We start from the raw sequence: 57,671 nt of genomic DNA, 5'->3' as shown, positions 1-57,671 counted from the left end.
TAGCGGGAGCTCTGGCGTTAACTGGTGCCTCAGGTTCCATTTCAGATGATTTCTGGGAGGAGTTGCAATTTGTTCCTATTTTTCCAAGATTTCTGGGGTTACTGATAAATTTATGAAAGTTTTTGGGGGGCTTTAGGGAGGCCTTTTTAGTTTCAGTCGTAGGTATTGGTTTGTTGAAACTGCATCAGATAAAAGCCATTGCTTTCGACATGGCAATTAGTTCGTTGGTTTGATATCTTATGAAAAATATGGACTTAAGAGGCTGGCGGTAGCTTTTAAAGGATAAATTACGAGTTTTGTTTTTAGTTATGACATGTGTTGTCTATTAATTATTAGGCCCTCATTAAACATATGATCAAGGCATCTATATATTGCGCTTTTACAGTAGTGGTAATGTTCTTTCTAATTGGGATATTTCGGGATGCTTCTTCGATTGAAATTGATAAGAATTTTATTGCCGGTATGCTAATAGCGGCTGGGTTTCTCTGGGTTTTAGGGTTCATGTTTAGTGTTATTTTGCTAATCCCTCTAATCCCAATTTTTAAGCGCACATCGCTTGCTTGTTCGCTTATAATTTTTGCAGGTATTGGCTTTTATATTCCAGCATATCTTTCTTTTGTTGCAGCTACGATCTCTGCTCATGGAGAGACTCCAAATTTGTACAAAGTTGACAATACACAAGCTATTTTATCCATCATTTTTGGTGGTCTTGTTGGTGCTGCAGGTGCAGTAAGCGCATGGTGTAGTTTAAAAAGAGACACAGTGAAAAGTGTTTAACAATTATGTTCATTTGACGTTTTGTTCTACGTTCCGTTTTGGGGGACTAAGCCACATTACCTCCAAACTCTACTACAACCAAGAAGCAAATGGCAAAGGCGTTTAGAGTTAATAAACGATGAAGAAATTTGCAATTATTATGAGTTTACTTTCTATGTTTTGAATCATTGGGGTCTGAGTAGATTGGAATTTGATTTCAAACAAAGGAAGTTGCAAAAACTGATGGCCAAACGTAAGAGTAGTGATGGAAAAGAATACGAAAAGTTAGCTGAAGATATATTTAAAAAGATATTTTCAAATAATGTAAGCGCCGTAATTGATAGAGATGTCAAACTCGAAAGTGAATTTGGTGAAAGGCAGTTTGATGTAGTAGTTTCAAATGTATATGAAGACTATAAGGTTTCAGTAGTTGTTGAATGTAAAGATTATGGTAGACCAATTGACATCTTTTACATAGATGCTTATGTGGGAAAGCTACAGGATTTTGACGTAAAGCAAAGTATATTTATTGCAAAAAACGGATTCACAGCTAACGCTCTAAAAAAAGCAGCTGCTAATGGGGTTGTGTGCTGTACAGCGCAAGAAGCGTGTCATCCTGATTGGAATATTGACACTCTAATAGAAGTATATTTGATGGAGGTAATGCCCACCAAGCTTTCCCCCAGATGTAGTAATGTATACATTCGTCCTGGCGAGTCATTTTCGATACGTATGTACAATGGTATTGATGCGTTTAGTCTTTTTGAAGATAAATGGAAAAATGGTGATATAAATCTACCATCAGAAGGAGAGTGTGGAGTTATCACGTTTAAAGAAATCGCTCCTCCTTATTGTATGGATTTCACATCAAAGGAAGACGAAATAGAAACTAGAGATATTGGCGAATTAACATTCACTTTGGCATGGAAAAGAAGATATTTTAAAACTACTTTAGATAAAATCAAAAAAACACAACTTTTACAGTTTTGTGGAAAAGAGAATGCATTCCACCTATTCCTAGATCGAGCTGAATTATCTAAATATGAGGAAAGCATGACAGAGATAACTAAAGAGGACATAGATTCCTCAAAAGGAATAGTACTTATGATTTCTTCAAAGCCCGAAGTCAAGTTCGCTGAAATGAAATTAGAAGACTTCATTGCTGTCGAGGTATAGGTGTATGCTTAGACACACTTAGTAGTAATATTGAGAAACATATATAATACAGATAGGTTGCGCGCAGCCGTATTGATCTAACCTAAGAACCCTCTTTCACCGCCCAAATCAAAAACTCACGATTACCATCACCGCCTTTGATAGGGCTTTCCGTATAGTTTTTTACGGTCATCCCAAGGTTTGAACACATTTCGCGAATGTCTTTTTCAACCTTTTTGTACAGGGCAGGGTCTTTCACAATACCGCCTTTGCCAATGCCTTCTTTACCCACTTCAAATTGCGGTTTTACCAAAGAAACGAGGTGCCCACCGGTTTTCATGACGGGGGCGAGTGCTGGAAGAATTTTGGTTTGTGAGATGAATGAGACATCCATCACCACAATATCAAAGCCTTCATTGTCATCGGTATGCGGTAATACCAAGGCCGGGTCGAGTTCACGCGCGTTTATGCCTTCGTACAGTGTGACTCGTGAGTCATTTCGTAGTTTTTGAACTAACTGGTCGTGACCGACTTCAACACCTACTACGTGCTTTGCACCGGCTTGAAGCAGGCAGTCGGTGAACCCGCCGGTGGAGCAGCCCACATCCAGGCCGATCATATTCGTCACATCGATGCCGTTGTCTTTTAACGCCCCTTCGAGTTTTAAGCCGCCACGGGAGGCGTACTTGTCTTCTTCGTGGCTTTCGATCTCTAAGGGTTCTGAACCGTCTAATTTGAAACTGGGTTTGGTAATGACTTTCCATTGCGTGCCAAATTGCACTTTCACCCGGCCTGAGCTGATTAACTTTTGGGCGTGGGTTCTGGAGGTTGCGTGGTTTAAATCCACAAGAAGGACATCAATTCGTTTCATTTTAGCGGGTACTTAATGGTGAATCTGAATCAGCGGGCTGAAATTGTTATGGCCCGGAATCATACCAAATTGTGGGGTTGGAATCTTCCTTGGTATTTTCCTTAGCCGTTTAAAATTGATTTCAGGTACACTTGCGTCATTTTTTACTATGAGAGTCTTATCCATTGTCTGATTTAGATGAAAATGCCGTCGATGCGGCCAACCGGGAATCAATTGAGCTATTAACCTTGGAGTTAATGGGCAAACCATTACGTTTGATCACGGACAGCGAAGCGGTGCAACGCCTTTACTGGGGCGAGCAACTGGTGAGTTGCGCAGAACTGGCAAGCGTACAAATCAGTGAAATTGTGCACCGTTTTCAGTTACAGCTTCATGCGGCAGACCAAGCCGATACGACGGTATCGATCAGCTTGAATTTACAAGCGCAAGACAACAACCTCAGCTATCAGCTATGGGTGGGGGAGCGGCAACAAGAAAGTGGTCAGTGCCCGCTGCCAAGAGACGGCCACCTGGTTAAAGCCAAAAAACACACCAACCTCATTGGGCTTGCAGCGCTGGCGTTTAAATTATTAAAAAGCGCGAAGGTGGTGAAAGCGGTGTTGGCCGGGGCTTCAGTTGCGGGCTATGCGTGGTTATTCTCCATTGAATTTGCGCTGGTGTTAATCGCTTGTTTGGTGGCTCACGAATACGGTCATGTCAGAGCCATGCAATATTTTGGCATTAAGACCAAGGGCATTTATCTGATTCCGTTTGTGGGTGGTTTGGCGGTCTCAGACGATAAAGTGAACACCCGATGGCAGGATGTAGTGATATCCATCATGGGACCGTGTTTTGGCTTAATCATGTCGTTGGGCTGCTGGTTATTGTACGTCATAACCGATCTAGAATTATTTGCCGGTGCTGCGGTGCTTGGTTCACTGTTAAATCTGTTTAATTTATTGCCGATTTTGCCATTGGATGGTGGTCACGTTTTAAAAAGTATCAGTTTTTCCATGCGTTCCTGGGTGGGTCTTTCCGTATGTATGGCGGGCATTGGTTTGGGGTTATGGATATCTTATACCTTTGGCTTGGCTCTGCTGGTATTCTTTTTGATTGTGGGTGCGCTGGAAATTGTTTTTGAATGGCGACAACGACAGTACTCGCACTTAGTACCGCTGGATACTTATGGACAGGTATTCTCGGCAGTTTGGTATTTTCTGGTGTCGGCGGGCCATATTCTGGTGATCTTTAGTTTTGCTGATTCACAGAATCCTATTCTTAGTTTACCCATGAAAATTTTGGGGAGTTAATTCGGGTTGCACCTTTCTTGTCATCTTTTTGTCTTGTTTCTGACTCCGAACTGACATCTTCGTAACGTAAAAACTACACCCGTGATTTTGGTTGTAATTTTTGGAGATGAAAATGGCTCGTAATACGATGAAAGGTGTTTGGAAGTTGAGCCCTGTGGCTTTGGCGATGGGTTTTGGGTCTGCACTGTTGGTGGGGTGCAGCGATAATGACAGTGGCTCTTCGAGTGAACCAAGAGTACAAACGGGTGCATTTTTAGATTCGGCGGTTCAAGGTATTAATTATGCGACGGCAACCCAGAGTGGTGCCACGAATGCGGATGGCGAATACAACTATGTCGCAGGGGATACGGTCAGATTTTCTATTGGTGATTTGGTACTTCCTGCTGTTATCGCAACGGGTACTGTGACGCCATTGTCCATGACCAATTCAGAGAATCCTTACGATGCGGCTGCAAATAACATTGCGCGTTTGCTGCAGACGCTGGATTCAGACTCTAACCCGGAAAATGGCATCACCATTACTGAGGCATCGCACGCCGCAGCGGCAGGTCTGGCGGTGACGGACTGGGCAGACACTCAAACCTTTGAAGCGGAAGTGGCGGCTTTGGCGCCAAACCTTGTGTCTGCCGATCAGGCAGCGAAGCATCTCGAACAAACATTAAATGAAGTCAATACTACGGCATCCCTGACTTTGATTGGACGTTTTGCAGAAAACCAGCTGCTTGATGAGGGGATGTCCGAGATTGTTGCTTACCATAAAGCAAGTGAAAGTATCATGGTTATTAATGCGGCAGCCAGTCGCGTTGACATTCTTAACGCAAGCACATTAACCAGCAATGAGCTGGCTAACCCCTTATCCGCGTCTAACATGACCGCCCGGTCTCAGCTGAATATAGCGGCTGATGTCAATACGGAAACTTTTGCCTCCGGGGGAATTAATTCAGTTGCGGTTCAGGGGAATTTAATGGCCGTTGCCGTAGAAAACGACAATAAGCAGCAGGCCGGTGTGATTGCGTTTTATACCCTGAATGAAGAGGGGGCTGCTACTTTCCTGAAGTCGGTCACAGCAGGCGCCTTACCGGACAACGTTCAGATTTCTTCGGACGGGAAGTGGGTGGTCGCTGCCAATGAAGGTGAACCTTCGAAAGATTATACTGTTGACCCGGAAGGCAGTGTGAGTGTTATTCCTGTTACCAACGGTGTTCCGGCCGACCAAGCGAATCAGGTTATGTTTACTGCATTCAACTCAGGGGCTGCCCGTTCTGATGAGCTGCCTGCTTCTGTTCGTATTTCTCATCCGCAAGCGTCCGTTGCACAGGATTTAGAGCCTGAATATGTGGCGTTTTCTGCTGATAATACCCAAGCCTTTGTTTCTCTTCAGGAAAACAACGCCGTTGCTGTGATTGATTTGGAAGCCGGGTCAGTCAGTCGTATTTTTGGCCTGGGTTATAAAGATCACAGTGTTGAAGGCAATGGTTTGGATGCCAGCAACAAAGACGATTGTGATGCAGGAGACATTCAAGAAGGCGACTGCACAGCGCTGAACAATGGGATCAACATCAAAACCTATGCAAATCTTCGTGGTTTGTACATGCCGGACACCATTGCGAGTTTTTCTCAGAACGGCGTGAACTACGTGGTTACGGCCAATGAAGGCGATTCCCGTGAATATTTCTTTGAGGTAGAGAATGAGGACGCATGCACGGCTGCGGGTGGTCTTGATTACGACGAAGACGATGGTTGTTTGTCATGGATTGATGAAGTACGAGTGAAAGACCTTGAGGATCTGGATCTTTCATTGAATGAAGCGGTTTTCACTGATGAAACGATTGCGGATCAAGCAAATCTTGGTCGTCTGAAAGTACTTTCAACGGAAGGTGATACGGATGCCAATGGTTCGTTAGAAAACCTTTACTCTTTTGGAACTCGTTCATTCAGTATCTTTAATGCCGCCACTGGCGCATTGGTGTTTGACTCGGGTGATGACTTTGAGCAAATCACAGCGCAAGCGCTGAGCACTGCGGGCTTTAACTCCACCAACGATGAAAATGACTTTGATGATCGTTCAGACGATAAAGGCCCAGAGCCGGAAGCGTTGGCCGTTGGGTCTGTGGGGAATAAAACCTATGCGTTTATCGGCCTGGAGCGTGTTGGCGGAATTATGATGTATGACATCACTCAGCCAAGTGCGCCAAAGTTTGTTCAGTACACCATCAATCGTGACTTCGAAGTAGACATCGAAGAGAACCTGGCGGAAGCGGGTGATCTTGCGCCTGAAGGCATGAAGTTTGTTGCCGCTGAAGACAGCCCAACCAATAACGGCTTATTGATTGTTGGTAATGAGGTTTCAGGTTCAACTACGGTCTATGAAGTTAAATAAACTGGGTTTGACGATTTAATAAAAAAGGGCTGTGTCTGAAAGTCAGGATGCACCCGATACATGTCGTTAAAAATCCAAGGGCATTTTACTTGGAGCTTTATGCCGCAATCCTTGATTGCGGCTTTTTTACGGCCGTTCAGTTTTGTATTATTTTCACTTCCTGATTGAACTTTTTGTCGCTTTCGATATCCTATGGTTAATCTGAACACGAGATATTTCCAGTGCGGACAAAATTTACTCACATCTTAAGCATAATTTTGCTGATTTTTGCCTTAGTCGGGCAATCAGCTTCTTATGCCGTTGTGATGGATAAAACAGCGTGTTCTATGATGGAAAATATGTCGTCAGGTTCAATGGCTATGTCAATGTCGGGTAATTCCGATTCCGAACATCAAGCCATGAACCAATCCCTAATGGACGATGACTGTTGTGTTAAAGGTTGTACTTGTCCCATGAGTGGTTGTGGTGTGTCCGGCATCATGACAAACCATTATCTTTCTAAATATTCACACCGTGCCTTTGACGTGGGAATGTCACTGACTTCCGATGTTCCTCGTAACTACCCTGGCTCTCCCTATCGGCCTCCGATCGCCTAAAAGACAGGATAAGTCCGTCTTACTTTAGGCCTGCTTTCTCTTAATTAAACAGCATCACGCCAATGTACTTTGAACCCAATGTATTTTGAGCCTGATATTTGAGCTTGATAGTTGAGCCTGATAGTTGTGTCTCTGTTTTAGACTTACCCTGTTTTAAATCGATCGAAGTTGAGCGTTCAGTTTACGACCAATCTGCATTTTGGTCAGGATTTATTAGGGTAAGTTCATGAAAAACCGTATTACATTGAATCACTTGGGTGGATTGGCTTTGGGCTTGTCGGTGATTTCATCCGGTCATGCTAAAGAAAATCATTCCATTCAGGTGCTGTCATTAGAGCACGCGATAGAGTACGCCATCAGCCATGATGATTGGCTTACCAGAAGCCAAAAGCTTCATATCTCGCAAGAAGCGGAAAGCCTTGCCGCTGGCACGCTCCCTGATCCCACCATATCGGTTTCAATGGCGAATTTACCTTCGGACAGTTTTGATTTTGCTCAGGAAAACATGACGCAATTAAAGCTGGGGGTCTCTCAAATGTTCCCCCGTGGCGACAGCTTGTCTCTCAAGCAGCAGCAAATCAAACAAACCAGTGAACAGCATCCGTTCATGTGGAAAAACCGAAAAGCTCAGGTGATGCTGAAAGTGACGGAAAACTGGTTAAACAGTTATCAGGCTGAGAGGTCAATTGAGCTGATCGAGCAAGATCGGGCGTTATTTGAGCAGTTGGTGGATGTGGCTGAGTCTTCTTACTCCAGTTTGTCCGCTCGGACTCAACAGCAGGATGTGGTCAGGGCTCAACTGGAGCTGACCCGGTTGAATGACAGACTGCATGTTCTGCGACAACGGTCAGAGCAATTCAAAAATCGGTTGGCGGAATGGCTGCCTTACGAATTCATTATGCGGCCTGTCGGGCAATTGCCGTCCATTCAGAACAGTACTCAAAATGAACGTTTTGAGGTGATTACTGGCCATTACTCTGAACAAGCGTTACTGGAAATTTTGTCGAAGCATCCTGCGGTGTTGGTGATAGATAAACAGATTGAAGCATCAGAAACCGGCATTGAATTGGCTGAACAATCCTATAAACCTCAGTGGGGCGTCAATGCCAGTTACGGCTATCGAGATGACACTCCGGCAGGCAGTGATCGTTCAGACCTCTTTTCTGTGGGGGTTACCTTTGACGTGCCTTTGTTCACTGAGAACCGGCAGGACAATCAGGTTCGTGCCGCAACCTATCGCAGTGAATCCATTAAGACGGACAGGATTCTGCAAATCAGAAAAATGCGGGGTATGTACCTTGGTACGGCATCCCAGTTGAAGCTGTTGGATGATCGAAAAAAACTGTATGACAGTGCACTTTTGCCTCAAATGCAGGAACAGGCAGAAGCCGTGTTAAACGCGTACACCTCAAATACGGGAGGGTTCGCCGAAGTGATGCGAGCCAGGATTGCTGAGCTGAATACAAAATTGGACGCCCTGAAAATTGATGTTGAGCAGCGGATATTACTGGCCCGACTGGATTACTACCACGCAGGGAACCGCCCCCAGATTAGCACCATAAACGACAGTAATAACACCGATTCATACCAGCATTTGCACTAGGAAGAGAACACACATATGAATAACAAATTTACCTACCCTGTATTGATTTTTGTAGGCGCGATTGCTGGTGCATTGGCAGTGAACTTCATACCCGCCATTTATCTTCAGGAAAAAGATGAGCCTCAATCGGGCGCCATGAGTATGGAACCAGCCGCAGAACCTGAGCCTTTGTATTGGGTTGCGCCTATGGATGCCAATTATCGGCGTGATGAGCCTGGGTTATCGCCTATGGGCATGGAGTTGATTCCGGTTTATGCCGAAGAACAAGGGAGCGTGGACGAGGGGCCGGGAACCATTCGGGTTAAGCCCGATGTAATTAATAATCTCGGGGTGCGCACGGCGCTCGTTAAAAAGAGCACTTTGCATACGGCCATAAAAACGGTTGGCTACGTTCAGTATAACGAAGAGCAGCTGGTTCATGTTCACCCAAGGGTAGAAGGGTGGATTGACAAGCTGTTGATCAAAGCAGAAGGCGAGCCGGTTAAGAAGGGTCAGGCCATGTATTCCATCTATTCCCCTACATTAGTGAATGCACAGGAAGAAATGGTACTTGCGCTGAGTCGTAACAATCAGCGTTTGATTCAAGCCGCTAAAGACCGCCTGAAGGCATTGCAGATGCCTGAGTCCGCGATAAAGAAGCTAATTAAGACTCGGAAAGTTCTGCAAACTGTCACTTTTTACGCGCCTCAAAATGGGGTGGTTGATAACCTGAATATCCGTGAAGGTTTTTATGTGAAGCCAGGCACTCAGGTGATGTCCATTGGCAGCCTGGAAGAGGTGTGGGTCGAAGCCGAGGTCTTTGAGCGCCAGGCAGCAATGGTTGCACCAGACAAAGAAGTGAGTATGACGCTGGATTATCTTCCTGGCAGAGAATGGACCGGAACTGTGGATTACGTGTACCCAACGCTTGATCCAAAAACACGCACCGTCAAAGTAAGAATGCGTTTTGCAAATGAAGAAGGTGTTTTAAAACCGAACATGTTTGCTCAGGTGATTATCCATTCAGAATCTGCCGATGAGGCGTTGGTGATTCCGAGGGAAGCGGTCATCAGAACCGGAACCCAAAACCGTGTGGTACTTGCGTTGGATGATGGTTATTTCAAGTCCATTGAAGTGAAACTGGGACAGCTTGATGATCAGGGGATCGTGATTCTGAATGGTTTGAATGAAGGCGAAAGGGTGGTGACTTCGGCGCAATTCCTGATTGACTCTGAATCCAGCAAAACGTCTGACTTTAAACGCATGGAATTTAGCCAAACCAGTGATTCGGACGAATCCAATGACATGGCTGCAGAAAGTTCTGGTTTAGAACGTGCTGGTTTAGAACGTGCCTGGGTAGAGGCCAGAATTGAAAGCGTTATGTTGCCTATGGAAGGCATGCGAGCGATGGTTGGTGTCACACATGAGCCGATTGAAAGCTGGAGCTGGCCTGAAATGTATATGGACTTTCCAGTAGTGCCGAGCGTGGATGTCAGCCAACTGAAAGAAGGCATGACGGTTCATATCGAAATTAATAAATATCCGGATCATAGCTTTGAAATTAATCAGGTTCACATTCCTGACTCGGACATGGGCAGTATGAATGCCACAGAGCAGTCAACAGAGTCGTCAGGAGGCATGCAATGATTGAATCCGTCATCCGCTGGTCGGTTCATAATCGTTTATTTGTCTTGCTGGCCACGCTGATTCTGGCGGGGGTCGGCTTGTACTCCCTGAAGAACACTCCGGTTGATGCTATCCCGGATTTATCGGATGTTCAGGTCATCATCAAAACCAGCTATCCGGGGCAGGCACCGCAGGTGGTTGAAGATCAGGTTACCTATCCGTTGACCACCGCCATGTTGTCGGTGCCCGGTGCGGTAACGGTTCGTGGCTATTCATTTTTTGGGGATTCCTACGTTTACGTGATTTTTGATGAAGATACCGACCTGTATTGGGCGCGAAGCCGGGTTTTGGAGTATTTAAGCCAGGTGGCTTCTAACCTGCCTGCTAATGCGAAACCTCAGTTAGGGCCAGATGCTACCGGGGTTGGCTGGGTGTATTTGTATGCGCTGGTGGATAAGACGGGCCAGAACGATATTAGCCAGCTTCGATCCATTCAGGATTGGTATTTAAAGTATGAACTTCAAACCGTTCCGGGAGTATCGGAAGTTGCTGCTGTGGGAGGGATGGTCAAGCAATATCAGGTTCGGGTGAACCCGGACAAACTTAGGGCGTTTGATATTCCTCTTTCTCATATTCAAATGGCAATCAAACGAGGAAACCAGGAAGTGGGCGCCTCGGTGGTGGAAATGGCCGAAGCCGAGTACATGGTGACGGCAACGGGCTACATCAAAGGCGAGGAAGACCTTCAGAACATTCCTTTGGGCATGAATCAGAATGGCACCCCGTTGTTATTAAAAGACGTGGCAGACATAGGACTTGGCCCTCAAATGCGCAGGGGCATTGTCGAGCTGAACGGTGAAGGAGAAACCGTGGGTGGAATTGTCGTGATGCGCTTTGGTGAAAATGCCCAAAAAACCATTGATGGGGTGAAAGCCAAGCTGGAAGCCCTCAAGAAAGGTTTGCCGGATGGTGTTGAGGTTGTCACCGTCTATGACCGATCAGGGCTAATTGAAAGGGCCGTTGAAAACCTCTGGACCAAGTTGTTTGAAGAGTTTCTGGTGGTTGCCTTGGTGTGTATGGTGTTCTTATTTCATGTTCGGTCTTCATTAGTGGCCATTCTCAGTTTACCGATTGGTATTCTGACCGCCTTTATTGTCATGAATATCCAAGGGATCAACGCCAATATTATGTCTTTGGGGGGCATTGCCATTGCCATTGGCGCCATGATTGATGGTGCCATTGTTATGATCGAAAACATGCATAAGCACATGGAGCGAACGCCTCTGACTAAAGAGAATCGATGGCAGGTTGTTGCAGAGTCGGCCAGTGAGGTCGGGCCTGCTTTATTCTTTAGTCTGCTGATTATTACGGTCAGTTTTGTGCCTGTGTTTACATTGGAAGCACAGGAAGGTCGAATGTTTGCGCCGTTGGCGTTTACCAAAACCTATGCCATGGCAGCGGCTGCGGCCTTAGCCATTACTTTGGTGCCTGTACTTATGGGCTACTTTATTCGTGGCAAGGTGATGCCTGAGCATAAGAACCCAATCAACCGTTTATTAACGGCTGGCTATATTCCGGTTTTAAAAACTGTGCTGAGGTTTCCTAAAACTACGTTACTGGCTGCTCTGGCCATTTTGTGGGTCGGGATTTGGCCCGTGGACAAAATTGGCAGTGAGTTTATTCCTTCGTTGGATGAAGGGGATCTGATGTATATGCCCACCACTTATCCGGGCATTTCAATCGGTAAGGCGCGTGAGCTGCTGCAACAGACGGACAAACTGATCAGAACCGTCCCTGAAGTGGAAACGGTGTTCGGTAAGGTTGGACGTGCGGAGACAGCCACCGACCCTGCGCCACTCACTATGATAGAAACGTTTATTCAGCTCAAACCCAGAGATCAGTGGCGCGAAGGGGTGACCTCTGAGTCACTCAAAAAAGAGTTGGACAGCTTGGTTAAATTTCCGGGGTTAACCAATGCCTGGGTAATGCCAATTAAAACGCGTATCGATATGTTGGCAACAGGCATTAAAACCCCAGTGGGAATAAAGATAGCCGGTCCTGAAATTTCTGTGATTCAGGACATCGGATTGCAACTGGAAGGCATATTAAAGGACGTACCCGGCACTACATCCGTTTATTCTGAGCGTGTGGCTGGTGGTCGTTACATTAAAGTGGATATCCAACGTGAAAAGGCTGCTCGATATGGTTTGAACATCGCGGATGTTCAGCAAGTGGTTTCCACTGCAATTGGCGGTATGAATGTTTCTCAGTCGGTGGAAGGACTGGAACGTTATCCGATTAATTTAAGATACCCGCAAGCGTATCGTGATTCGCCGGAGCAACTGGCGCTGTTGCCCATAATTACATCGAATGGACAAAGAATACCCTTGGGGGATGTAGCCCGAATATCCATTGAAGATGGGCCACCAGGAATTAAAAGTGAGAATGCACGCATCAATGGCTGGACGTTCATTGACATCGAAGGTGTGGATGTAGGCAGCTATGTGGTGGATGCCAAGCAAGTCGTCAATGACAGGTTGGATTTGCCACCGGGTTACTCTGTCTCTTGGTCTGGCCAATACGAATACATGGAGCGTGCAAAGGAAAAGCTTACTTACGTTGTCCCTTTAACGTTGGCCATTATCATCATCTTGTTGTTCTTGAATTTTCGTAATTTTGTCGAAGTGGCGATCATTATGGGCACCTTGCCATTGGCGATGGTCGGCAGCATCTGGTTGATGTATCTGCAAGGGTTCAACTTCTCTGTCGCCGTGGGGGTTGGCTTTATTGCTTTAGCGGGGGTTGCTGTTGAAATTGGCGTCATCATGTTGGTGTATCTGAATCAGTCCTATCAACAAATGTTGACGGATGTTGAGCAAGCGGGCGGAAAGCCTACCGTATCAGCTTTGCGAAATGCCGTTATTCATGGCGCGGGCGTACGAGTACGGCCGGTGATGATGACGGCGTCTGCAATCATTGTCGGGTTGTTACCCATTTTGTATGGCACCGGTACTGGCTCGGAAGTGATGAGTCGTATTGCTGCGCCTATGGTCGGTGGAATGGTCAGTGCCGTAATCCTCACACTTTTGGTGTTGCCTGTAGTGTATTTCTTATGGCGTAAGCGAACGATTAAATAACGTGATTTTCATAGAAATAGAAATAGAGATTGAAAGGGTAAATAAAATGAATGTTGTTAATAAATTTGGATTTATGATGGTAGCGGGTATGTTCTCCGGAGCAGTGCTTGCAGCGGGTACTCATAACGGTGGGCATGAACATCATCAGATGAATCATAATGGTGGTCATCACTCGTCTATGATGACCATGAACAGCCCGGTAGGAGGGCCAGGTAAAGAGTCGGAAGTGAACAAAGTTATTGAGGTGATCACGTTAGATACAATGCGTTATCAGTTCAAGACGGAACCCGATATCAAGGCTGGCGATGTGGTGAAATTCGTGGTGACCAATCAAGGAAAAATTACGCATGAATTGTCCATTGGTGATGAGAAGGAACAACATGCCCACCGTGAAATGATGAAGAAAATGCCTGATATGCAGCATGAAGATGGCAGCACTATATCCGTCAAACCTGGTGAAACGGAAACCCTGATCTGGAAGTTTGCCGGGGATGGTGAGGCATTATTTGCGTGTAACATTCCAGGCCATTATGAAGCAGGTATGTCCTACAAAGCTCAAATCAAATAAAGGCGTGCATTTTTATCGTCGAAGTGGTTTTTTACCGCTTCGACTCTTGGTCGTGTTTCTCGATTTACCTATAACGCTGAAAATATTGTAAGACAACGCTTCGTTGGGTTGTCTTCGTGTATGCCTTTGCTGTTTTCAAGCATATTCTCTGGTCTTCTGTTCAGAAAACATCCATGCCTAAAGGCCCTGTTAGAAATGTTGTAAGTGGGGTAAACGCCTGGGATCATAACGCGAGGAATTACCATGAAATTCAACATCGATCAGCAAATGCTGACGCTGTCCTACATCTCTTACACAGGCTATTGTCTGGCGGGAAGTGATAAACACAATGCCAGAAAAATTGCGCCAAAAATTGTCGAAGACTTGGCTCTGGAGTTACCGACCGCAAATAAGTGGCGTTTGGTTTGGGGGCCTGCCGTGAGTGAGCTGTTTTTATCAATTTTTGATGACAACATGGCGTACATTGTTCAGCACATCGAAAAACCGAATTGTTTTGCTGTTGTATTTCGGGGGACGAATCCGGTGTCATTATCCAACTGGATTGATGAAGATTTTTTTGTGTTCCGCAAAGACCCTTGGATGCTTGGCAATAAAAGAATTCCAGGTGCAAAAATATCCCACGGTACAAATCTGGCCATGAGAAAAGTCAAAAAGCTGGAGGCTCCGTCCGGTGTGCCTGGTGCAGGAACGACCATGTTACAGTTCTTGCGAATTCAGTCTGAAACGCAGAATAAACCGCTTGAGGTTTACGTGACAGGGCACAGTCTGGGCGGCACGTTGTCTGCCACTTATGGTTTGTTCTTAAAACAATGCTCCGGGAATCAGGACATTCCTGTGAAAGAGCGCTGGGACCCGACCGGCAAAGCCAAAATTACCGTTAAAGCGTTTGCAGGTGCAACGGCGGGCAACAGGGCTTTTGCGGAGTACTCTGATAAACTCCTCGATAAAAAGACGATGAATCGTTTTGGTAATTCATTGGATTTGGTGCCCAATGCATGGAGTAATGAAACAGTTAAAACCTGGCCGGATATTTTCAAACCCGTTGCCAAGCCTAACTGGTTTTTCGATTTATTTATATTTCAGGCCAAACTGGCTTCCTTGTTGACGGATTACACACAGCCTCAGGCCAGTACTCCGCTCTTGCCCGGGACTTTATCCGAACCGTGTAAAACCTATTTCCAACAGACTATTTATCAGCATGTGGTGGCGTACCCAATTTTACTGGGTTTAGAAGGCGTGCTGGACCCGGTGAAATATTTTCCGATTCTGAAAGATGTGCTGCCGTGTTTTCATGATCCTAAAGGCGTAGAGGTTTCTGCCTGATTTTGCCTTGTTAGTTCTGCCTCGATAACGAAAATCAACAGGCCTGCTAGGAAGTAACGTTTAAAAGGGAGCAAAAGGCTATTTTGTTCCCTTTATTGTAAAGCAGAGTTGGTTTTCAAGAGGTCTTGTTTCTGTGTCTGTTATTTTGGAAAGCGATGGCCATAGGTTTCATCGAGTTCGCGTAAGCGTTGTTGTAGCTTTTCAACCAAATAATCAATAAACACCCGTACGGCAGGGCGCATGTATTTGTTACCGAGATAAACCGCATACACCTCGCCATTAGACCCTTCCTGAAGACTGGATTGCCAGTCGGGTAAACAGATTTCTAACTTTCCGTCGATGACGTAGTCGAGCAGCATCCATTGTGACATTTGTACAATGCCTCCTCCGTGAATGGCTGCTTCCAGTAACGGTGTGCCTCCTTTGGATGACAAGTTGCCCTGGATTTGTATTTTGGCCGTTTCTTTATTCCGTTTGAAATGCCAGTAATATCTCTGCCTGTCCTGACAAAGAATAAAACAGTTGTGGTCTTTTAAATCTTCGGGTGTTTCCGGGCGTGGATGACGTTCGAAATATTCGGGAGATGCGCAGATCCAGGTTTTATTTTTGAGTAACTTTCTTGCGCGAAGGGATGAGTCAACCGGTTGGCCTACCCGGATTCCTAAGTCTACGTTGTCTCTGCTGAGATCCACCAGTTGATTGTCCAGATTGATCTCGACTTTAATGCCTGGGTATCGAGCCAAAAACTCTGGAAGCAGGGGCGATACTACAAGCCTGCCGAAACTCTCAAAGGCGGAAATTCTTAATACGCCTTCAGGCGCTTGGTTTACTTGATTCATTGATGCTTTTAATTCGTCGGCATCGAACAGAAGTTTTTCCGCGCCCCCTAAAAACTGTTGCCCTTCTTCTGTGAGCACCAACTTGCGTGTACTTCGCTTAAACAAGGTTACATTCAGTTCTTGCTCTAAATTATCAATGTTTCTGGCGACAGAAGAAGGAGCCATATTGAGCACTTCACCTGCTTTGGAAAAACTGCCCGCTTCTGTAACCTTAATGAACACCCGAATAAAATTAAGCATGGAATCAGGCCTTTTATGATGGCTTTCTGTCTGAGTGGGTATCTTTGCGTAAATTGAAAAGCTGAATTGCTTTTTATCTGGATTCTATTGAATACCGGTGAAATCTACAATGGAAGTACTTAAATAATTCTTATTTGATTCAAGGAGTAATCTCATGAGCAACAGACTATCAATCCAAGCAACAGAACCCGCTGCGTTTAATCCAATGATGGGCTTAGAACGGTATTTAGGGGAGTCAGACATAGAGCCGAAACTCAGGCAGTTAATTAAAGTGCGCGCCTCTATGTTAAACAACTGCGCTTATTGCATCCAGATGCATACCGATGAGGCATTAAAACTGAATGAGTCACTGCACCGCCTGATGGCCTTGTCTGCCTGGACGGAATCCCCGTTATTTAATGAGCGAGAACGAGCTGTGTTGCAGTTAACGGACGAAGTAACGTTAATTTCAGACGAGGGGGTGACGGATGAAACCTATAACTTATGTCTGGATATATTAGGTGAGCAAGTATTGTCTCAATGCATTATGCAGGTCGTTACTATTAATGCCTGGAACCGCATTGCTGTTGCAACCAAGATGACTCATGAATAAATCGATTGATTTAATTGAATATTTTGACTGTTAAGTAACGTTCGGGTCAGTCACTATAGCGACTGACTCGGACGAGAGTGCCTAAATGCAAGGGAAGTTCCGGTTGGGCATTAGCCCATGGATGTGGTGGCCTTAAGTGGATGTTATTCAGTGTTGCTCGATGGTTCGACAGAATTATAGGCACCGCTGGCGTAATGCAGTTCATAACTGTGACTGTATATTTCCAGTATGTTGCCAAATGGGTCTTCCATATAAATCATACGATACGGCTTCTCTCCTGGGTAATAGTAGCGTGGTGCTTTCATTCGCTTTTTACCGCCGGCCAATACGATTTTTTCTGCAAGTGCCTCAACGTTAGGATCTTGAACGCAAAAGTGAAAAATACCGGTTTTCCAATATTCGAAGTTATTTTCCGGGTTTTCCTGGTTTTTGAATTCAAAGAGTTCAACTCCGATTCGGTCGCCTGTCGATAAGTGCGCTATTCGGAAGTGGCTCCAGCCTGCGCCGAAAACATCGGTGCACATTTCGCCAATGGCGCTGGTGTCTTCGGTAATGGTTGTTGGCTCCATTATTAAATACCAGCCAAGTACTTCTGTGTAGAACTTAACGGCGGCTTCCAGGTCTGGCACTGAAATGCCAATGTGTGAAAAGTTACGAGGATAAGGGGTCGAGTGCTCATTCATCATTCGTGCCTCAAAAGGTTATGAAAAATTAAACTTTCGGAATCGAAGCGAACTTCGATGTGGATGGCTCAAAGATACGGATGATTTAAGCTTGTTAAAAATTATTATTTTTTCTTATTTTAATAAAATTTCATTATGATGTATGAGTGCGTAATAAAACTTGATTGGCAGGTTAAGGCAAGCAAGTTCGGGTTAAATAAGGGTGGGTAAGATGTTAAATCCAGTGTGGCTTAAAACCTTTAAGACATTGATTGAAGTGGGGCACTTCACCAAAACAGCCGACAAGCTTCACATGACACAACCAGGCGTTAGCCAGCATATTCAAAAGTTAGAACAAGCTTGCAAACACAGTCTCATTCGCAGAGATAAGAAAAGTTTTGAGATGACCGAGCAGGGCAGGTTGGTTTACGAGTACGCGAATTCACTGGATAGCAATGAAGCCCTTTTAATGGAGTCTTTGAGTTTTGATGATCCTTATTCTGGCCTTTGCCGACTGTCATGCTCCGGTTCGTTGGCCCTGTCTATTTACCCTCAACTGTTGGCGCTTCAGACAGCGCATTCTGGCCTGAATATCTCTTTGGAGGCCGCGCCTAATTATAAAATCCTTGAAGACATCAAAACGGGGGCTGTTGACCAAGGCATTGTGACTTACATTCCGTCGCCTTGCGTGTTTGATAGTGAGGTTTTGGCGGAAGAGAGTTTATGTTTAATACTGCCAGTGGCCTATAAAAACCAAGTAATAACAAGCAGTACGCTGAAGGAATGTGGCTTGATTGCCCACCCTGATGCAGACGCTTATTTTTCTCTTTACCTGGACAACTGCGCCAATGATGAATTGGATCGATTGATGATTGAAGACATTCCTCAAACCGGTTACATCAATCAGCTTAGCCAGATTCTCTTGCCTGTTGCTCAAGGGCTTGGTTTTACTGTATTACCCAGGAGTGCGGTTGATGCGTTCGGGAGAAAAGACGATTTGGTCATTCATCAACCGGCTAAGCAGGTGATGGAAACTCTGTATCTTGTGCAGAAGAGGAATAAGTTGTTGCCAAAAAGATACCTTACTTTGAAACAAGCAGTTCTTGAGAGCTTAGGTACGAAAGGGAAGCCAAACCAGCCCGTATCCGGGCCGGTCAGTGTATTCAGGTGATCAAAGCTGATTTGAGTGCTTAAAGTGCAGTTAGGAAGCTTCTTTTAACTTGTTTTCTGCCGGAATTTTCCAGCCCTTTTGAACCGCAGGACGTTGATTAAAACGTTCAATATAAGCCTTAACGTTTGTTAAGTCGTTCAGTTTGGTGATTTCAGTGGCTTGATAAAACGTTTGCAATGTTTGCAGCCAAGGGACAATGGCAATGTCTGCGATGGAGAATTCTCCGGCAATCCAGTTTTGCCCGTTGAGTTGGTTTTCGATCACATTCAGTAAACGCTTAGCCTCATTCAGGTATCGCGCTTTCGGACGAGGGTCTGAAATTTCTTTTCCTGCAAATACATGGAAGAAACCCAGTTGACCAAACATTGGGCCAACGCCGCCCATTTGAAACATGAGCCATTGAAGAATTTTAGCTTTTTCAACGGGGTTGTTACCAAGAAGTTTGCCGGACTTTTCAGCCAGGTAAATGAGAATTGCACCACTTTCAAATAAGCCGATAGGTTCATTGTTTGGGCCTTTGGGGTCAATGATTGCCGGAATTTTATTGTTGGGGTTAAGAGACAGGAATTCTGCACTTTTTACGTCTTCATCGGATAAGCGAACTCGATGTGCTTCGTATTCAATCCCTAACTCTTCAAGAGCAATGGATACTTTTACACCATTGGGCGTAGGAAACGAGTAAAGCTGAAGTATGTTTGGATTTTGTGCTGGCCAACGCTGATTAATGGGGAAATCTGTAACCGAGGTGTATTTGCCTGATTTGGCTGAAGTCTGATATTCATGGGTCATAATGAGCTTCTTTTTTAAAGGAATAGCAGTTAAGTCTCTATTCAGGCAAATTGGTTCGGATAAAATTATTGTCTGGTGGATTTTATTTCAGTGGTAAACCCTCTGCGTGTTGTTGGATTCTGTTGCTGGAAGTGCTTTGGGGGCTTTTGCAGGCAACGTTGAGGGTTTGGATTGCTGTTTGCTGGCTTCGATGAATAATGCCAGTATTTCCTGGTACTCTTTATTGGTTAATCTAATAGCGACCTGGTTGAGCCATAGCAGGTGAAACTCCCCGTGGGGTTGTACCGGGAGTTGAATTTGAGACGCGAGTTCAAGTAATTTTGACAGTTCGTCGAAGGGGAGGCATACATGCACTGTTCGCCAGAATACGTGGGCTGAACCATGGCTACAAATGCCAATCCATTGGTATTTATTCTGGTACGCAAGCTTACTGATTTTGTTGCACATCAGGCAGCCTCACTTAAATTGAATTCTGCTAATAGCTGGTCGACCCACGATTTAATTCGATCGTCTGTCAGTTCAAATTGCTGATCTTCATCGATGGCGAGTCCATAGAAGAATTTCCTGCAGGGACTAAGGGCTCTGCTTCCATCAAACTCATAAGTGTCGGTTGGCCAATAGCCTTTTATGTTGGCGCCCATTGGTTCGATGATCTCATGTAACCAACCCACAGCATCAATGAAATAATCTCCGTAGCCAAACTGATCCCCTAAACCATAAAGAGCAATCGCTTTCCCGGATAGGTTCGTGGTCTCTAGTTCGGTTTGAAAGTCTTCCCAGTCTCCCTGAATGCCGCCAAAGTCCCAAGTGGGTATGCCAAAGATACAAAGGTCTGCCTCATTGATTTTTTCTGCGTTGCAATCGGAGACATTAATCAGTTCCACATAGTGACCCTCTTCTGAGAACAGGCCTTGGATTTTTTCAGCAACTTCTTCTGTATTTCCGGTGTCCGTTCCGAATACTAATAAAATTTCAGACATATATGCATCTCGATTCGTGTTGATTTTGCAAGTTTATAATAATTGATATTGTTTGCAAATGATAATCAGTTCTATTTGATGTTTGAAGGATGCACGACTCATGTGAAATGTTCATTTCTGAACTACTCTGAAACTTATCCAAGTTGTTGGTTTTGTATGTCAGTCTTCAAACGATTCCAGAAAGTAGGGGTGAAAAATGTCTCGTTGTATTTCTATTTTGTTCGGTATTTTATTCAGTGTGTCTTGTTTGGCGGAAACGTTTGTTGCTGCCGGAGACCCATGGCCGCCTTTTCTTGACCCAGACAAGCCTAACCAAGGCATTGCTTTGGAGATCACTCGCGCAGCTTTGAAAACCCAAGGGCATGAATTACAAATGCAGTTTATGCCTTGGGCAAGGGCAATTAATGAAGTCAAAGAAGCGGATTCAGATATTCTTGTTGGAACCTGGTACACCGAGGAGCGCACTAAGTTTTTGATGTACAGTGACCCATATCTGGAAAATCAAATTAAATTCATCAAACGTAAAAATGACGACTTTGAATACAGCGGGCTGGATAGCCTGACAGGTAAAAATATCGGTGTGGTCAGGGGATACGGTTACGGGGACGCATTTCTTACTGCGACAAATTTTAAGCGACCAGAGTCTAAGAACCTGATATCAAATATTAAAAAACTGATCGCAGGCCGAATTGATCTTACATTGGAAGATGAAGTGGTCGCGCGTGATATTTTGAAGAGAACAGCGTCTCAATTGCTGAATAAAATAGAGTTTACGAGTGACTCTCTCTCAAGCAATAAATTGCACATTACGGTCGGTCTGAGTAACAGCCGCAAAGAAGAAATTATTTCGGCGTTTAACAAAGGGTTGAAGGAAATTAAAGCCAACGGAACTTATGATGCCTTATTGAAACAATACGGTTTTTAGTCGTGAGGTCAGCTAAGCTGGCTGTTCATTGACTGGTCGATACTTTCCAGTGATTTATGAATGTTCAATGAGGCTTGAGATACTTGCTCCATATTGCGATCGGCAGTGTTTGAATGCTGTGCGAGCTGAGTGGACTGATCAAGAACTTGCTGATTGATGGCCTTTATTTGATGGATTACGTCTTGAATCTCTTTCAGCGCTTCACCCGCGCTGCTGGTTCTTTCTGCGCCAAAAGCGGCTTTTTCTCTGCCGCTGTGCATAACACTTACGGCCTTTTGAGTATCGGCCTGAAGTACTTCTATAATGTCTCTGATTTGCTGAGTGGAGTCTTGCGTCCGCTTTGCAAGTGTTCTGACTTCATCTGCGACGACGGCAAAGCCTCTGCCTTGATCGCCTGCCCGGGCGGCTTCAATGGCTGCGTTTAATGCCAGTAAGTTTGTTTGTTCGGCAATGCTTACAATGACTTCCAGAAAGGCGCCGACTTTCTTGCTTTGCTCTTCAAGATTTAAAATGACTTCGGAAGCAGCACTGACATCATTGGATAAATCTTGGATGCTATCAATGGCTTGAACAACTGTTTCTTCACCTGTTTGAATTCGGCTTTCCGCTGTATCGGTTGTGTTTGATGTCTCGGTTGATTTGAGTGTTATTTCCTCAAGACTCGCAATGATGTCGATCAGTTGGGTTTGAACTTGACTCGTACAGTTTTGTTGGGTTTGAAGCTCCTGGTATATTTTTGCAGAACCGGATTTAAAAAGCGCTGAGTTTGATTCTTTCTGTCCCTGAAGCGCCAGTACTCGTTCGGCTTCCATCGTTGTCGCTTGATTGGACAGAGCGGCTTGCGTCATCGCCTCAGCCTGATCGACGATTCGTTTCGACATCAAGGAAAAGACCAACCAGCACACAGCAAGCCCTGCAACAATCAGAGTTAGAAGCAACCAATAGGGTTGTTTTTGGGGTTGCTGGTTTTTCGGCGCAGCTTTGGTTGATAGCTGTCGTTTGAGCTCAGTAATGGCATTGGTTGCCAGATCAATGTCTTTAATCAAATGATCAAATTGAATGTCTGAGGTTTGGTTTGTAGTCGGGAATTTAGGGAGTGCAGAAAAAGCGATATCCTGCCAGGCCTGGTCAACTTTTTGGACGGGGAGATTCAATGTTAAAGCGTCCAGCGCCGTTTGTGTATTGTTGTGCTTGTTTTGGTGATAGTTTTGGTAGGTTTCAAAACGTTGGCTACCCAGATCCATCAGTTCATCAATGTGGTCTGTTAATTCGTCTTTTCCTTGATAACTCAGGGCCTCCATGCGGCTGATGTAATCAATGGTCGCTTGGAAATTCATCATCACATTATTTATTGTTTTCAGCTTATTACCTGTTAGCAGGTCGCTTAAATACAGGGAACCGGTCGAAAGGAAATATTTGGTGCGGGTGATACGGTAAGCCAAGCCGTCATTTCCGGAATCCAGAGCCAGTTGCAGCCAGGTCGATAACCCTTTTTGAACCTCGTTGTATCGTTTGAAATACTCTTCTGAATAAGGGTCGATATAGGGAGTCTGGGATTGCGCTTGCTGATTTTGGTGTAATGTTTCTATGGCTTGCTCTAGCTGTGTCAGTGTGGTTTGGGTTGCAGACATAAATGATTCATATTGAAGTTTGGCCTGAGCATTGGCTTTTAGTTGTTCACTTTCTATGAAAGTGTTTATTTCAGAGCGAATTCCGTTGATTTGTTGAGCGTGTTGTTCGGATTGAGACTGTTGCTTTTGTTGGAGTGCTAATACGGCTTTTTTTAAAGTTTTTAATGTATTTTGAAGCACATCGAATTCTTGAGCGCTTTTGTTGTCGGCGGTCTGGTGATTTTCTTTTTCGGTCGTTGATTGATTCGACACTATAAATACTAAGATAAGACAGGCCAGAAACCAGAGCGTGAGTCCTGCCAGCGTTTTGAATAGCAGGGGGCGTACAGCTTGTTGGGAGGTTGGTAATGCCATGTATTTCTGCTCCGGTGTTGGTTTTCTGACAATTTGAGTATAGAGCAAGAATAAGGCCATTATTTATACAGGCTGTTTTGAATCTTTCACTTTATCTATTAAAAATCACACTGCATAATGCCGCTTTTTTTCTGAAGAAGGGCTAGTTTCTTGAGTTGGAATACTGAAATCACGGCTACAAACCAAACACTGCACTCTGCGACTTGCTCAGATAATACTGAGTTGGCAATTAAGTCGTCTGTTTTGGCGTGTGCAGATTACGCATTTACTTTATTCAATGAATCCGTGGAAGATGATTCCATGTACTGCTTGTTTGAGTGGAATCAAGAAGAGCAGTCGTTGGTGGTTTTAGTGACGGACGACACCAAACAAAAAGAAGGTAAGCACTTAGTTAAAGTGACTTTGACTGCTTTTGAAGCGAGCCCTGAAGAGACGCAGGCTGAAATGGTTAAATATTGGTTGCGTGATCACTTAACGACCTGCTTGGCTTTCTTTCAGTACTCTTTAGTTGCTGGCTTTTCAACGGGTGACCGAACGAAGTTAGAGCTTCTGTAGGCAATCCGCACTTTATTCTGAATTATTTCCAATGCTTTTGAGCTTTGTAGAAGGTGCTAGGATCTTTGAATCCAAGTTGTTCGCAAAGCTCAATCACCGGCGTGTTTTTTTTCAATTCGTGCTCGGCGAGTTCTTTTCTTACTTGGTTCAGCAGTGTTCTGAAGGTCGTGCCTTCCGCCTTGAGTTTTCTGTAGAGCGTCACTCGGCTGAGGTGCAAACGCGAGCATATTTGCTCGGTTTGGTGAAACGTACTCAGGTCTTCTTTAAAAAGTGTCAGAACTTTATCGGTAATGGTGACCGCTTGCTTCAGGGGCGCCGCTTCTTGAGTGAAAGCAGGAACTTTCAACGATTCCAGAATGTGATGGGCTCGGCTGCTCAGCACTTCTTTTAAATATGCATTCGCAGTTTTTATGGGCAGAGTCATAACGGCTGAACTTAGAACCAAACTGTTTGCCTGTGCGCCAAACTGAACTTTTGTATTGAAAGCATCTAGGTACGCCTGAGTATTTTGGGGTTCGTCATGCCTGAAGGTAACGGCCATCGGTGTAATTTTTTTATCAACGAAAAACTCGGCCCAATGCAATAGGGCGCAAACACTTCTTTCTACCGCTTGATGGGGGTAATCGTGGTTGGATTGAAAGCAAAATTCGAGAGTTACAAGCTGATCGTGTTCTTTTTTTACCCAAAGTTCGGACGGGTTTAATAAAGCAATGAGACTCGTAAATGTATCAAAGGCTTCGTTCAGGGTATTGCAGTGCGATAACAGGTGAGCTAATACGCCTTTGGCGTGTTTATTCACTTTCTGGCCAATTTTCAAACCTATCTGCTTATCATTGCTTTGCTTCGTTGAACGCCATAAATCAATCAGCGCTTTCTCATCAAAACGATCCTCTGGCGTTAAGTTTCGGTTTTGTTCCATGAGCTTTTGAAGTGCTGGCGAAATTAGGCTTATGTCATCCAGGTTGATGACGTTCAGGCTTAAGAGCTCAGACGCTAAATCTACCAATGCAACGGCGGACACCGTTGATGTTGTGTTCTGGGATGTTTTTTTATGGAATGGTTGTTCATGAAATGATTGTGTCATAGGGTCATTTAATAATGAATCAAATTGCCATTCATTTGAAATCAATGGTCATGTTGTCGGGATAAGGATAACTCTACGATGGCATATCCGTAAATCGTTCAAAGGGTGGCAAGATGATAAATATTGAAGAAATAACCACGGAAGTGGCGTTAAGGCGAGTAATTAAGCCTTATCCAAAGTTACTTGATAAAAGAATTCAGACGAAGTTGGATAAATACAGCCTGGAGTTTATACAACTGGCCAGAGCGGGTGTTGTTTATGTTGGTGGCAGTCGGTTTGGCTTTGATATTCTCGATCTTCAAAATCCCGATTGTTTTGCTTTGAAGTCAGATAAACACTTTGTAATTCGCATTAATAAGGAAGTGCAGCAGACGAATGCAGCTTCCTTGCAATGCAGTTTGTATTTTCTGATTCCTGGTGTTGGTCACGGACTTAGAGTGAATGGGCGGATGACTGGCAACCAAGAGCCGGATTTATTTGAAGTGGAAATCAGATCTTTGTATTTTCAGTGTGCCCGGGCAGCGGTTAGATCAGGCTTGTGGCACTCTGATAAGGCACTGCCTTTCGAACGAGGTGATTTTCAACGAGACAGTTTTGAACAAGGTAATTTTGAACGAGACAATAAAGTAAATGATGAAGTCGTTGAAGAAAATCTGACAGCACAACATATTCAGTTTATTGAAGCATCGCCTTATGTGTTGTTGGGTACGCAAGATAACAAAGGGGAAACGGAACTCTCGCCAAGAGGTGACCCAAATTGCGTTGCTAAGGTTCTTGAACAAGGGCAAATACTCATTCCGGAAAGGCCGGGCAATAAAGTAGCGATCAGTCTGAGAAATATTCTGGCTACCCAACTTGTAGGCCTTAGCTTTTTTATTCCAAACAGTGAGTTTTTTCTCACTGTAACTGGCAGAGCAAAAATAATAAGCGCGCCTGAATTGCTTGAGTCCTTTGGTGTTAATAACAAAGTACCAAAATTAGGTCTTTTAATTGAGGTCGATTCAGTGTGTTTATCTCGGTCGTCACTGCTTGCCTCGTCAGATTTTTGGGCGGCAGACAGTTTTCCTGATACCTCTTCTTTAACGTCATTTCCTAAGGCACTAGCGGCTCACATGAACGGCGATGGTTGGTTGGGCAAGGTTTCCGCACCTGTGGTTGGCGCAGTGGTTAAGAAGGACTTGAATGCTTTGTATTGAGGAGGGGCAACACAGATAGAGAATCGGGGTTAAGTGCTGTGGCATTTCAAGTTGCCACAGCACTTATGAGGGGCCGGGAATGCTTTCTGAACACCTCAGAAAGAATAAAACAGTTTGCCTTTAAATCCGCTGATATCTTCAGAGCTTGGGCTTGCAATATATAGAAATGTAAGCGCTAAGAAATCGCTGGAAGTATGAGCGGGTCTTACTGAAAATCCAATCTCATTGAAGTTGTCTGCGTAAACTTCGTCCCCAAAGTATCTGGAATCGGTAAGAATGTACTGAACGTTGGCAGGATAAGAAAAAATATCGACTAACGTATCAATAAGAACCCCGTTTTTGGTGACTTGGTTTGTAATGTCTGGGTCTACTTCGTAATCGTCAATGTCTAAAGGCAGTGTTTTGTAGTAGCCCGCCATGTTACCAATGCTAACCGAGATCTCATCGCCTGCTACAGATAGGGGGTCAAAGGTGTACATGCTGGTAATGGCGCCTGAAATCATTTGAGCACCATCATATAAGTCTTCAGATGCGGTAACGCCATAATCAAGTACAGGCGTTAACAGCCAATTGGCGTTGACTGGGAATTGGTAGGTAATTCCTAAACGCGCTTTGTAGGTTTCGGAGCCTTCTGTGTCGTTGTAGCTCAGAGGAAGGTCGATGGTTAAATTGCGACCGTTTTCATCCGCCCAGGTGTATTTCAAGGGTAAAGTCCAGTTATCAGAGGTTTGGCCAGCCTGGTCATATTGTGCGTAATCAATACCAATACCAATTCGGTTTTCGTCGGATAGATCAGAGGCTGCAATGTTTGCCTGGCTCCGATCAAAGCCGACGCCAGCATCAAAAGCACTGTCCACCATCATGTTCATCATTGCAGAAGGGTTGCCTGCGATAGGGCTGCTCGGGGAGATTTCAACCAGCTTTCTGTTGATTTTATTGGCTGTATTCGAGTCTTTCCCTTTTAAGTAATCAAGCAGTTGATCAATGGCGTTGTCTCGATCGCCTTGGCCGTCAAACTGTTCGTTGATACCCAAATCGGGTATAGAAAATATAAGTGTCTGGCTGTTGGTCTGAAACGTCATCCGCATAGGCAGAGAGCGATAATTAATGGTGGAATCTACGAAGGTAAAATCTTCTTGGTAGTTGGAGAAGTCTTGTTTGAGGTTATCGTTATCCAACTGCTTTATGAGGTCTTCTGTACTGGAATACTCAAACATTTTAGTGTTACTGGGGTTCGGGGCCTGGCCAACAGTAAGATCCATATTCATTAAAGATCCTCCGTGCGCCATCGTATGAAGGCCTAAGGTTAGTATTGTTATTCCTATTAGTTGTCTGTTCATTATGTGCCACCCCGGCTGCAATCACTGTGTAGAGCAAATATAGGAGAAGCTTCTTATAACGCTAGTAACTTGATGGTTGAATTTATTCAACAGGAAGTAAAAACTTTGGAATTGATGATGAATGAATATGAGAATGTTTGTTTATTTAAAGTTACATGAACTTACATTCAGAAATAGCCTGAAGCCTTTGAAAGCCACAGAATTTGGGTGTTTTTAGAAAAATTGTAGAGTAGTAATTGGTCAGAGATTTGCAGTGAAGCTGTTTTGAAGAAAGTAAGAAATCAGGAAGAAAAAGTTAAATGGAACAAACTGTTTAGTTTCTTAAAACGAATATCGATTGAAACCTTGTATGTCCATAATTTGTGCGAAGTGTTGTTCGAAGTAAAGAGCAATAAAGCCAGCAAAGAAGCTGGCTTTATTGACGAATTTATTGCGTTGCAATAATGACAGGACTGCTATTCAGTGACTAACTGAATGTACCGAGGGTCAATGTTCTTTTTGTAGTAAGCCAAGCCCAGTTTTGAGAGGTATTCCATTCTGTCCGCATTCATTGGGTCAACATCCGGTGCGGTTAATCCGTTTTTTTCGTAAATGGTTTTCAGTTCATCTGTGTATGCATTACCAATGATAAGCATGGCTGCAGCACCTACGTCAGGCTTAACGTCTGAATTTAAATCGTCCGGTAGGGAGATGGCGATCACGACGGGTTCTTCATTTCCACCAAAGCGCAAATTACGTTGTTTTGTCGCTTGTTCTGCCCAAAAGTAAGCCAGCTCTTTGCTTTGAGACAGGCAAATCGGATCTTTATTTTCTTTGTAGGAGCCGCCAATGGTGGACATGGTCTTTTTGGCGCGAGCGTTGGATTCTTTATCGCCTGATTGCAATAAACCTTTTTCCTGGATGGACTCTATCAATCCTGATGCTGTGCCGTGATACCAAACATTGCTGGTTTTGAAACCGTTCTCTGAAATCAACTGATCAGCATCTTGTAAGTAGGTAGGAATTTGTCTGTCTGTCATGGTGTTTTATGGCTCCGAAAAAAACAGCCCGTTATGTTATACAGAAGGGCATACCGCATTTGGGCGAGCATTATAACAGGCTTAATCGTGTTTGTTGATTTATAGGGTTGGGGGGTGGTGAAACGCCGACTTAGAACTCTTTAGGCGCATACCCGGTCATTTTGGTGATCCCCATTTCTTTGCCTAACGCCGTCATTGGGTGAACCACGACAAGCCCTCGTACGGACTTTTTCAGTTTGCCCATGTCGGCTTGTTCTGTTTTGGTCAATTCGCGATGGAATGGCATCGCTTTAATGGTGTCGCTTTTGCTACTGACCTGACGAGATTTCTGGCCTTTGATGCTTTCCACTTTTTTCAGCGTGACTGATATTTCTTTTTGAAATCGTTGAACGACTGAAGGGTCATCTCTTTTTTCAGCAGCAACCAACTTATTGCGTAGCTTGTCGAGTTTGTGTTGAAGTTGCTGAAGTTCTTTATTTAAATTCATGGGATAACCTATATACCAAAGTGCGTAAGCGCGAAAACTGAATACCAAGCGATAATTATATCAGCATCCAAATCATAAGTCGTAATGAGAATGGTGTGAGCTGGAAGAAGAGAGGTATGTTCGTTTGAATATACAAAAGCCCGAGGTTATCCCGGGCTTTCATATGCGTTCATATACGCTTGTATACGTGAATTAGTCAGGAATAAAAGTTAAAAAATCATTTAAACCTATGACGTGTCGTTGAATTGGCGCCTTCGTTATCCGTGACGGTTAGGGAAATCTCCCGAATGTTGTTTCGCTTCAGGTAATGGTTTGAAACGAAAGCCCACGGTTTAGCAATGGTTTTATTGCCGATCGTCCAGCTTTGCTGCTCAATATAGCCATCTGGATCGTAGCTGTTGCTTGTGAGCAACCACCAGAACCAAAAGCGGTGCGCTTTGATTTCTGCTTCAGGGGCTTGGTTCCGATCAAAAGCCAAATCAATGATCACAGGGTCGTGGTCTGAAGAGCGGAACGGGGTGGGGGAGTAAAAGGATTCAATCTGGGAAGGGCTTTTATGCTCTTCGTTATAATCCAGCGCCCTTGGCTCATCGGCATTAATGTGCCAGCTTTGAGTCGAAAGTACGTGTTCGGCCATGCTTGCTGATGCTAATGCGTGGTCTAAGGTGCCGCTTTCACCACTGAAAAGATAAGTATAACTGCCGTTTTCTTTTAGCGAAGTATAGCCCGCTTCGATGATGGTGGTGATTGGGTCTTCTTTTGCGTATGCGTTTAAGTCACCCAGGATGATTCTATTTTCGGTATCTACGTTCGTTGGGTTGGATGCTAACCAAAGGGTGAGAGCTTTTGCTGCCTGGGTTCTTGTTTGGTTGTAAGCGCCCTGGCCATCATTTTGGTCACAATCTTCGTGGTCTGCACAGTTGCGGGGGCCTTTAGACTTTAAGTGATTTACTACCAGGGTAAAGACTTCTCCGGAAGCGAGGTCGGTAAAACTTTGGGTCAAAGCAGGACGATTCAGATCATCACGGAACAGAGGCTTGTTTTGTTCGTCCAGAGGCGAATTAGCACTGTTTAATATCGCAGCATTATTAAGTAATGCGACTTTTGACGGACGATAAATCATGCCTACTGCAATGGCGTCGTCGCCGATTCTTTCAACATCGGGTTTTATATAAAGATACTCCTGGCCCTCCGCCTGCAGTTCATTCAGCGCGTTCACTATGGTTGAAATGGCGCTGAACTCATTGAAGCCATCATTTTCGAGCTCCATTAGTCCGACTATGTCGGCGTTGATGGTATCGAGGGCCGAGATTAACTTTGTTTCCTGTCGTGTTAATTCCGACGGAGTGTCTGCGCCTCGCTCTGTAGGAAATCCATCACCAAGGCCATCGCCATTGAAATAGTTCAATACGTTAAAACTGGCAATTCTCAGCTGACTTTCAATTGGGCTTTCCGGGGCTTGAGGTCGTTCATTGGTGTTTTCAAAGTTGGGGGTTGAGGTGGGGAGTAATTTATAGTCGCCGAATGAATAATTTATGATGCCGGCTAAATTGGTAACCTGGTTACCTGCGCGTAAGGTATTGTGGGCTGTCAAGCCAGGTGAAGGATAGACAACATTGTCGGGGTTTTGCGCTTTGAAGCCGTCATCTACGATCAGCAAGTTTAAATCGTTTTGAATGTCTATCTGGTTGGCTTCTGCGCCGGGTGTTGCTATCTCAGTGGGTATGAACTTACGACCATTGGCGACAGCGAACTCTCCATAACGGCTTAAGTTGTACACTTCGTTTACGGTTAGGGTGCTCGGAAAGGCCACTCTCATGCCTTCTGTGTGTTCAGGCTCTGAAGCGGTGTTGAAAGGCAGGCTCAATTCAGTATAGGCGGGCAGGCTTACTTCCGTATCGCAGATTTCGACCTGATTCACTTGGTTCAGCTGGGTCAGATTAAAAAACTCATCCACGACGCCTGCAACAAGGACTCGATCCCCCACGTTCACTGGTGTCTCTGAGTGGTATACAAACAGGCCTTCGGACGTTGTCGGATCATTGTCTGTATCGCTGTTTTCTTCTTGGACAAAGAAGCCGCCTAAGCGATCACTTTCTTGAAAGTTACCAATAACGACGGCTTCAATGACAACGCTTTCACCTACTATGGGGGACTGAGCTCCTGATCCCTGAATACTTGAAATGAAGGTTACCGGGTCTCCACAAGCGTATTGAGTGGGAGGTTCTTGATTGCCGTTGCCGGGGTTGCCAAGGTAGGTGAAAGTGTCCTGGTCGTAAACGTCCCATTCTTCAGAAATCTTAAAGGCATCGTTTATGTTCGTATCCCCCGTGACTACGGACGATTTTCTGACCAAGGTAACATCTTTCGCAAAGTTTTCGCTGCTACCGAGCTGTCCGATGCGATCGACAACCTGATTGTCATTTTTTAGTAAAAGTACATCGTTACCGTTAAAGAAGGACACTGAAGAAGTGAGGTTAGCAACATTCTGGATGTCTGTGGTTGCCGAAGGGTGTGCGATGACGTAACTCTTGTTGGGTTCTAAAGTGCCTGTCAAGTTAAGGGTATTGGTTGTGGTCGTATTGCCATTTGAATAAAGCTCGATGAGATAATCTGAAAGATCTACGGTGTTGACCCCGGTATTGGTCAACTCAATCGCTTTATTGTTTCCAGAGCCTTCGATGTACTCTGAAAATATGATGTCTGCCTGAGTTGATGCAGAGCAAAGTGCTAACGTTGTGAGGCTGACTGCATAGGGTAGCCGTTTTGTTATTCTAAATCGTTGGAGGGTGTTCATTCTAAATCCTTTAGTTTTGTTATGGCTGTGACGTCTTGAGGTTGTAAAGAAGGAGCCTAAGACTAAAGGTGCTTTATGATAGAAAGTTGACAATTTGGTTAACTCAATAAGTCAGTTTTAAGACGCAAAGCTTTAAACGGATGCTTGATTGGAGCAGCAAAAGGCGCGGATTTGTTGCGTAAATGAGAAGAAGTGTGCACTTCATAAATTTCCTGTTTTTTGAACTAAACTGCTAAAAAGTCCCAAGAAATTGGTCTGATTTTGGAGAAAGATTTGTGAGTGTGACAGCACAGAGACCTAACCTGTGAAAGATAAGCAAGTTTTTACTCGTTTAGTCGAGTGTTCTCCTGGCGGAATTTTTTATACCGACAGTGACGGCGCTTGTACTTTTATCAGCTCTTCCATGTATGACATGTTCGGTTTAGAACCAGAAAACTGTTTGGGTGAAAACTGGACAGAGTACATTAACTCCTCATCAGGCGGTTCTGTTCAGTCGAACTGGTTGAAAGCACTGAATGCTCAGGAAACGTTTGAACAGGAGTTTTTCCATGTCAGCCCTCAGCTGGGAAAGAGGACGTTTCGCGCAAAGTTAAAGCCGATTTATGAGGGCTCCGATTTCATGGGTTACGTTGGCTCAGTCGTCGATGTTACCGACCGATATGAAGCAGAGCACCACTTGTTTGAGACGGAAGCCCGGTTTAAAAAATTGTTTGATTTCGCCGAAGTTGCTATTTGGGATGAAAATTTTACAGGGGTATATTCAGAGTTAGATCTTCTTCGTAAGAGTGGTGTTCACAACTTGGCGGAGTATTTGGACAAAAGCCCTGAGTTGATATTATCGCTGGCTCAAAAAATTCATGTTAACCATGTCAACATTAGAGGACTGGAGCTCTTTAATGCCGAAACAGAGGATGACTTACTATCCAGGATTGATACCACCTTCACTGAAAGCTCGGCAAAGGTCTTTCGGGATGAACTGATCGCGATTTGGAATGGTGAGGAATCATTCAGAGCAGAAGTGGACTTTAGAGCGCTGGATGGCGAGCTTATTACTACGATCCTTTCAATGCCTTTGCCAAAGTCAATCAGCGATGCGCTCAGTGTGCCTGTAAGCATTTTTGATATAACTGAGCGGGCGCAACTCATTAATGAGCTGACCAATACCGTGGCTCTGTTGCAAGAAAGTGAAGAGCGTTTTTCATTAGCGGTGAAAGGTTCCGGTGTTGGATTATGGGATTGGAATCTGCTGACAGGGGATGTTTATTATTCCGATAAGTTTAAAGAAATACTGGGCTATCAACCGGAAGAATTCCCAAACACGCAAGAAGCATTTTGGAGTGCCGTGCATGAGGCCGATGTTGACGCTGTCCGGCAAGCCGTTGCTGCGCACATAGAAGATTGTTCCGTGCCTTATGACATGGAATACAGAATCAAATCCCGACGTGGGGAATACTGCTGGGTAAAGGTGATCGGTCAGGCTGTTCGCAGCCAGGACGGCAAGGCAAGAAGAATTGCAGGTTCAATGATTGATATTACGGATCAGAAACTGGCGGAACATTTAATATGGCAACAAGCCAATTACGATAACCTTACCGCATTACCCAATCGCGCGATGTTTTTGGATCGTTTTGAACAGGAGGTTGTGAGGGGCAAACGCAGTGGTGATGCCTGTGCCTTGTTGTTTATAGACCTTGATCACTTTAAGGAGGTAAATGACACTTTAGGCCATAATGTTGGTGATCAGCTCTTGGTCGAAGCGGCAATGCGGATTCTGATGGTGATACGTGAAAGCGATACCGTAGGCCGATTCGGAGGGGATGAATTTATCGTGATGCTCACCAATATCGCGGACCCAAGCAGTGTTGAGCGAGTTGCCACCGCCATTGTTGATACGTTGTCTAAGCCGTTTAATCTAAATGATGAGGTGGTATTTATTTCGGCCAGTATCGGCATCGCTATGTCTCCCAACGACAGTGTGCATGTTGATGAGCTATTTAAATTTGCGGATCAGGCCATGTACGAAGCAAAAACCCAGGGGCGTAATCGGCACAGTTTCTTTACTGCCAGTATGCAAGAGTCTGCAACACGGCAAAGAAAGCTGATTAAGGATTTAAGGGGTGCTTTAGAACAGGAGCAACTGGAGGTTTACTATCAGCCCATCATTGACCTGAAGTCAGAAGAAATTTATAAAGCCGAAGCATTGATTCGTTGGCACCACCCCGAATACGGCTTTGTTAGTCCGGTTGAATTTATACCCTTGGCAGAAGAAACTGGGTTAATAATTGAAATTGGTGAGTGGGTATTTCAACAGGCGGTTAACCAAGTAAAAGAATGGCGTCGGTTAATCAATCCGGATTTTCAGCTCAGTGTGAACAAGTCTCCGGTTCAGTTCCATCAGGAAACCCCTAGCAATTGGGCTGAATCTCTTTCTCGCAGTGGTTTGTCTGGTAATGCCATCACCATTGAAATAACGGAGGGGCTGTTACTGGAGTCAGATCAATCGGTAAAAGATCAGATAGAAAGTTTTCATGTGGCCGGGATTCAGGTGGCCTTAGATGATTTTGGGACGGGTTATTCCTCGCTTTCCTATTTAAAGAAGTTCGATATTGATTGCCTCAAAATAGACCAGGCTTTTGTTCGTAATATGGAGGAGGGCAGTGAAGAGCATATTTTATGCGAAGCCATTATTGTTATGGCGCATAAACTGGGCATTAAGGTCGTAGCAGAAGGCATAGAAACCGAACAACAAAAAGTACTTCTGGTTTCCGCCGGTTGTGACTATGGGCAAGGATATTATTTTGCTAAGCCGGTGGAAGCAAAGATGTTGACTGCTCAGCTCATTAAAGAGAAGCGGTGCGCTTAAACTTCATCAGAATTAAAAAAGGTCAGCAAGTGCTGACCTTTTTGCTAATTAAGCAAATGCTTATCAGGCATTGATCATTGCATTAATGATCTTGTTGAAAGTAGGGCTAGGACGCATTACTTTCGCCGCAACGTAAGAATCCGGATGGTAATAACCATACAGCTCTACAGGCTTGCCTTGAACACTTCTTAGTTGGAAGACGATGTCTTCACGGTGCTCGTCCAGGTCTTCTTTCAGGTCTTGGAAAACGGCCTTCAATTCAGCATCCTGATCTTGCTTAGCCAGCTCTTGTGCCCAGTATAGACATAGGTAGAAGTGGCTGCCTCGGTTGTCCAGTTCACCGACCGAACGTTGAGGTGATTTGTCGCGCTCAAGGAAGTGAGATGTTGCATTGGTTAATGTTTCAGCAAGCACCAACGCTTTTGAGTTGTTGGTCTTGTGACCAAGATCTTCAAGAGACACTGCCAGTGCCAGGAACTCACCCAATGAATCCCAACGAAGGTGGCCTTCTTCCGCCATTTGTTGAGCGTGCTTAGGGGCTGAACCGCCTGCGCCTGTTTCATACAAACCGCCGCCAGCAAGCAGAGGAACGATTGAAAGCATTTTCGCACTGGTGCCAAGCTCAAGAATCGGGAACAAGTCCGTCAGGTAGTCACGCAGAACGTTACCAGTAACCGAGATGGTATCTTCTCCGTTCTTAACTCGTTCAAGAGTAAAACGAATTGCTTCTACTGGCTCTTTGATCTGAATGTCCAAGTTTGCAGTATCATGATCCTGAAGGTATTTATTCACCAGCTTAATCAGGTTTGCGTCGTGAGCTCGGTTTTCGTCTAACCAGAAAATAGCCGGTTGACCGGTTTTTTCAGCACGATCTACGGCCAGTCTTACCCAGTCCTGGATAGGCGCGTCTTTAGTTTGACACATGCGCCAAATGTCTTCTGGCTCGACATCGTGAGACATCAGTGTTTCGCCAGCCTGATTCACAACGCGAATCTGACCTTCGTTTTCAATGATGAAGGTCTTGTCATGAGAACCGTATTCTTCAGCCTTTTGAGCCATCAAGCCTACGTTCGAGACATTCCCCATAGTTTGTACATTGAAAGCACCGTTTTCTTTACAGAAATCGATGGTTTCCTGGAAAATGCGAGAGTAACAGCGATCCGGGATCATTGCTTTTGTATCGTGAAGACGACCGTCCGGGCCCCACATACGACCGGATGCACGAATACATGCCGGCATAGACGCATCAACAATGATGTCATTCGGAACGTGTAAATTGGTGATGCCGCGATCGGAATCAACCATGGCCAATTCAGGCTGGGTTTTGTAGATCGCTTTGATGTCCGACTTGATTTCTTTTTGCTGATCCGACGGCAGTGTTTTGATTTTTGCGTACACATCGCCAATGCCGTTGCTTGGATCGACGCCCAGCTCTTCAAAAACATCGCCGTGCTTATCAAAAACTTCTTTATAATAAACCGTTACAGCATGGCCGAACATGACAGGGTCAGACACCTTCATCATGGTAGCTTTCAAGTGCAATGAAAGCAGGATGTCTTGTTCTTTTGCTTCTTCAATTTCTTTCTCGTAGAAAGCGCGCAGTGCTTTTGCACTCATACGGGAAGAATCAATGACTTCGCCAGCCTGAAGCGGCGTAGATTCTTTAAGTACGGTGACGCTGCCGTCTTTTGCAACGAATTCGATTTTTACATCGTCTTCGGCTTGCATGATGACGGATTGTTCGCTGCCATAGAAATCATCGGCGTCCATGTGTGCAACATGAGACTTTGAATCGCTCTTCCACTCACCCATTGAGTGTGGGTGTGTCTTGGCGTATTGCTTAACCGGAGCAGCAACGCGGCGGTCTGAGTTGCCCTCACGTAATACCGGGTTTACAGCACTGCCTAAAATTTTTGCATAGCGCTTCTGGATGGCGGCTTCTTTGTCGTTCGAAGGCTCTTCTGGGTAATCCGGGATGTTGTAACCTTGAGATTGAAGCTCTTTGATGGCAGAGACAAGCTGAGGTATTGAAGCACTGATGTTAGGTAATTTAATAATATTGGCTTCTGGTGTTTTCGCCAGTTCGCCTAATTCTGACAGTGCGTCAGATTGTTTCTGATCTTCAGATAAGTTCTCCGGGAAGTTTGCAATGATTCTGCCTGCAAGTGATATGTCCCTGGTTTCTACGCTGATGCCTGAAGATTTAGTGAACGCTTTAATGATAGGTAGCAATGAGTAAGTTGCTAATGCTGGAGCTTCGTCCGTTTCTGTATAGATAATTTTAGGTGTGTTGTTTGTCATTCTTCGTCCTGAATTGCTTATGGCTTTAATATCAGGTGCTTATCGAAAGACGACTTGTGGTCATCTTAATGTTCTTTAAGCCTGTAATAAATCGTTTGAGCTGCGCATTATATCAGAATATATATTGCAATGAGATTATGATCTTTAAGAGATTATAGACAAATTTCGTCAAATAAAAGAGAAAATGCTTTATTTGAGTGCGCTCTTTGCATTATGTCTGTGCAAGTCTTTTTAGTTGCATGTTTAGTGTGCAAAATCCCTGCTGTTGATCAAGTCCTGTTTTCTGCGCGTTCCATGCTTAGTCCATAATTTTTATGGAAGGTTCCTAATCTTTATTTCTGCTTCGCTCGGCAGGCACATAAAGCTGTTTCATCAAGTAATCTTTAAAATCGGCATGGTACGATTGTTTGTCGACTGCAATTTGCATACATGCCAACCAGGCATCTCTTTCGGCCGGGCCAATGTCAAGGTGTCTGTGAGCAACAGGGATTCGAATAGCGCCGTATTTCTCGCTGTACAATTTAGGGCCGCCTAACCAACCACATAAAAACCGAGTAAGTTTATCTCGGGACTCTTCGAGATTGTCCGGGTGCATGTCGCGAATGGTTTTTGCTTCCGGAATGGAAGACATGACGGTGTAGAAGTCATCCACTAACTGTTTGATGCCTTCGTACTCGCCAGCGGCTTGAAAGGATGCGTCGGCCGTTCCGTAGGGAAGTTTTTCTGTCATAGATAAAAATTCTATTTAAACTGGGTGAACTGAATTGATTCCAAGTATATCAAACCTCATGATTTAAATACCTGAAAAATAAAGGCTGACGAGTGACAGATCATAAAATTCCGGTGAATATAATCACTGGCTTCCTGGGCGTAGGGAAGACCACAGCAATCATCCATTTGTTAAAGAATAAACCCGCAGACGAACGTTGGGCGGTTTTAGTTAATGAGTTTGGTGAAGTGGGCGTAGATGGGGCGATTTTGAGCGGTTTATCTCAAGAGCGTGGGAGCAAGGGAAGTTTGCCCCGGAATGAGGTCGATGTTAAAGAAATCCCCGGTGGCTGCATGTGTTGTGTGAATGGCTTGCCGACGAAGGTTGGTTTAAATGCTTTGTTGAGTAAAAAGCCGGATCGGTTGTTAATAGAACCTACAGGGCTTGGGCATCCGCACGAGATCATAACGATGCTTTCTGGCGATGATTACAAAGACGTTGTAGCGCTAAAGTCAACGTTCACACTGGTTGATCCCAAAAGCTTAAATAATGATAAATACCAGCAACATGAAGTATATCAGTCTCAATTGGCGGTGGCAGATTGGCTATTGGGAACTAAGTCAGACAAGTATGCGGAGTCCGATAAACTTGCCTTTCAGGCGTGGTTTTCAGCGTTAAAAAAAGCGAAGAAAATTAAACCAACCAGTCGTTATCAATGGATTGCTCAGGGTCAACTCAAACATGCTTGGTTGGATTTTGACATCGATCAGCCAGAGGGTATTGTTTGCCACGACCACGACCACGACCACGACCACGACCACGACCACGACCACGACCACGACCATCACTATTCTTCTGCTGAGTTACCAGAAAATTCCGTCTGGAGTCGTAAAGAAAACGAAGGGGAGGGTTTTTACAGTTGTGGTTGGACCTTTAACCGGGACGCAGAGTTTGATGAAGCGCAGTTGATGGTTTGGTTGAAGCAACTTGAAGTTGAAAGGGTAAAAGGTGTATTTCCGGTGAGGAATAAACACCTTATGGTGAACGGTCAGGGCACCGAGCTGGATTGCCAGTACTTATTGAATGCTTCGGAGTCTGGCGCAGCCCGGATGGAAATCATTCACTTTGAACGCCTTGATTGGCAAAACATAGAAAAAACGTTGTTAGGGTTACTCATCGAATAACCACCTGAAATCGGTGCATTTGCAAGTAATCCGAATGCCGTTCGAACATTTCCTGCCATTCAACGCATGATTAATTGAGTTAAATCAAGTAGAATACGCCGCACTTCTTTCGCGGCTGTCTCTTTTTAAGTGCGATTTAGCACTTTTTAGAAATGAGGAGAGGCGGTCTTAGTAGTTATAGATATTAGATATTTCACTAAAGGGTATTGGCGAATATGACTGATCGTATCCAAGCGGGCGGCCTTCAGGTTGCAAAAGAGCTTTATGATTTCGTAAACGAAAAAGCAATTCCAGGTACTGGCGTAGACCAGGAAAAATTCTGGGCTGAGTTCAGCGCAATTGCTAACGAATTAGCTCCAAAAAATAAAGCACTTCTTGCTAAGCGTGATGATCTCCAAGCGAAAATCGACGCATACCACACTGAGCGTAAAGGTCAGGCTCTTAACTTCGCTGAATACAAAGCGTTCCTTCAAGAGATCGGTTATCTTGTAGAAGAAGGTGCAGACTTCGAAGCGACGACTGCTAACGTTGAGCCGGAAATCGCTGAAATGGCAGGTCCTCAGCTGGTTGTACCTGTAATGAACGCACGTTTCGCATTGAACGCTTCTAATGCTCGTTGGGGTTCTCTATACGACGCACTTTACGGCACGACTGTTATTTCTGAAGAAGACGGTGCTGAAAAAGGCAAAGGCTACAACAAAGTACGTGGCGACAAAGTAATTGCATATGCTCGTGGTGTTCTTGATACTGCAGCGCCTTTGGCAAACGGTTCACATGTTGGAACAACTAAGTATGCTATCGAAGCAGGCAAATTGGTTGTTACTTTGGCTGATGGTTCTGCTTCCGGCCTTAAAGACGAATCGAAATTGGTTGGTTACACAGGCGACGTAGCGGCGCCAACGACAATTCTTCTGAAAAACAACGGTCTTCACCTTGAAATCGTAATCGATGCAACCAGCCCTGTGGGTTCTACAGACGCAGCTGGCATTAAAGACATCGTTATGGAATCTGCACTGACAACTATTATGGACTGTGAAGATTCTGTTGCTGCGGTAGACGCAGAAGATAAAGTGATCACCTACGGTAACTGGTTAGGCTTGATGAAAGGTGACCTTGCTCAAGACGTAAGCAAGGGCGGCAAGACCTTTACCCGTACAATGAACGCTGACCGTGAGTTCACTGGTCTTGACGGCAACACTTTCTCTTTGAAAGGCCGCTCAATGTTGTTCGTTCGTAACGTTGGTCATTTGATGACTAACCCTGCGATCCTTTTGGAAGATGGCTCAGAAATTCCTGAAGGCATTATGGATGGTGTGATCACTACGTTGATCGCAATTCATGACCTTAAAGGCAACAGCCCGTTCAAGAACTCAACTACAGGTTCTGTAAACATCGTTAAGCCTAAGATGCACGGCCCTGAAGAAGTTGCGTTCTCTAACGAATTGTTTGGCCGTGTTGAAGATGCACTGGGCCTACCTCGCTTCACTATGAAGATGGGTATCATGGACGAAGAGCGTCGTACTACGGTTAACCTGAAAGAATGTATCCGTGCTGCGAAAGACCGTGTTGTATTCATCAACACTGGTTTCCTAGACCGTACGGGTGACGAGATCCACACTTCTATGCTGGCTGGTCCTTTCGTACCTAAGACTGTGATGAAGCAGCAAACTTGGATCAACGCTTACGAAGATTGGAACGTAGACACAGGTCTTGAAACTGCACTTCAAGGTCGTGCTCAGATCGGTAAAGGCATGTGGCCTATCCCGGATGAAATGGGCATGATGATGGAGCAGAAGATCGGTCATCCTAAAGCAGGTGCAAACACGGCTTGGACTCCATCTCCAACGGCTGCAACACTTCACGCAATTCACTACCATCAGGTAGATGTTTTTGCAGTTCAAAACGAACTTAAAACTCGTGATCACGCAAACGTAGACGACATCCTTACTATTCCTCTAATGACAGAAGAAGAAGTTAAGGCGTTGACGCCAGAGCAGATTCAAAATGAACTGGACAATAACTGTCAGGGTATCCTGGGCTACGTTGTTCGTTGGGTTGATCAAGGCGTTGGTTGTTCTAAGGTACCGGATATCAACAACGTTGGCCTAATGGAAGACCGTGCAACACTGCGTATTTCTTCTCAGCACGTTGCTAACTGGTTGGAGCACGGTATCTGTACTCAAGAGCAAGTTGAAGAAAGCTTGAAGCGTATGGCTGCTATTGTAGATGGTCAGAATGCAAACGACCCATACTACACAAACATGGCACCAGACTTTAACGGCATCGCGTTCCAGGCAGCTTCTGACCTTATCTTCAAAGGTAAAGAGCAGCCAAGTGGTTATACCGAGCCATTGCTTCACGCTTACCGCTTGAAGTTCAAAGCTGCTAAGTAAGCAGAGAGATTAGGTGACGCACCTACAGGATTGATCGCGCCGCTCCTGCACATCCATGTGCTCGCGGCATACCGTTCATCCTGAACATAAGAGCCCTGGCTTCGGCTGGGGTTTTTTGTGTCTACTATAAATTCAATATGTGGCTTAAATCATCCAGAGGGCTTTGAACGGAATTGCCGCCTCGATTCAAAACGTGAGTATAAATTTGAGTGGTTTTTACATCTGAATGGCCCAGTTGTTCCTGAACCGTTCGGATGTCTGCTCCCCGCTCTAACAGGTGTGTAGCAAAACTGTGTCTGAGTGAATGACAAGATGCAGCTTTCTGAATACCTGCTTCATAAATGGCACGCTTTACAGCTTTTTGAACACTGGTTTCATCTATATGGTGCCTTCTCCTTATTTGTGTACGCCGATCCAGGCTTAAACGATTGGAAGGGAACAAGTATTGCCAGGCCAGAGACGTTGATGCATTAGGGTATTTGCGTTCAAGTGCGTGGGGTAGATAAACACCGGGGACATTATCCGCTCTATCTTGTAAATATAGCGTTTCTACTTTTTTCATTTGCATCGCGAGATGGTTCGCTGTGTTTTTGCTGAGTGTGACTACCCGATCTTTTCCTCCCTTGCCATCAATTACTCTGACACAGAGCTTATGTAAATCAATGTCTTTGTAACGGAGCCTGAGTGTCTCCATTAGCCGAAGCCCTGAACCATACATCAATGCTGCGGCTAGTTTAGGCTGGCCTTTTATATGTTGGAAGAACAGAACAATTTCTTCCTGAGTTAAAAATACCGGTAATTTTTTCTTAGGCTTTGCCCGAGTAAATTGGTTGTAAGCTTTCAACTCAATCTGAAGTACCTCTCTGTAGAGAAAGGTGAGGGCATTCAATGCGCTGTTTTGAGTACTTGGAGATACATGTCTCTGAATGGCCAGGTATGAAAGAAATGCTTCAATATGGCTTTCATTCATATGTTTTGGGTGTTGTTTGTTATGAAAGAGAATATACCTACGAATCCATTGGCAATAACTTTCTTCTGTTCTCTTGCTGTAATGACGCAGGCGGATAGCCACTCGAACCTGGTTCATAAACTCAGATGCCATAGTTAAATACCTTTTATGTATAAATTTACAGTTATGTTAGTCAGGCTTGTGGGAGTGTGAAATACGGATTTATTCTGTATTTATAGTGGGAATTAATTAGTCTTTACTGAAGATGATTGACTATCTGATTGACTATCTGATTGATTTCAGTTGAAATTGTTTGATTCAAAAATTAACCAACCTTCAGGGATGGTAGAGGTTGCGGATTAGTTCCGTGTTTAGATTACGGAATTTTTCCGTCGATTAACTGTTATAACTTTACAAGGAGGTGCACTCATGCTCACTAAGCATCACAAAGAACTTTACGATTCGTTCTATGAAGCTACTCATGCAAATGAGCATTTAGACACCAAAACAGAGGTGCTAGTTGGTTTAGCCGCTGCAATGGGAATGAACTGCGAACCATGTACTAAATACTATCTTCATCAAGCCAAAAAAGCAGGTGTGAAGAAGGGTGAAGTATCAGAAGTTATAGCAAAAGTAATGGCTGTTGCCGCAGGGCAAAAGAAACTACAAGCGCAACAAGTCATTGAAGAGCATAAAATTGATTTAAGCTCGTTCAAATGACCAATTATAACCAGTCAATCAATGATCGCCCTTCGGGCTGGACCTCCAACCGCTACGCGGCTTCCGGCCCATTATTGAGGCGTTATATGTATTTAGCGAACGATAGTCATGCATAAATTAAACAAGGAAGAGTTAATTGCGCTCGTGCAAAAAATAATGGATTGCACTGGCTCTGAAGAAGAACAAAATGAGGATTTGTATTTACTCCAAAATAATGTTCCTCACCCAGAAGTCACTGATTTAATTTTTTGGCATCGCCCCGAGTTAAGTGCTGAAGAAGTTGTTGAAAAGGCTTTATCTTATAAGCCAATTCAACTGTAGACTAAGGCGGTGGAAACAACATATAACCAGGCCAAGCAGCATCAACCCCTTCGGGGTTTGGACAGCTTTTCCGTGGCTTCGCCACTCCAAATCTGCCGCTGTTGGCAGCGTTAGCAGCAGTAAGTGGAATAGCGAGATCTTGCTTTTTATATAATAAAGGTATATTTTCTATGTATGAGCGATTTTGAGTATGACCCACAAAAAAGTAAATCAAACCTAGAAAAGCATGGCATTGACTTTGAGCAAGCTAAGTGTCTTTGGGATGATTCCAACTTGGTTGAGATTTCAGCTAAAACCACAGATGAACCAAGATCATTAGTTATAGGTCAAATTGGCAGTAAACACTGGTCAGCAGTAATAACTTATAGAAACTCAACTATTCGTATAATTTCCGTTAGAAGGTCTAGAAATACTGAGGTTTCGTTATATGAAAGCTAAAGATTTTGAAGAGAAATTTGATGCAAACGAAGAAGACTTAATTTCAAATTTAGATCTTTCTTCAGTAAAACGTGTAAACCAGCAACAAAAAAGGGTTAATGTAGATTTTCCCGTTTGGATGATTGAGTCATTAGATAAAGAAGCTTCTAGGCTTGGTGTGACGCGTCAATCAATAATTAAAGTGTGGCTCGCTGAGCGTCTTGAGCATCAAATACATCATTAAAAACTGCTAACTAATACAGATAGGTTGCGCGCAGCCGCAACTTAATCTGATTGTTGTACGAGCCCGCAGCCTATTTAAGTAATTATCGGTTTGAGATTTTCTTGATTCTGAGTGTCGGGCTGAAGGTTACTTTTTTCAGCCCGAACGAAGCCACAGTCCTTCGACTGGTCTTTTATTTCTTTTGTTTTTTATTCTGTTTTTTCCTCTGTTTTGGTGCGTTTATCCTGTGCGCTGGCTCCCTTTAGTTGATCGTTCGAAGCCTGGAAGTTTGTCTTACTTTGACGAACGGGATGACCCTCATCGGATGACCGCAGCACGGGCATAGCCGTTCGGTTTTCTTTCTTTGGGCGGTGGTTTGTTCTGGCAGTTTCACTCTTAAAATGAGTTGCAGTCGTTTAAGTGTTTTATGAGCATTACCATGCAAGAAGCCATAATCCCTCGTTCGGCGGAAGCCCTTGGGTAATACGTGTTGCAAGACCCGCCATAAGAACTGAACCGCAGGTTCAGTGATCGTCATCCATTGCTTTGTATTGCTCTCCTTATATCGGAAAGTGATTTGGCCGTTCTCATGCTTCAGGATGTTTTGTTCGTTGATCACGCCTCGATATAAGTATCTGGCCAGATAAGTCAGTGCTGCGTCGCCTTTGCCGACGTGCTGGCACTGAACGACCCACTGTTTCGGGGTTGTGTTTGGTACGCTAAAGCCATGTTGCTTCATGGTGTCGATGAACTTTGCCCGAAAGACTTTGGCCAGAGCTCTTCCGTTGAACAGGTACTTGCCATGTTTTTGTTGCCATCGATGTTTGTCTTTGCTGAGCCCGCCATTGGGCACGATGAAGTGAACGTGCGGGTGGAACTCTAACCTCCGCGAATGAGTGTGAAGAACGCCAGTGAGTCCCAGATCACCTTGCAGTTGTTTATCCCGATGGCCGAAGCTCATTAGGGTTTCAACGGCACATTTAAACAAGGCTTGATACGCCCAGCGTTGGTGGTGCCAGACAAAGCCCCGAAGCTGAGACGGTAAGGTGAAGGTCACCATGTAATACTCGACGGGCAGCAGTTTCTGACGTTGTCGATCCAGCCAGAGATTATTGGCCTGGTGCTGGCAGGAAGGGCAACTCCGGTGGCCGCAGGAGTGATAGGCATGTTGATCCTGGCGGCAATCTTTGCATTGGAACACCATCTCGCCACAGGCTGAAGAATGACAGTCTATAATGTTCTGTAATGCCCAATGATGGCGGTCTTCCATCGGGCATTGACTCCTTAGATCGGGTTGGTATTGGCGCAGTAACTGCGCCAGGCCAATCACTTTTCCTCCTGATCGTCATGCTTCCAGTGGATGTGAAAGCCATCGATGAGCGCATTGATCATCAACGCGCTGTTTTGTTGGGCTTCCTCCGTCATTTTGGTGTAACGCGCAGTGGTGATTGGGCTGGCGTGGCCGAGTAAGGTTTGGATCGAGCGTAGGTTGACGCCGTTCTCCAACAAGTGGGTTGCAAAGCTGTGCCGTAAGGTGTGAACGTGGACATTCTTTGAGATACCACATTCTTTGGCGATGAGTTTGATTGCTTTTTGAACGCCACCGCGATCCATGATCATGGCTTGGCCTTCACGAATGAAGGGCGGTTTCCCGCCGGGAAAGAGCAGTTCAGGATGACGGTGGGTTTTCCAATAAAGACGTAAGGCTTTGAGGGTAGCCAATGGCAAAGGCACAAAGCGGTCTTTATTGCCTTTGGTGAATCGGATATGAATGCGCATGAGATGGCTGTCGATGTCAGCCACTTTAAGGTTGAGGGTTTCCGCCAGACGTAAACCCATGCTGTACGACGTGAGATAAAAGACCTGATAACTCAGTTTGTGAGTTTGGTTGATGATCCGACAAACTTCGTCTTGAGAGAGCACATCCTGCAGTGGTTGGACTTTCGGTGGTTTGACGATGTTGATCCATTGCCAGGGGCGACCCAGCACATGTTTGTAGAAAAACTGGATGGCATTGCGGGCGACTTTCACCATGCTCCAGGAACGGCGATCAACCAGATCCAGAAAGTAGGTTTTGAGTTGATCGGCGGTCAGCTGATCCGGACAGCAATCAAAGTAATCGCCAACCTGACGTAAACAGCGGGAATACATGTTGATGGTTTTAGGGCTTTTCCCTTGCAGGGTAAGTTCGTTAAGATAGCGTTGATACAGAGAATTGAAACGGATTTGGTCTTGTATGTTCATGTTTGAGCTCCTCACACCACCTTCGGGATTGAAGGGTCTAAGAAGTACAGTTGATCAGGTCTTCTGCCGCGAAGCGGCTTCGTTCAACAAGTCAAAGCACACGGACGCAGAAAAGCTGCGCCGGTGTTTGAGGCGTTATGCGCCAATATCAATGCAGTAAGACTAATTATTCGACATAATGAATAAAGGAATATTTATGAAAGATATAAACCCTCCACCAAAACCATCAACAACTGCTGGAAAAGGAAAACTTATCCAAGATGTGAAAGCTGGAAAATCGCTCGATTTTGATAAAGCAGGTATGATGGGTTTTTTAAAAAGTTTAAACCCGTTACAGTTTGCATCTGAAGCAATCGCTCAAATAACACACTATAAAATACAAATTAAAAACCTTGAAACAGAGCAGGTTCGAATTCAAGAAGAGGCAAAAATTCGCCACAAACAGATTGACTCAGCTCTTAAAGCAGGGCTGCAACTGCTTGAAGAAAGAAGAAGAGCCTTAGAGATGGCTTTAGAAGTTGTGGCTAAAGACCTAGAAAATACCCATCTAGAAAAGCAAAATATTTTAGAATGTATAAGTAACCTCGTGAAAAACATTTCTGACACTAATTTATCAATAGAAGAAAAACAAATGTCAAATACACTTCTTCCTGAGCTTACAGGGCTTTTAAAAACACTTGGTGAGCAAAGTACTGTAAAACTAGATTTGATAGCCCAGAATACTCAAAAAGCACTAGAAGCAATGCCAAATAGTGATCGTATACTGACATTTAGTGAGGATTAATAAATGCTTCCAGTATTAGCAGGCGTTGCACTGGTTGGCGCAGGTATTTGGATTTACAATGAGCTTCAAGAACAGTCTGCTGCTGAACGGGAAAGGTGGAGGTCAAAACGAGAAGAAGTTGAAAGGAGTATAGAATGGCATGAGGAGCAGATCGAAAATCACCTTCATGAAGCTCGTCTATCATATGATTTTAAAGTCCTTATTGATATGCACTATTCCTGTGTCAAAGTAGCTGACCAAGCTTACTCATTATTAAAAGATGCTAGAAAGTCTTTAGATAAAATTGGTGAAGCCATTGTAAAAACAAAAGAGCAAAGAGAAATTCTGTTTAAAAGAAAAAAAGAAGCTACTAGCCCATCAGACAAAAAGGAAATTCAAGAAGAAATAACTAGCATCCAGCAGCTTCGATCTTCACTTTTCGATGACAAAGACGAGATAAAAAAACAAAGGGACACGTTTCAAGCTAGGGTCAAAGATCTCAATAGCAAAACTCATACATTAAAAATTAGTATCAAAGAGAGAACCGGCACTAGAGGGATTGAGTGGTATGAAAGGCTTGAAGCAAGAAAGGCTAGTCGGCGCGCATAACTAATACAGATAGGTTGCGCGCAGCCGCAACTTAATCTGATTGTTGTACGAGCCCGCAGCCTATTTAAGTAATTATCGGTTTGAGATTTTCTTGATTCTGAGTGTCGGGCTGAAGGTCACTTTTTTCAGCCCGAACGAAGCCACAGTCCTTCGACTGGTCTTTTATTTCTTTTGTTTTTTATTCTGTTTTTTCCTCTGTTTTGGTGTGTTTATCCTGTGCGCTGGCTCCCTTTAGTTGATCGTTCGAAGCCTGGAAGTTTGTCTTACTTTGACGAACGGGATGACCCTCATCGGATGACCGCAGCACGGGCATAGCCGTTCGATTTTCTTTCTTTGGGCGGTGGTTTGTTCTGGCAGTTTCACTCTTAAAATGAGTTGCAGCCGTTTAAGTGTTTTATGAGCATTACCATGCAAGAAGCCATAATCCCTCGTTCGGCGGAAGCCCTTGGGTAAAACGTGTTGCAAGACCCGCCATAAGAACTGAACCGCAGGTTCAGTGATCGTCATCCATTGCTTTGTATTGCTCTCCTTATATCGGAAAGTGATTTGGCCGTTCTCATGCTTCAGGATGTTTTGTTCGTTGATCACGCCTCGATATAAGTATCTGGCCAGATAAGTGAGTGCCGCTTCGCCTTTTCCTACGTGCTGGCACTGAACGATCCATGTTCTGGGCGTATGTTTTGGGACATTGAAGCCATAAAGTTTCATGGTCTCAAGGAATTTTGCTCGAAAGACCTTAGCCAGTGCTTTGCCATTGAACAGGTACTTCCCGTGTTTCTGTTGCCATCGGTGTTTGTCTCGACTGAGCCCGCCATTGGGGACAATGAAGTGAACGTGCGGATGGAACTCTAAACGTCTTGAATGAGTATGAAGAACGCCAGTGAGCCCCAGATTTCCTTGCAGTTGTTTATCTCGGTGGCCGAAGCTCATCAGAGTGTCAACGGCACATTCAAACAGGGCTTGATACGCCCAGCGTTGGTGGTGCCAGACGAAGCCCCGAAGCTGAGACGGTAAGGTGAAGGTCACCATGTAATACTCGACGGGCAACAGTTTCTGGCGTTGTCGATCCAACCAGAGATTATTGGCTTGGTGCTGACAGGAGGGGCAACTCCGATGACCGCAAGAGTGGTATGCGTGTTGATCCTGATGACAGTCCCGACAGCGGAACAATATCTCTCCGCAGGCTGAGGAATGACAGTCTATAATGTTCTGTAGAGCCCAATGATGGCGGTCTTCCATCGGACATTGACTCCTCAAGTCAGGTTGGTATTGGCGCAGTAACTGCGCCAGGCCAATCACTTCTCCTCCTGATCGTCATTTTTCCAGTGGATGTTAAAACCATCGATGAGTGCATTGATCATCAACGCACTGTTTTGTTGGGCTTCCTCCGTCATTTTGGTGTAACGCGCAGTGGTGATCGGGCTGGCGTGGCCAAGCAAGGTTTGGATCGAGCGCAGGTTGACCCCATTCTCCAACAAGTGGGTCGCAAAGCTGTGGCGTAAGGTATGTACGTGAACGTTCTTTGAGATACCGCATTCTTTGGCGATGAGTTTAATGGCTTTTTGAACGCCGCCGCGATCCATGCACATGGTTTTGCCTTCGCGAACGAAGGGCGGTTTTCCGCCGGGAAAGAGCAGTTCAGGATGACGGTGGGTTTTCCAATAAAGACGTAAGGCTTTGAGGGTAGCCAATGGCAAAGGCACAAAGCGGTCTTTATTGCCTTTGGTGAATCGGATATGGACGCGCATGAGGTGGCTGTCGATGTCCGCAACTTTAAGGTTGAGTGTTTCCGCCAGACGTAAACCCATACTGTACGAAGTGAGATAAAAAACCTGATAACTCAGTTTGTGGGTTTGATTGATGATCCGACAGACCTCATCTTGAGAGAGCACATCTTGTAGGGGTTGGACTTTCGGTGGTTTGACGATGTTGATCCATTGCCAGGGGCGACCCAGTACATGTTTGTAGAAAAACTGGATGGCATTACGGGCGACTTTCACCATGCTCCAGGAACGGCGCTCGACCAGATCCAGAAAATAGGTTTTAAGCTGTTCTGCGGTAAGCAGATCAGGACAACAATCAAAGTAATCCCCAACCTGACGTAAACAGCGGGAATACATGTTGATGGTTTTAGGGCTTTTCCCTTGCAGGGTAAGTTCGTTAAGATAGCGTTGATATAGAGAATCGAAACGGATTTGGTCTTGTATGTTCATGTTTGAACTCCTCACACCACCTTCGGGATTGAAGGGTCTAAGAAGTACAGTTGATCAGGTCTTCTGCCGCGAAGCGGCTTCGTTCAACAAGCGTGTCAAAAACGACGGCTAACACTCCGGTTGCTTTGTGTTCGCTGCGCTCACTTTAACACAAAGCAACCTACGTATTATCCGCGTTTTGCGCGGGCGTTAGCATTAAAATATACATGTTCCATATGTTGTACAAGAGTGATGTTTAAGTTATAGTTGTCCAATTAGTTGTACATATTAGAGGAAGGTATGAGAATTGTGTCTTTTACAGAAGCTAGAAATGGGTTAAAAGCAGTTCTTGATTCTGTTGTTAACGATGCAGATACTACGGTAATAACACGTCGTGATTCTGAAGATGCGGTAGTTATGTCATTAGATTATTACAATTGCCTAATGGAAACGGTTCACTTGTTAAAATCTCCTGCTAACGCGGAGCATTTACGAAAATCAATTGAGCAATATAAAAATGGCAAAACTAAAGAAAGAGATTTAATTGATGAGTAGCAGGTTACTCTGTTGGACTGACGAAGCATGGAATGATTATTTGTTTTGGCAAGGGCAAGATAAAAAGACTTTAAAGCGTATTAATAAACTAATCACTGATACAAAACGATCACCGTTTGAAGGTATTGGTAAACCAGAGCCTCTTAAAGAGAATTTATCTGGTTTTTGGTCCCGACGAATTGATGAGACTAATAGGTTGGTATACGCAGTTGAAGATAAAGCCTTAACCATAATATCTTGTAGGTATCATTATTAGAAACATCAACAAAATTAAACTGCTAACATCTATATGACCGGGGGGGTTGTCAAGGGGCAGAAACCTGAAGGCCCCTCCAAGGTCAGAGCTCGATTCTCAATAATCTGATCCTGCTCTCTTTGTACTGGTCTAATGGAACCGGACACATTAATGAGAGGCAATAATTGTCAATCAATAAGGTGTCAGTTTGAGTACAAAGCGAACGTATAAACAATACACAAAAGAATTTAAAGAAGTTTTTATGCTCGGCACTCGCTGAGGCTTTGTTGTGTCTGTGATCTGCGTTTTTAAGGGACTTTCTGGTTATTGGTAGTTTGTATTAAGATTTGTTGCAAAGGCTTGGAAGTTGTGAGGTGATAGACTGGGTGTTTTCTTAAAGTGGCTGTCTGCTGCTCGTTCTTTGTTCCAAAAAGCCTGCCAATTTACTACGGCCGCAACTAAAGGCGTTACAAGTTCTATATACTCTGAATTATTCATGTGTACTATAATGTAATACAAATAGCTACATCTGGGAGAATAGCAAATGGGTGTTACAAGCGTACGTTTAAATTCTGAAGTGGAAGGACCACTTGAAAATCTTGCTAATAAATTAGATAGATCAAAAAACTATCTTATTAATCAAGCAATTAAAGAGTTTGTTCAGCGGCAATCAATGAAAGATGCGCGGTGGGAAGATACTTTGGAAGCGCTAAGTTCAATCAAGGCCGGCAAAACCGTTGATGGAAATGAAGTTACTGCTTGGCTTGAAAGCTGGGGAACTGAAGAAGAGCTATCGCCACCAAAAGTATGAACATTCAATATTCACCAGAGGCAATCGACGATTTAGTTCGGCTAAGAGAGCTTATCGAGGTAAAAAATCCATATGCTGCAAAACGAGTTGCGGCAAAGATTCTTACTGGTATTGAGAAATTAAAGTCGTTCCCTGAAATTGGTTTATTAGTTCATCTGGCACCAGATCCAAAGAAAATTAGAGATTTGTTCGTTTCCAATTACACCGTTCGGCATTTAATTGGCAAAGACACTATTTACATTCTACGAGTTTGGCATGGTAAAGAAATCGAAAAAGGCTTGTAACTAAGACAGATAGGTTGCGCGCAGCCGCAACTTAATCTGAGTGTGTATGAGCCCGCAGTCTTCGATCCGAACGAAGTCACAGTCCTTCGACTGATTGTTTATTCATTTGTTTTTTAATTCTGTGTTTTTCCTCATTTTACGTGTATTTTTCCTGCGCTTTGAGTCCCTCTAGTTGATCGTAGTCCATTGTTTCGGGGGTTGTGTTTGGTACGCTAAAGCCATGTTGAAAAACATCGGTGCCAATCCAGCGCTTTACAAGGCATTACCAAATAGATAGTTTAAGAATTTAGTGTTGCCGAGTTTAATTGACTTGGCAAAGAGAGGGAATAATAAATTTGAACTACCGTGGTACGAGATCCGTATGCTCGGTGGTGTCGGAGGAAGGAGGTCGTGAGTTCTCCTCCTATCCCGATTATGTGTTTCGAGGTGTGTCATGAGTGAGCCTAAACTGACTAAGAATCAGGCATTTCTGGCAATGTACTCGTTTCTGGACGAATACTATCAATTAACGAAGTCAGATGATGTCGGAGGGCTTCTTGGTAGTATGTCAATTCTCTCCGATGGGCATGTAGCTGACCCAGCAATCCAAGAAGATTGGGATGAGGCTATTGAAAAGGTAATAAGTGGTAAGGTTAATGCCGAGCTACAAATTGAAATCACATAACAAAAACCAGCAATCAGACTCTGCAGCTGTGGTTGGCGTTGTAAACCAATTAGGTGATGCGTATCGACATCCGTAAATATTTAAATGGAGATCCAGACGATTTAATTGAAGTCTACTTTCATGAGGTTTCGAAATCCTCTTGGAAATCTCTATTTGACTGGATGAAGGGGCGAGTGACTTTACTTGACTGCCAGTATGGACGAATCCCAATAAGTGACTTCAGCTTAAATAGGTTTTTATCTGAAGAGTTAAGCTACAGTGCGCACATTGAATGCTCCAATGGTTTTGAGCTTGTATTGTCAATCATTGAGAATAATGAGCTGACTATTGATATAGAATTTTCGAGTATCGATTCTGAAGATGACTTTTCTATATTCATAGCCTGTATTAACGAGATCGCAAGTGTATTAAATTCGAAAAATTATATAATTTGTCCTGAATTTCAGAAAAATAATGCATTCTATATAAATGGTGAATTTTTATGAATTCTGCGCTTGTAACAATCGCAGACTTCCGGACAAAATGACGCGTCATCCGCTTGACAAAAGGCCGCCACACTATTTTTCTACAGCTGCGGACGTTAGCTGAGAATGGAAAATCGTATTTATGGATAAGTGGATTCTAATCTTTATAAGCCAACTAATGGTTGTCAGAGTAGTTTCTGCCAATGAAGAGAACCAACTTGATTTTTATTGCAATAAATATGCGACTGATATTACAAACTCATATCAGGTAATGAAAAGTGTTAACAATATCCAAGTCAAAATCCGAAAAGTATTAATAAGAGATGTTCTTTCTCATATGGAGTATGACTCTTATTACGAAAAATCTCGATTTAAAGATTTGAAAATCAACGCTTGCAGGAATTATTTGCCGCTAAGAACTTCGATATCTGATGAACTAAAAAATAAAAAGGCTCTAACGATTGATTTTATATCGAATTATACGGTTTCAACACAAGATGTAGTAAATCCTGACACTTTCATTGCATTTGATCAGGAGGCCAGATTAGTCTCCAATGAAGTTAAAAGTCTCGCGAAGAACTTATTATTACAATATATTGCTGTACTCTCGAATACATCCTTATTTGACATAGTTAACGGTAAGTCCCATACCTACAAAACACAAAAAGTATATGGTTTTTATACCAATGACTATGAAACTTGGTATAGAGACAGCAACATACAAATGTAAGTCTGCTAATCTGGTAGCGGATGGCGGTGTTCCCCAACATATCTGTCGCGTTCAATTATTCTGTTTTTTGTAATTTCTCTTCTTGTTCCAGGTTCAGGTATACAGCTTATGATGATGCTTAGCTTCTGCGGCAGCATAAACGACTTTGTAAGATTTTATGAGTTCTGAGCGACATACTTTGAGGAGCCTTGCTGCTACCGCCGATGACTTTGTTGATTGTCCTTATGTACGCCTGAATCTAGTTCCTGCTGATTTCCATCGTTAAGTAAATACATCCGAGATGTAATGACGTGTAATTGAACATACTTCCTGCTCGGTTCAGTATGAAAACTTACTCTTTAACAGATGGGCCTAACGGCCTGTTCGCCAAAAATGGCCAAAACCATTGTTAATGGCGAAGAATGATGCCTGTTAAACAGCGGCTCAGTGTTAGTTATTTACCAATGGAAGCTTACTGATCGTTAAGTAACGGGAATAACCTTACTCCAGAGAGAAGTGGAGTGTATGACATGTCACTTGATTAGCCGGTGAAATATTACATGCATGGATTGAGATAATGCCTTTCATTTTGTGCGAATGCAGTGATGGCTGTTTTGTGAGTCGACTAAGCGAGTGGTTATGCTTAACCGTAGAGTATAAATAACGATCAATCTAACTAGACTGGTAAGTACCGTTTAGATTCGATGCTGTTTATCTTTATCGATGATTACAGTTTAAGTCACCAACCGGTTGCATGGAGCGTATGCGAAAAGTACTTTTTATTTCTGGTTTACCTTGTTCGGGTTTTACTCTGTTGGCAGGAGTATTACTCCAGAATTCTCGCTTTTACGTTGCGATGTCGAGTTTGGCTGCTTCTTTGATGGGCAGCTTCTACACCTCCTATCGTCAAAATTCTTTTAAGTTCAATCGCATATGTAACCTCAAATCTGTCAAGTCATGCATTGCTGATGTGAACGCATAATAAGCACTTTCATGCTGACTGATGAAATGCGTTTTTAATTACTTAAATCGGTTACCTCGAAGTTAGTTGTCTCGAACGGAATTGTATTAAACAAGCAGTAAAGCAACAAAAATATAAACTAAGGCCGGGTTATGAATAAGCATGTTTTAAATGGCATCACATCTGCCATGATGTCTTTAGGTGTATGCGGGGCGCCAGTGCAGGCTTACAGCAGTGCTCAAACGATGTATGGCGCTGTGCAAGCTTACTCTAGACAGCACCGGGGTATATCAACTCCGGCTTCTTTAAACACGCAGCACTTGGACCTGACCGACAGAAATTTTTTTACTGAGCGTGGATTTCAAGATAAGACTGGTTCTGTACCGAACAAAGTTGGGATGCAGCCATTAACAACTTCTTCTTTGGTCCAGAAAGTTAATCCCGTTTCTGACTTGTATATAGAGAATTTTACTGAGAAAAATATTGAGACGTCTACTGCGGACTTTACTGATCATTCATCTTCGGTTGAATTGGTTATAGATGCTCGTCACATTGTCTCTGAGCTGATAATTATTGATCAGGCGGTACCTGATAAACATGCTTTTTATCAAAGCATTAAGCCAGGTGTTGAAGTGAAAGAAATAGCATCGGGTCAGGACGGACTGATTCAGCTAACTGATATTTTACATCGCTATAAAAACCTGGATGCCCTGCATATTGTTTCTCATGCAGAAGATGGCGTGATTTATCTCGGTAATACTGAAGTAACCGAGCAGCTACTTATCAAGGAAGTTAATACGCTGTCTGTATTGAATAATTCAATGAAAGACAATGCAGATTTACTGCTCTATGGCTGTGAGTTGGCTAAGACTGAAAAGGGTGAGGCGTTATTGGCTTTAATTGCTAACAACGCCAATGTTGATATCGCGGCTTCTGATGACTATACCGGTGCCAGTGCACTGGAAGGCGACTGGGATTTAGAAATAAAAAAGGGCGATATTAACAGTCACAATGTGTTCAGTGAACAGGCACTCAAAGATTTTAATAATATTCTGTCCTTCACCACTACCCACGCTGGCCATAAATTTTGTGATACTGGTTCTTGTAACACCCCCGTCAGTTATGGCGATTTGACACTCAATGCGCCGTATCAGGTATCGGATTATTCAACTACCTCCCTATATATTACGGGGGATAATGCCGAGGCAACTTTTACTTTTACCATTACTGATACTGGAGCCCTGTACAGCTTTCAGCTGGATGCGCTGTCGTTAGTTACTTATAGCGGGGCGAATGCCTGCGATATTACGGTTGAAGGTTTTTACGCTTCTAATAATGCTTCTACGGGCACCAATACCATTAGTAAAACCGATGCCAATAACGGCGCCATGACGATCACAAATGTTACAGGTAAGGCGTTAAACAAATTTACTGTTAAGGTTTGTTCTGGCGGGGCAGACAGTGGACAGGGCAACCATGGAATATCCAGTTTCACATTGTCTAATCATGTAGCGCCAGCAGCGAATCCAACCATCACGAACGTGACCTATGACTCCAGCACCGGCAACCTGGTGGTGACCGGCACCAACTTCGAAGCCAAATCCGGTGCTGCGAACGATATCACAGTTAATAAATTGACCCTCACCGGCGAAGGCGGTGGTGGCTCGGCGTATACGCTGACTTCGGGAACCAACGTTGAAAGAGACTCCGCCACCCAGTTTACTGTGCCGATCAGTGGCACGGATAAACTGCGGGTGGATGCTCTGTTCAATAAAAACAGCACGTCAGCAGACGATGGCACCACCTATAACCTGGCCGCAGCGGATGATTTTGTGGCCAACGTCACCGCAGGTAATACGGCCATTGCCACCAATGGTGTGACCGTCAGTAACTATGCCAATCCGGCCATCACGTCCTCCACTTACGATGCCAGTACCGGGGCACTAGTTGTCACTGGTACAGGGTTTTCCAGCATCAGCGGTGCCAGTAACGATGTGGTTGCAAATACCTTCACATTTACCGGAGACAGTGGGGGTACCTATACCCTGACTGATACCAGTAATGTGGATGTGACTTCTGCGACGGCCTTTACCCTCACCCTCAGCGCCACAGATAAGCACAACGTGAACGGTATTCTGAATAAGGATTTAACCAGTGCTGAAAGTGGACAGGCTTATAATCTGGCCGCTGCGGATAACTGGATGGCGGGTGGCGCAAGCAATCAAAACATTGCTGATGCCGCCGCGACCATCAATGTCAGCAATGTGACAGCGCCTGCCGTCACGTCTGCCGCCTACAATCAAGGCACGGGCGTGTTGACGGTCACCGGCACCAACTTTGTGAATGCGGTGGGAGCCACCAATGACGTCGACGTGACGAAGTTGACGCTGACCGGGGAAGGCGGGAACACTTATACCTTAACCAGCAGTAATGTGGAGATTTCCAGTGCCACCTCGTTTGCCGTCACACTGAATGCCGCCGATAAATTGGTGGTGAACGGCTTGCTCAATAAAAACGGAACCCAGGCCGACGATGGTGCTACGAATTACAATTTAAACTTGGCCGATGACTACATGCCAGCGGTGGCGACCTCGACCAACATCGCAGATGCCACCAACACGGTCACGGTCAGCAATGTGCAAGTTCCGACGATCACCAGTGCCACCTATGACGCGAACAGTAAAGCCTTGGTGGTGACCGGCACCGGCTTCGCTCGTAAATTCGGGGCCACCAACGACATTGATCCCACCAAGCTGAGCCTGACCGGGGAGGGAAGTAATAGTTATACGTTAACGGGCAGCTCGGTCGAGATCAGTTCAGAAACCGAATTTACGATCACGCTGAGCGATACCGATAAAATCAATGTGAACGGCTTATTGAACAAAGACGGTACTGCGGCGGATGACAGCGTCACTTATAACCTGGCTGGCGCCGAAGATTGGCAGCAAGGCGCCGCGATCAATGCCACCATTGCCGATACCACCGGCAATGGCGTCACGGTGTCCAGTTCCGCAGACCCAACCATCACCTCGGCAACGTACGACTTTGCCACGGGCATATTGGTGGTCACCGGGACCCGGTTGGTTAAACACCCCGGGGCGACCAATGATGTGGACTTAACCAAATTGACCATTTCAGGGGAAGCCAGTGGCACCC

The 57,671-nt window shown here is 44.4% G+C and carries 51 protein-coding genes; 32 read left to right on the top strand and 19 right to left on the bottom strand.

Going from position 1 to position 57,671, the window contains the following annotated elements; translation table 11 throughout:
- Nucleotides 1-393: 393 nt before the first annotated feature.
- Complete coding sequence (locus tag ABD744_RS16690) at nucleotides 394-777, top strand: hypothetical protein (protein ID WP_344799688.1); 384 nt, start codon at nucleotides 394-396, stop codon at nucleotides 775-777.
- 222 nt (nucleotides 778-999) lie between these two features.
- Nucleotides 1,000-1,932 (top strand): restriction endonuclease, encoded by a 933-nt coding sequence (locus tag ABD744_RS16685; RefSeq protein ID WP_344799687.1) that lies wholly within the window; start codon nucleotides 1,000-1,002, stop codon nucleotides 1,930-1,932.
- Between the two features lie 82 nt (nucleotides 1,933-2,014).
- On the opposite strand, the gene ABD744_RS16680 is transcribed toward ABD744_RS16685, so the two are convergent.
- The gene (locus ABD744_RS16680; protein ID WP_344799686.1) at nucleotides 2,015-2,782 is read right to left on the bottom strand and encodes a TlyA family RNA methyltransferase; all 768 of its coding nucleotides are present in this window, start codon (nucleotides 2,780-2,782) and stop codon (nucleotides 2,015-2,017) included.
- 164 nt (nucleotides 2,783-2,946) lie between these two features.
- On the opposite strand from ABD744_RS16680, the gene ABD744_RS16675 reads away from it, so the two are divergent.
- From ABD744_RS16675 to ABD744_RS16640, 8 genes are all read left to right on the top strand, one after another.
- Entirely contained in the window at nucleotides 2,947-4,071 is a 1,125-nt protein-coding gene (locus tag ABD744_RS16675) for a site-2 protease family protein (protein WP_344799685.1), read from the top strand.
- Nucleotides 4,072-4,183: 112 nt separating this feature from the next.
- Nucleotides 4,184-6,451 (top strand): choice-of-anchor I family protein, encoded by a 2,268-nt coding sequence (locus ABD744_RS16670; protein ID WP_344799684.1) that lies wholly within the window; start codon nucleotides 4,184-4,186, stop codon nucleotides 6,449-6,451.
- A 338-nt stretch (nucleotides 6,452-6,789) separates the two neighbouring features.
- On the top strand, nucleotides 6,790-7,047 hold the full coding sequence (locus ABD744_RS16665; protein ID WP_344799683.1) for a hypothetical protein: 258 nt from the start codon (nucleotides 6,790-6,792) through the stop codon (nucleotides 7,045-7,047).
- 226 nt (nucleotides 7,048-7,273) lie between these two features.
- Nucleotides 7,274-8,650, top strand: a complete 1,377-nt coding sequence (locus tag ABD744_RS16660; RefSeq protein WP_344799682.1) for a TolC family protein — start codon at nucleotides 7,274-7,276, stop codon at nucleotides 8,648-8,650.
- 15 nt (nucleotides 8,651-8,665) lie between these two features.
- Complete coding sequence (locus tag ABD744_RS16655) at nucleotides 8,666-10,276, top strand: efflux RND transporter periplasmic adaptor subunit (RefSeq protein ID WP_344799681.1); 1,611 nt, start codon at nucleotides 8,666-8,668, stop codon at nucleotides 10,274-10,276.
- On the top strand, nucleotides 10,273-13,392 hold the full coding sequence (locus ABD744_RS16650) for an efflux RND transporter permease subunit (protein ID WP_344799680.1): 3,120 nt from the start codon (nucleotides 10,273-10,275) through the stop codon (nucleotides 13,390-13,392). The genes ABD744_RS16655 and ABD744_RS16650 overlap by 4 nt, the downstream gene beginning before the upstream one ends.
- Before the next feature lie 46 nt (nucleotides 13,393-13,438).
- Entirely contained in the window at nucleotides 13,439-13,960 is a 522-nt protein-coding gene (locus ABD744_RS16645) for a cupredoxin domain-containing protein (RefSeq protein ID WP_344799679.1), read from the top strand.
- A 243-nt stretch (nucleotides 13,961-14,203) separates the two neighbouring features.
- Entirely contained in the window at nucleotides 14,204-15,283 is a 1,080-nt protein-coding gene (locus ABD744_RS16640) for a lipase family protein (RefSeq protein ID WP_344799678.1), read from the top strand.
- 140 nt (nucleotides 15,284-15,423) lie between these two features.
- On the opposite strand, the gene ABD744_RS16635 is transcribed toward ABD744_RS16640, so the two are convergent.
- Nucleotides 15,424-16,362 (bottom strand): LysR family transcriptional regulator, encoded by a 939-nt coding sequence (locus ABD744_RS16635; protein WP_344799677.1) that lies wholly within the window; start codon nucleotides 16,360-16,362, stop codon nucleotides 15,424-15,426.
- 154 nt (nucleotides 16,363-16,516) lie between these two features.
- On the opposite strand from ABD744_RS16635, the gene ABD744_RS16630 reads away from it, so the two are divergent.
- Nucleotides 16,517-16,954 (top strand): carboxymuconolactone decarboxylase family protein, encoded by a 438-nt coding sequence (locus ABD744_RS16630; protein WP_344799676.1) that lies wholly within the window; start codon nucleotides 16,517-16,519, stop codon nucleotides 16,952-16,954.
- Between the two features lie 143 nt (nucleotides 16,955-17,097).
- Here ABD744_RS16630 and ABD744_RS16625 read toward each other — a convergent pair whose 3' ends face one another.
- Nucleotides 17,098-17,640: a lactoylglutathione lyase family protein gene (locus ABD744_RS16625; protein WP_425562188.1), complete on the bottom strand. Its 543-nt coding sequence runs from the start codon at nucleotides 17,638-17,640 to the stop codon at nucleotides 17,098-17,100.
- Nucleotides 17,641-17,848: 208 nt separating this feature from the next.
- Here ABD744_RS16625 and ABD744_RS16620 point away from each other — a divergent pair, with 208 nt between their 5' ends.
- Entirely contained in the window at nucleotides 17,849-18,787 is a 939-nt protein-coding gene (locus ABD744_RS16620) for a LysR family transcriptional regulator (RefSeq protein ID WP_344799675.1), read from the top strand.
- Nucleotides 18,788-18,817: 30 nt separating this feature from the next.
- Here the strand turns inward: ABD744_RS16620 and ABD744_RS16615 are convergent, their stop codons facing one another.
- The 3 genes from ABD744_RS16615 to ABD744_RS16605 all read right to left on the bottom strand — a co-directional run bounded on the left by ABD744_RS16615 (nucleotide 18,818) and on the right by ABD744_RS16605 (nucleotide 20,556).
- Nucleotides 18,818-19,576 (bottom strand): glutathione S-transferase family protein, encoded by a 759-nt coding sequence (locus tag ABD744_RS16615; protein WP_344799674.1) that lies wholly within the window; start codon nucleotides 19,574-19,576, stop codon nucleotides 18,818-18,820.
- Between the two features lie 87 nt (nucleotides 19,577-19,663).
- Nucleotides 19,664-20,023, bottom strand: a complete 360-nt coding sequence (locus tag ABD744_RS16610; RefSeq protein ID WP_344799673.1) for a hypothetical protein — start codon at nucleotides 20,021-20,023, stop codon at nucleotides 19,664-19,666.
- Complete coding sequence (locus ABD744_RS16605) at nucleotides 20,023-20,556, bottom strand: flavodoxin (RefSeq protein WP_344799672.1); 534 nt, start codon at nucleotides 20,554-20,556, stop codon at nucleotides 20,023-20,025. The genes ABD744_RS16610 and ABD744_RS16605 overlap by 1 nt, the downstream gene beginning before the upstream one ends.
- Before the next feature lie 196 nt (nucleotides 20,557-20,752).
- Here ABD744_RS16605 and ABD744_RS16600 point away from each other — a divergent pair, with 196 nt between their 5' ends.
- On the top strand, nucleotides 20,753-21,481 hold the full coding sequence (locus ABD744_RS16600; protein ID WP_344799671.1) for a transporter substrate-binding domain-containing protein: 729 nt from the start codon (nucleotides 20,753-20,755) through the stop codon (nucleotides 21,479-21,481).
- 8 nt (nucleotides 21,482-21,489) lie between these two features.
- On the opposite strand, the gene ABD744_RS16595 is transcribed toward ABD744_RS16600, so the two are convergent.
- A complete protein-coding gene (locus ABD744_RS16595) occupies nucleotides 21,490-23,466 on the bottom strand; it encodes a methyl-accepting chemotaxis protein (RefSeq protein WP_344799670.1) in 1,977 nt (658 codons plus the stop codon).
- 150 nt (nucleotides 23,467-23,616) lie between these two features.
- On the opposite strand from ABD744_RS16595, the gene ABD744_RS16590 reads away from it, so the two are divergent.
- A complete protein-coding gene (locus ABD744_RS16590; protein WP_344799669.1) occupies nucleotides 23,617-24,021 on the top strand; it encodes a hypothetical protein in 405 nt (134 codons plus the stop codon).
- Between the two features lie 22 nt (nucleotides 24,022-24,043).
- On the opposite strand, the gene ABD744_RS16585 is transcribed toward ABD744_RS16590, so the two are convergent.
- Nucleotides 24,044-25,105 carry an AraC family transcriptional regulator ligand-binding domain-containing protein gene (locus tag ABD744_RS16585; RefSeq protein ID WP_344799668.1) on the bottom strand — a complete coding sequence of 354 codons (1,062 nt, stop codon included), beginning with the start codon at nucleotides 25,103-25,105 and terminating at the stop codon, nucleotides 24,044-24,046.
- A gap of 113 nt (nucleotides 25,106-25,218) precedes the next feature.
- Between ABD744_RS16585 and ABD744_RS16580 the strand changes: the two genes are divergently transcribed.
- Nucleotides 25,219-26,301: a pyridoxamine 5'-phosphate oxidase family protein gene (locus ABD744_RS16580; protein ID WP_344799667.1), complete on the top strand. Its 1,083-nt coding sequence runs from the start codon at nucleotides 25,219-25,221 to the stop codon at nucleotides 26,299-26,301.
- Nucleotides 26,302-26,396: 95 nt separating this feature from the next.
- On the opposite strand, the gene ABD744_RS16575 is transcribed toward ABD744_RS16580, so the two are convergent.
- Nucleotides 26,397-27,569: a hypothetical protein gene (locus ABD744_RS16575; RefSeq protein WP_344799666.1), complete on the bottom strand. Its 1,173-nt coding sequence runs from the start codon at nucleotides 27,567-27,569 to the stop codon at nucleotides 26,397-26,399.
- A 336-nt stretch (nucleotides 27,570-27,905) separates the two neighbouring features.
- Here ABD744_RS16575 and ABD744_RS16570 point away from each other — a divergent pair, with 336 nt between their 5' ends.
- Nucleotides 27,906-28,085 carry a hypothetical protein gene (locus ABD744_RS16570; RefSeq protein WP_344799665.1) on the top strand — a complete coding sequence of 60 codons (180 nt, stop codon included), beginning with the start codon at nucleotides 27,906-27,908 and terminating at the stop codon, nucleotides 28,083-28,085.
- Nucleotides 28,086-28,096: 11 nt separating this feature from the next.
- Here ABD744_RS16570 and ABD744_RS16565 read toward each other — a convergent pair whose 3' ends face one another.
- The 3 genes from ABD744_RS16565 to ABD744_RS16555 form a co-directional block, all read right to left on the bottom strand.
- A complete protein-coding gene (locus ABD744_RS16565; protein WP_344799664.1) occupies nucleotides 28,097-28,660 on the bottom strand; it encodes a hypothetical protein in 564 nt (187 codons plus the stop codon).
- A 130-nt stretch (nucleotides 28,661-28,790) separates the two neighbouring features.
- Entirely contained in the window at nucleotides 28,791-29,147 is a 357-nt protein-coding gene (locus ABD744_RS16560; RefSeq protein ID WP_344799663.1) for a YibL family ribosome-associated protein, read from the bottom strand.
- Nucleotides 29,148-29,364: 217 nt separating this feature from the next.
- Nucleotides 29,365-31,944 carry an ExeM/NucH family extracellular endonuclease gene (locus ABD744_RS16555; RefSeq protein ID WP_344799662.1) on the bottom strand — a complete coding sequence of 860 codons (2,580 nt, stop codon included), beginning with the start codon at nucleotides 31,942-31,944 and terminating at the stop codon, nucleotides 29,365-29,367.
- 304 nt (nucleotides 31,945-32,248) lie between these two features.
- On the opposite strand from ABD744_RS16555, the gene ABD744_RS16550 reads away from it, so the two are divergent.
- Nucleotides 32,249-34,807: a sensor domain-containing protein gene (locus tag ABD744_RS16550; RefSeq protein WP_344799661.1), complete on the top strand. Its 2,559-nt coding sequence runs from the start codon at nucleotides 32,249-32,251 to the stop codon at nucleotides 34,805-34,807.
- A 63-nt stretch (nucleotides 34,808-34,870) separates the two neighbouring features.
- Here ABD744_RS16550 and ABD744_RS16545 read toward each other — a convergent pair whose 3' ends face one another.
- Both ABD744_RS16545 and ABD744_RS16540 read right to left on the bottom strand, forming a co-directional pair.
- Complete coding sequence (locus ABD744_RS16545) at nucleotides 34,871-37,108, bottom strand: NADP-dependent isocitrate dehydrogenase (RefSeq protein ID WP_344799660.1); 2,238 nt, start codon at nucleotides 37,106-37,108, stop codon at nucleotides 34,871-34,873.
- A gap of 325 nt (nucleotides 37,109-37,433) precedes the next feature.
- The gene (locus ABD744_RS16540; protein ID WP_344799659.1) at nucleotides 37,434-37,838 is read right to left on the bottom strand and encodes a group II truncated hemoglobin; all 405 of its coding nucleotides are present in this window, start codon (nucleotides 37,836-37,838) and stop codon (nucleotides 37,434-37,436) included.
- Nucleotides 37,839-37,930: 92 nt separating this feature from the next.
- Between ABD744_RS16540 and ABD744_RS16535 the strand changes: the two genes are divergently transcribed.
- Together ABD744_RS16535 and ABD744_RS16530 are read left to right on the top strand one after the other, a co-directional pair.
- Entirely contained in the window at nucleotides 37,931-39,001 is a 1,071-nt protein-coding gene (locus ABD744_RS16535) for a CobW family GTP-binding protein (protein WP_344799658.1), read from the top strand.
- A gap of 215 nt (nucleotides 39,002-39,216) precedes the next feature.
- Nucleotides 39,217-41,394, top strand: a complete 2,178-nt coding sequence (locus ABD744_RS16530; RefSeq protein ID WP_344799657.1) for a malate synthase G — start codon at nucleotides 39,217-39,219, stop codon at nucleotides 41,392-41,394.
- A 124-nt stretch (nucleotides 41,395-41,518) separates the two neighbouring features.
- Here ABD744_RS16530 and ABD744_RS16525 read toward each other — a convergent pair whose 3' ends face one another.
- On the bottom strand, nucleotides 41,519-42,496 hold the full coding sequence (locus ABD744_RS16525; RefSeq protein ID WP_344799656.1) for an integron integrase: 978 nt from the start codon (nucleotides 42,494-42,496) through the stop codon (nucleotides 41,519-41,521).
- Between the two features lie 276 nt (nucleotides 42,497-42,772).
- On the opposite strand from ABD744_RS16525, the gene ABD744_RS16520 reads away from it, so the two are divergent.
- The 4 genes from ABD744_RS16520 (at nucleotide 42,773) to brnA (ending at nucleotide 44,045) form a co-directional block, all read left to right on the top strand.
- On the top strand, nucleotides 42,773-43,063 hold the full coding sequence (locus ABD744_RS16520) for a carboxymuconolactone decarboxylase family protein (RefSeq protein WP_250658079.1): 291 nt from the start codon (nucleotides 42,773-42,775) through the stop codon (nucleotides 43,061-43,063).
- 108 nt (nucleotides 43,064-43,171) lie between these two features.
- The gene (locus ABD744_RS16515) at nucleotides 43,172-43,384 is read left to right on the top strand and encodes a hypothetical protein (RefSeq protein ID WP_344799655.1); all 213 of its coding nucleotides are present in this window, start codon (nucleotides 43,172-43,174) and stop codon (nucleotides 43,382-43,384) included.
- 174 nt (nucleotides 43,385-43,558) lie between these two features.
- Nucleotides 43,559-43,822, top strand: coding sequence for a BrnT family toxin (locus ABD744_RS16510; RefSeq protein WP_251812019.1), 264 nt, complete (start codon nucleotides 43,559-43,561; stop codon nucleotides 43,820-43,822).
- Nucleotides 43,812-44,045, top strand: coding sequence for a type II toxin-antitoxin system BrnA family antitoxin (gene brnA / locus ABD744_RS16505; RefSeq protein ID WP_251812020.1), 234 nt, complete (start codon nucleotides 43,812-43,814; stop codon nucleotides 44,043-44,045). The genes ABD744_RS16510 and brnA overlap by 11 nt, the downstream gene beginning before the upstream one ends.
- Nucleotides 44,046-44,286: 241 nt before the next feature.
- On the opposite strand, the gene ABD744_RS16500 is transcribed toward brnA, so the two are convergent.
- Both ABD744_RS16500 and ABD744_RS16495 read right to left on the bottom strand, forming a co-directional pair.
- Entirely contained in the window at nucleotides 44,287-45,354 is a 1,068-nt protein-coding gene (locus ABD744_RS16500; RefSeq protein ID WP_344799654.1) for an IS91 family transposase, read from the bottom strand.
- Nucleotides 45,351-46,268 (bottom strand): tyrosine-type recombinase/integrase, encoded by a 918-nt coding sequence (locus ABD744_RS16495; protein ID WP_344799653.1) that lies wholly within the window; start codon nucleotides 46,266-46,268, stop codon nucleotides 45,351-45,353. The genes ABD744_RS16500 and ABD744_RS16495 overlap by 4 nt, the downstream gene beginning before the upstream one ends.
- 196 nt (nucleotides 46,269-46,464) lie before the next feature.
- On the opposite strand from ABD744_RS16495, the gene ABD744_RS16490 reads away from it, so the two are divergent.
- Entirely contained in the window at nucleotides 46,465-47,052 is a 588-nt protein-coding gene (locus ABD744_RS16490; RefSeq protein ID WP_344799652.1) for a hypothetical protein, read from the top strand.
- A 3-nt stretch (nucleotides 47,053-47,055) separates the two neighbouring features.
- Entirely contained in the window at nucleotides 47,056-47,640 is a 585-nt protein-coding gene (locus ABD744_RS16485) for a hypothetical protein (protein WP_344799651.1), read from the top strand.
- Nucleotides 47,641-47,871: 231 nt separating this feature from the next.
- On the opposite strand, the gene ABD744_RS16480 is transcribed toward ABD744_RS16485, so the two are convergent.
- Both ABD744_RS16480 and ABD744_RS16475 read right to left on the bottom strand, forming a co-directional pair.
- Complete coding sequence (locus tag ABD744_RS16480) at nucleotides 47,872-48,939, bottom strand: IS91 family transposase (RefSeq protein ID WP_344799650.1); 1,068 nt, start codon at nucleotides 48,937-48,939, stop codon at nucleotides 47,872-47,874.
- Nucleotides 48,936-49,853: a tyrosine-type recombinase/integrase gene (locus tag ABD744_RS16475; RefSeq protein ID WP_344799649.1), complete on the bottom strand. Its 918-nt coding sequence runs from the start codon at nucleotides 49,851-49,853 to the stop codon at nucleotides 48,936-48,938. The genes ABD744_RS16480 and ABD744_RS16475 overlap by 4 nt, the downstream gene beginning before the upstream one ends.
- Nucleotides 49,854-50,132: 279 nt before the next feature.
- On the opposite strand from ABD744_RS16475, the gene ABD744_RS16470 reads away from it, so the two are divergent.
- The 7 genes from ABD744_RS16470 to ABD744_RS16440 all read left to right on the top strand — a co-directional run.
- Complete coding sequence (locus tag ABD744_RS16470) at nucleotides 50,133-50,387, top strand: type II toxin-antitoxin system Phd/YefM family antitoxin (protein WP_344799648.1); 255 nt, start codon at nucleotides 50,133-50,135, stop codon at nucleotides 50,385-50,387.
- A complete protein-coding gene (locus ABD744_RS16465; RefSeq protein WP_344799647.1) occupies nucleotides 50,380-50,643 on the top strand; it encodes a Txe/YoeB family addiction module toxin in 264 nt (87 codons plus the stop codon). The genes ABD744_RS16470 and ABD744_RS16465 overlap by 8 nt, the downstream gene beginning before the upstream one ends.
- Nucleotides 50,644-51,166: 523 nt before the next feature.
- Entirely contained in the window at nucleotides 51,167-51,433 is a 267-nt protein-coding gene (locus ABD744_RS16460) for a CopG family ribbon-helix-helix protein (protein ID WP_344799646.1), read from the top strand.
- Nucleotides 51,430-51,717 (top strand): type II toxin-antitoxin system RelE/ParE family toxin, encoded by a 288-nt coding sequence (locus ABD744_RS16455; protein WP_344799645.1) that lies wholly within the window; start codon nucleotides 51,430-51,432, stop codon nucleotides 51,715-51,717. Before ABD744_RS16460 ends, ABD744_RS16455 begins: the two co-directional genes overlap by 4 nt.
- Nucleotides 51,718-52,150: 433 nt before the next feature.
- Nucleotides 52,151-52,381 carry a hypothetical protein gene (locus tag ABD744_RS16450; RefSeq protein WP_344799644.1) on the top strand — a complete coding sequence of 77 codons (231 nt, stop codon included), beginning with the start codon at nucleotides 52,151-52,153 and terminating at the stop codon, nucleotides 52,379-52,381.
- Nucleotides 52,382-52,987: 606 nt separating this feature from the next.
- Entirely contained in the window at nucleotides 52,988-53,575 is a 588-nt protein-coding gene (locus tag ABD744_RS16445; protein ID WP_344799643.1) for a hypothetical protein, read from the top strand.
- A gap of 1,092 nt (nucleotides 53,576-54,667) precedes the next feature.
- Nucleotides 54,668-57,671: DUF4347 domain-containing protein (locus ABD744_RS16440; protein WP_344799642.1), on the top strand; the 3,004-nt coding region annotated here is incomplete at its 3' end.

It is taken from the genome of Litoribacillus peritrichatus (assembly GCF_039537985.1).
GTDB lineage: Bacteria > Pseudomonadota > Gammaproteobacteria > Pseudomonadales > Litoribrevibacteraceae > Litoribacillus > Litoribacillus peritrichatus.
Note: the sequence above shows the minus strand (reverse complement) of the source record. Positions and strands in the feature narration are given on the sequence as shown.

What these genes read in the sequence shown, in the direction of transcription:
- ABD744_RS16585 (WP_344799668.1), bottom strand. Translation starts at nt 25,105, where the DNA reads ATGACACAATCATTTCATGAACAACCATTCCATAAAAAAACATCCCAG.
- ABD744_RS16670 (WP_344799684.1), top strand. Translation starts at nt 4,184, where the DNA reads ATGGCTCGTAATACGATGAAAGGTGTTTGGAAGTTGAGCCCTGTGGCT.
- ABD744_RS16495 (WP_344799653.1), bottom strand. Translation starts at nt 46,268, where the DNA reads ATGAACATACAAGACCAAATCCGTTTCAATTCTCTGTATCAACGCTAT.
- ABD744_RS16510 (WP_251812019.1), top strand. Translation starts at nt 43,559, where the DNA reads ATGAGCGATTTTGAGTATGACCCACAAAAAAGTAAATCAAACCTAGAA.
- ABD744_RS16620 (WP_344799675.1), top strand. Translation starts at nt 17,849, where the DNA reads ATGTTAAATCCAGTGTGGCTTAAAACCTTTAAGACATTGATTGAAGTG.
- ABD744_RS16460 (WP_344799646.1), top strand. Translation starts at nt 51,167, where the DNA reads ATGGGTGTTACAAGCGTACGTTTAAATTCTGAAGTGGAAGGACCACTT.
- ABD744_RS16540 (WP_344799659.1), bottom strand. Translation starts at nt 37,838, where the DNA reads ATGACAGAAAAACTTCCCTACGGAACGGCCGACGCATCCTTTCAAGCC.
- ABD744_RS16660 (WP_344799682.1), top strand. Translation starts at nt 7,274, where the DNA reads ATGAAAAACCGTATTACATTGAATCACTTGGGTGGATTGGCTTTGGGC.
- ABD744_RS16455 (WP_344799645.1), top strand. Translation starts at nt 51,430, where the DNA reads ATGAACATTCAATATTCACCAGAGGCAATCGACGATTTAGTTCGGCTA.
- ABD744_RS16595 (WP_344799670.1), bottom strand. Translation starts at nt 23,466, where the DNA reads ATGGCATTACCAACCTCCCAACAAGCTGTACGCCCCCTGCTATTCAAA.
- ABD744_RS16450 (WP_344799644.1), top strand. Translation starts at nt 52,151, where the DNA reads ATGAGTGAGCCTAAACTGACTAAGAATCAGGCATTTCTGGCAATGTAC.
- ABD744_RS16565 (WP_344799664.1), bottom strand. Translation starts at nt 28,660, where the DNA reads ATGACAGACAGACAAATTCCTACCTACTTACAAGATGCTGATCAGTTG.
- ABD744_RS16650 (WP_344799680.1), top strand. Translation starts at nt 10,273, where the DNA reads ATGATTGAATCCGTCATCCGCTGGTCGGTTCATAATCGTTTATTTGTC.
- ABD744_RS16580 (WP_344799667.1), top strand. Translation starts at nt 25,219, where the DNA reads ATGATAAATATTGAAGAAATAACCACGGAAGTGGCGTTAAGGCGAGTA.
- ABD744_RS16685 (WP_344799687.1), top strand. Translation starts at nt 1,000, where the DNA reads ATGGCCAAACGTAAGAGTAGTGATGGAAAAGAATACGAAAAGTTAGCT.
- ABD744_RS16680 (WP_344799686.1), bottom strand. Translation starts at nt 2,782, where the DNA reads ATGAAACGAATTGATGTCCTTCTTGTGGATTTAAACCACGCAACCTCC.
- ABD744_RS16665 (WP_344799683.1), top strand. Translation starts at nt 6,790, where the DNA reads ATGTCGTCAGGTTCAATGGCTATGTCAATGTCGGGTAATTCCGATTCC.
- ABD744_RS16525 (WP_344799656.1), bottom strand. Translation starts at nt 42,496, where the DNA reads ATGGCATCTGAGTTTATGAACCAGGTTCGAGTGGCTATCCGCCTGCGT.
- ABD744_RS16610 (WP_344799673.1), bottom strand. Translation starts at nt 20,023, where the DNA reads ATGTGCAACAAAATCAGTAAGCTTGCGTACCAGAATAAATACCAATGG.
- ABD744_RS16690 (WP_344799688.1), top strand. Translation starts at nt 394, where the DNA reads ATGTTCTTTCTAATTGGGATATTTCGGGATGCTTCTTCGATTGAAATT.
- ABD744_RS16490 (WP_344799652.1), top strand. Translation starts at nt 46,465, where the DNA reads ATGAAAGATATAAACCCTCCACCAAAACCATCAACAACTGCTGGAAAA.
- ABD744_RS16630 (WP_344799676.1), top strand. Translation starts at nt 16,517, where the DNA reads ATGAGCAACAGACTATCAATCCAAGCAACAGAACCCGCTGCGTTTAAT.
- ABD744_RS16605 (WP_344799672.1), bottom strand. Translation starts at nt 20,556, where the DNA reads ATGTCTGAAATTTTATTAGTATTCGGAACGGACACCGGAAATACAGAA.
- ABD744_RS16640 (WP_344799678.1), top strand. Translation starts at nt 14,204, where the DNA reads ATGAAATTCAACATCGATCAGCAAATGCTGACGCTGTCCTACATCTCT.
- ABD744_RS16445 (WP_344799643.1), top strand. Translation starts at nt 52,988, where the DNA reads ATGGATAAGTGGATTCTAATCTTTATAAGCCAACTAATGGTTGTCAGA.
- ABD744_RS16465 (WP_344799647.1), top strand. Translation starts at nt 50,380, where the DNA reads ATGAGTAGCAGGTTACTCTGTTGGACTGACGAAGCATGGAATGATTAT.
- ABD744_RS16530 (WP_344799657.1), top strand. Translation starts at nt 39,217, where the DNA reads ATGACTGATCGTATCCAAGCGGGCGGCCTTCAGGTTGCAAAAGAGCTT.
- ABD744_RS16560 (WP_344799663.1), bottom strand. Translation starts at nt 29,147, where the DNA reads ATGAATTTAAATAAAGAACTTCAGCAACTTCAACACAAACTCGACAAG.
- ABD744_RS16635 (WP_344799677.1), bottom strand. Translation starts at nt 16,362, where the DNA reads ATGCTTAATTTTATTCGGGTGTTCATTAAGGTTACAGAAGCGGGCAGT.
- ABD744_RS16555 (WP_344799662.1), bottom strand. Translation starts at nt 31,944, where the DNA reads ATGAACACCCTCCAACGATTTAGAATAACAAAACGGCTACCCTATGCA.
- ABD744_RS16575 (WP_344799666.1), bottom strand. Translation starts at nt 27,569, where the DNA reads ATGAATATGGATCTTACTGTTGGCCAGGCCCCGAACCCCAGTAACACT.
- ABD744_RS16485 (WP_344799651.1), top strand. Translation starts at nt 47,056, where the DNA reads ATGCTTCCAGTATTAGCAGGCGTTGCACTGGTTGGCGCAGGTATTTGG.
- brnA (WP_251812020.1), top strand. Translation starts at nt 43,812, where the DNA reads ATGAAAGCTAAAGATTTTGAAGAGAAATTTGATGCAAACGAAGAAGAC.
- ABD744_RS16545 (WP_344799660.1), bottom strand. Translation starts at nt 37,108, where the DNA reads ATGACAAACAACACACCTAAAATTATCTATACAGAAACGGACGAAGCT.
- ABD744_RS16645 (WP_344799679.1), top strand. Translation starts at nt 13,439, where the DNA reads ATGAATGTTGTTAATAAATTTGGATTTATGATGGTAGCGGGTATGTTC.
- ABD744_RS16600 (WP_344799671.1), top strand. Translation starts at nt 20,753, where the DNA reads ATGTCTCGTTGTATTTCTATTTTGTTCGGTATTTTATTCAGTGTGTCT.
- ABD744_RS16615 (WP_344799674.1), bottom strand. Translation starts at nt 19,576, where the DNA reads ATGACCCATGAATATCAGACTTCAGCCAAATCAGGCAAATACACCTCG.
- ABD744_RS16515 (WP_344799655.1), top strand. Translation starts at nt 43,172, where the DNA reads ATGCATAAATTAAACAAGGAAGAGTTAATTGCGCTCGTGCAAAAAATA.
- ABD744_RS16520 (WP_250658079.1), top strand. Translation starts at nt 42,773, where the DNA reads ATGCTCACTAAGCATCACAAAGAACTTTACGATTCGTTCTATGAAGCT.
- ABD744_RS16470 (WP_344799648.1), top strand. Translation starts at nt 50,133, where the DNA reads ATGAGAATTGTGTCTTTTACAGAAGCTAGAAATGGGTTAAAAGCAGTT.
- ABD744_RS16625 (WP_425562188.1), bottom strand. Translation starts at nt 17,640, where the DNA reads ATGATGAATGAGCACTCGACCCCTTATCCTCGTAACTTTTCACACATT.
- ABD744_RS16475 (WP_344799649.1), bottom strand. Translation starts at nt 49,853, where the DNA reads ATGAACATACAAGACCAAATCCGTTTCGATTCTCTATATCAACGCTAT.
- ABD744_RS16655 (WP_344799681.1), top strand. Translation starts at nt 8,666, where the DNA reads ATGAATAACAAATTTACCTACCCTGTATTGATTTTTGTAGGCGCGATT.